The organism is Streptomyces sp. DH10 (genome assembly GCF_029813805.1).
GTDB lineage: Bacteria > Actinomycetota > Actinomycetes > Streptomycetales > Streptomycetaceae > Streptomyces > Streptomyces coeruleofuscus.
The window spans coordinates 1-55,508 of the sequence record NZ_JARVKU010000011.1; the positions used below are offsets into that span (position 1 = coordinate 1).

The following is a 55,508-nucleotide window of genomic DNA, read 5'->3' on the forward strand; positions in this document are numbered from 1 at the left end:
ATGTTGCGCGGGCCGCCGCCGGCGGGGCCGTACGACCGGTACGTCAGTCCTTGATCGTGCACTCGTTGCCGAACGCCGGGTTCCGCAGGCCGATCGCGTTGATCGAGTTGCCGCAGACGTTGGCGTTGACGTCGATGGGGATCTGCACGACGTTGCCGGAGAGGAAACCGGGGCTGATGCCGGCAATGCCGACGGTGCCGTCGTCGGCGCTCGCCGTACCGGCGCAGGCCAGGAGGGCGGCGCAGACCAAGACCGATCACGGCGGTCACACGTGTGCGCATGGAAATGCTCCTGTCATTCGGAGGGACACGTGTGTCCGGGGGGTCGGGGTTCGCGCGGGGTTTCCGGCCGACTCCCGACGAGGCTCCCAGCCGCCGCCGGGTGGGATTCCGGCGGGATCACGGCGCGGTGGCCGAGGCTCTCCGGATGCACGCTGGGCCCGCGCGTTGAATGGTGATAGCGGACCCGTTTTTCAGCACCGGGGCCGCACCAGCGATCCGGACCCTAGGGAGCAGAGAACATGTCGACGTCACAGCCCCACGCGTCCCGGCCGCCCGAGGACAGCACCACCCCGGACCGCCTGCTCCACGCCCGCACCGGCACCGACGTGTCGCCGGAGGACCTCGTCCTCGCCTCGGGCAAGGACATCACCCCGCACAACCTGGAATGGGCCAAGCGCAAGCTCGCGGCGGAGGGCCCGGCCGCGCTGGAGAAGCTGCTGCCGTAGCTCTCCCCTCGCGGGACGTCACGCGTCACGGACTCCCCGTGACGCGTGACGCCGCGCGGGTCACACCCTGTCGTCGCCCTCCGGCAGGTCGCCGTCGTCCTCCACCACGTGCACCGCCGCCTCCTCCGCACCGGCCGCGCCCCCGTCGATGCCGATGTCCGTCGCGACGGTCTCCTTCGTCGTGTCGGGATGGGCGCCCTCGTCCGGGGCGACCAGACGGCCCGCGCGTGCCGTGCCCGCCTCCGGGTCGATCGGTTCGCCGTCGCTGTCGGGGCTGTCGCCCATGCCGTCCCCGGCGGGCTCGGGGGACACGTCGGGGACCTCCTGGGAGAGGCGCTCATCGAGGGTCTCGCCCTCGTGCTGCTCGGCGGCGGTGGTGCCGCGCTTGGTGACACCGAGCGGCTTCTCCGGCGGGGAGTAGCCCTCGTCGAGGGTGTCGTCGTAGGTCCGTTCGTCGACGGCGTCCTGGAGGTCCAGCGGCGCGGCGTCCTCCTGCTCCTCGTTGGTCCCGGTGGGCTGGTACGCGTCGTCCGCCATCGGTTCGGGGCGCATCGGTTCCGTGCCCATCACTTCTGCCTCCCTGTCGCGCTGCGTCGACTCGTTCGTCTCATGTGCCCGTTCCGCGTTTCCCGTTACGCGTGCTCTAACCCCGGGCCAGGCCACCCGTCCACTTCTCCTCGATGCGCCCGAGCCTCCACACCAGCAGCGCCACCACCCAGGTCACGACGAACAGCGCCACGACGACGTAGCCGAGGACGTTGAGGTCGAGGCCGGAGATCCAGTCCCAGAAGCGGCCGTGCAGGCCGAGCCTGTCGATGAGCAGACCCAGGAGTTCGACGGTCCCGATGAGCAGGGCCACGGCGACCGACAGGCCGGTGATCGTGAGGTTGTAGTAGACCTTGCGGACCGGCTTGGAGAAGGCCCAGCCGTAGGCGAAGTTCATGAACGTGCCGTCGATGGTGTCGAGCAGACACATCCCGGCGGCGAACAGGACGGGCAGGCACAGGATCGCGTACCAGGGCAGGCCGGAGGCGGCGCCCGAGCCCGCCAGGACGAGCAGGGCGATCTCGGTGGCGGTGTCGAAGCCGAGGCCGAAGAGCAGGCCCAGCGGGTACAGCTGCCCCGGCTTGGAGACCGACTTCATGACACGACCCAGGAGGCGGTTCATGAAGCCGCGGTTGTTCAGCTGCTCCTCCAGGGCCGCCTCGTCGTAGCGGCCCGAGCGCATGCCGCGGAACACCTTCCAGATGCCGGCGAGAATGACGAGGTTGACGGCCGCGATGAGGTAGAGGAACGCTCCGGAGACGGTCGTACCGATCAGGCCCGTGACGTCGTGCAGCGCGGAGCCGTCGTCGCGGACCGGCCCGGCCAGGGTCTTCACGCCGAGGGTGAGCAGGAAGGCCAGGACGAAGACGACGCTGGAGTGGCCGAGGGAGAACCAGAAGCCGACCGACAGCGGCCGCTGTCCCTCGCCCATCAGCTTGCGGGTGGTGTTGTCGATGGCGGCGATGTGGTCGGCGTCGAAGGCGTGCCGCATGCCGAGCGTGTACGCGGTGACGCCGATGCCGACGCCGAAGGTCTGGGTGCCGATGGCGCGGTGCTCGGGGGCGACGATCGCGACGAGGGTGAACCAGCCGATCACGTGCAGGGCCACGATCACCGCGGCCATACCCCCGGCCCTGGTCCACTCCTGCCGCGTCAGGGAGGTACGGACGCGGTGCCGGGCCGTGCACTGGGCGGCAGCCGGGGCGGGGAGGGGCGGAGTGGACTCAGGGGCGGCCGTCATCGGGGGGGGGGAGGGTCTTTCTGTCGGACGGACGGCTGCGGGCAACAGCCTCGTGCCATCCTCCGGTACCTGCAACCCGTGTGCAGTAAAGCCCGCGACAGATCTTGTCCATGGATCCGAAAACTCCGCGGGACCGAAAACTCCCCTGGGACCGGTGACTCCGTCAAGCCTGGCATCCCGCGGCAGTGAGGTCTCACACCGCGGCGTTCGGTCCGTCCGGCCGGTTGCGGCGCTGCCCGACCATCTCGCGGCTGAGCCCCTCCGTCTCCGACTCGGGAAGCCGCTCGAACCCGTCCTCGGTGATGACCGACACGACGGGGTAGATGCGGCGGCTGATGTCCGGGCCGCCGGTCGCGGAGTCGTCGTCGGCCGCGTCGTAGAGCGCCTGGAGCGCGGCCAGGGCGGCCTCGCGCCGGGACATGCCGGGGCGGAACAGCTTCTTCAACGCGCCCCGGGCGTACGGCGATCCAGAGCCCTCGGCGTGGAAGCCGAACTTCTCGTAGCGGCCGCCTGCGACGTCGAAGCCGAAGATCCGGCCCTGCCGGCCCTCGGGAGCCGCGGGGTCGTAGCCGGCGAGCAGCGGGACGACGGCGAGGCCCTGCATGGCCTGGCCCAGGTTGCCCCGGATCATCGTGGCCAGCCGGGTCGCCTTCGCGGCGAGGGTCATGGGGACGCCCTCGAGCTTCTCGAAGTGCGTCAGCTCGACCTGGTACAGCTTCACCAGGTCCAGCGCGAGCCCGACGGAACCGGCGAAGGCCACCGCGGTGTGGTCGTCGGCGGGGTGCACCTTCTCCAGGTCGCGCTGGGCGATCAGATTGCCCATCGTCGCCCGCCGGTCGCCCGCGATCAGCACGCCGTCGCCGTAGGTGAGGGCCAGCACGGTCGTGCCGTGCGGGGCGCCCTCGGCGCGGACGCCGTCCGGGAGGATCCGGCGGGTGCTCAGCAGGTCGGGGCGGTGGGCCGTCAGGAACTCGGTGAAGGACGAGGTGCCCGGTGTGAAGAACTCCTCCCCCAGCCGGCCCTCGTGGTCGTTCCCCGCCATGGCGTTCCCCCCTCGTCCGTGACCGTCAACCGACTCCTACCTGAACGGGCCGGGCGGGAAACGCGAGTTGGGACAGGAGCGCAGTGCGGCGTCAGGGGGCGGACCGCTGTGCGGGCGGTGCGACGCGGACGTCCAGGTCCGAGATCCGGTGGACGGGCCAGGTGCGGGCGTAGCGGGGCGGGGTGCCGTCGGCCGGTGCGATGTGGGCGACCGGGAGACGGTCCGCGGTGCGCAGGATGTCCGCCACCGTGGTGTTCTCGTTGTGGCCGGCGGTCGCGCCCGAGGAGCAGCCGGTGTAGTAGCCGATCGGGATGGCCTCGTGGCCGGTGAGCAGGCAGGGCGGGCGGACGCCGAGGCGGTGCAGTTCTCCGGCGGTGCGGTCCCAGTCGCGGCGGCTCTCGGTGTTGCGGGAGACGGCGCCTTCCAGGACGGCGATCTGCACCGCCAGGTGCCCGGCCAGGCCGAGCGCGACCAGTGCGGCGGCCACCGGCCGCCACTTCCCGCCCGGGGTCCTGACCAGGTGCCACAGGGCGTCGGCGACCGGGATGGCGAGCAGCGCGTAGGCCGGCTGGAGGAAGCGGGGCGCCGCGTAGCCGATCATGAACAGGTACGGCAGTGCGGCCGTGGCGGCGCAGGCCAGGGGGATCAGGGTCCGTCCCAGGCGCCGGGCCCGGCCCGCGACCACCAGGCCGAGGCCGGCCAGGACGGGCAGGGCGAACCACCAGACGGTGACCAGGGGGTTGGGCATCGGCACGGTGCACGGCCGGCACAGGGCCCGTCCGCCCAGGCTGCGCAACTGGTCGTCGACGGCGATCTGCCAGCCCAGCCCGCCCTGGATGCGGGAGGCGTCCGACAGCCGCTGTCCGAGGCCGCCGTGGCCGAGGTAGGCCTCGATCACCCACTCGACGGCGCCGGCCGCGAGGCCTGCGGCGAGCGCGAGGAGGAGTCGCCAGTGGCGGCGGACCAGGGTGAGGACGAGCAGCGGCACGGTCACCCAGACCGCGTCGGTGGGCCGCATCCACGCCATGAGGGCGGCGCCCACCGCGATGCCCCACAGCGCCGCCCGGGCGGAACGGTCCGCCCGGGCCCGCAGGAAGCAGCCCACAGTGATCAGGGCGCCGATCGCGACCCAGTAGTTGGGCATGGCCTGCGGACCGTAGAAGAGGGTCATCCACAGGGAGGCGAAGAGGGCGCCGCCGAGGACCAGGACCCGGGTCGGGAACAGGCCCCGCCAGGCGCGCAGCGCCAGGAAGAGTGCGACGCCGGACAGCAGGGCCAGGTAGACGCGCAGCAGCGGGACGGACGACGACCAGGACGCTACGGGCGCCACGAGCAGGGACACGCCCCGGGAGCGCGGTGCGCTGAAGAAGGCCGCCGGGGTGTGGGAGGTGACCTGGCTGACGTAGACGATCTCGTCCCAGCCGAGGCCGAGGACGGGCCGGACGAGGACGAGCTGCGCGAGGACGAAGACGGCGGCCAGCGCGGCGAGAGGCCTGTCGACGCCTCTCCTGCGGGGGGTCCTCGACGCGGCCGCCTGTTCGCGTCTTCGCATACGGACGAGGATGGCGTTCGCGCCGTCGGACATCGTCCACCCCTTACCCCTACGCGCGCAGGGCCGCTGTGACCCCCACGGCCCGCGAGCCGGACCTGGAGGTCCGATAATCGGATAACACGGCCAAGCTAACCCGCGGGGTGGGGACGTGCAGACCGCAATTCGGCCAAGTGCCTGACGCGATCAGGAGGTCAGCGGGCGTTCGGGGTCCGGTGCGGGGGCTGGCTCGGGGCCGGACGGCGGGTCAGCGGGGGAACGGGACGGGTGACGGGGGCGTCCTCGCTCACCGTCACCTCGCTGCCGTGGTGGCGGATCGTCAGGGGCGGGCCCGAGCGCAGGGTGTACGTGGCCTGCCCGGCGGTCAGCTCCACCCGCAGGCACCGGCCGAGGAAACCCACCGAGAAGGCCAGTCGGCTGTACCTCTCGGGCAGGCGCGGCGCGAACCGCAGGCCGCCGTCGGCGCACCGCATACCGCCGAAGCCGGCGACCAGCGCCATCCAGGTTCCGGCCAGCGAGGCGATGTGCAGCCCGTCGCGGGTGTTGTGCTCCAGGTCCCCGAGGTCCATCAGGGCGGCCTCGGCCGTGTAGGCGCAGGCCAGGTCCAGATGGCCGGTCCGGGCGGCCATGACGGCCTGGACGCAGGCCGACAGGGAGGAGTCCCGTACGGTCAGCGGCTCGTAGTAGGCGAAGTTGCGGGCGATCTGCTCCTCGTCGAAGTACTCCTCGAAGAAGCTGCCGCAGGTGTACATCGCCAGCACCAGGTCCGCCTGCTTGACGACCTGCTTGCGGTACAGGTCGAAGTACGGGAAGTGCAGCATCAGCGGGTACTGGTCCGGGCCGGTGCGGTCGAAGTCCCAGCGCTGGTAGCGGGTGAAGCCGGCGTGCTGTTCGTGCACGCCCAGCTCCTCGTTGTAGGGAACGTGCACGGCCTCGGCGGCGTCCCGCCAGGCGGCCCGCTCCTCCTCGTCGGCGCCGAGCCGGGCCGCCTCGTCGGGATGGCGTTTGCAGGCGTCGGCGGCGGCCAGCAGGTTCGCCCGGGCCATGAGGTTGGTGTACGTGTTGTCGTCGGCGATCGCGCTGTACTCGTCCGGCCCGGTGACGCCGTCGATGTGGAAGACGCCCCGGTCGTCGTGGTGGCCGAGGGAGCGCCACAGCCGGGCGGTCTCCACCAGCAGCTCCACGCCCGCCTCGCGCTCGAATTCCTCGTCGCCGGTGGCCGCCACGTACCGCACCACCGCGTCCGCGATGTCGGCGCCGACGTGGAAGGCGGCCGTGCCGGCCGGCCAGTACGCGGAGCCTTCCGAGCCCTCGATGGTGCGCCAGGGGAAGGCGGCGCCGCGCAGGCCGAGCTGGGCCGCGCGCTCCCGGGCTGCGGGCAGGGTGTCGCGGCGCCAGCGCAGGGCCTCGGCGGCCGCGGCCGGCGCGGTGTAGGTCAGCACCGGCAGCACGAACGCCTCGGTGTCCCAGAAGGCGTGGCCGTCGTAGCCGGAGCCGGTGAGGCCCTTGGCGGGGATGGCTCGCTGTTCGGCGCGGGCGCCGGCCTGGAGGACGTGGAAGAGGGCGAAGCGGACGGCCTGCTGGATCTCCTCGTCGCCGTCGAGTTCGACGTCGGCGCGTGCCCAGAAGTCGTCGAGGTAGGCCCGCTGGTCCTTCAGGAGCCCCCACCAGCCGCTGTGCGCGGCCGCCGCCAGCGCCGCCTCTACCTGGTCGCTCATCGCGGGCCGGGAGCGTGCGCCGGACCAGCCGTGCGCGACGAGCTTCTCCACCCGCAGCCGCTCCCCCGGCTCCAGGACGGAGGTGATGGTCAGCCGGGCCACGTCCACGTTGCTCTCGCTGCTTGTCGTGGTCCGTTCCGGGCCGGTGACGAGGTGGTCTGCGGCCACGGCGACCCTGAGGCCGCTGCGCCGGGTGCGGTGGACCAGGCGCAGCCGGCTGCCCGAGGCGAGGTCCTCCTCCGGTTCCAGCGGCGACTTCAGCGCCCGTGCGGCGCGCGGGTCGCCGTCCGGGGCGGGCAGGCTCTCGTTGGCGACCAGTTCCGACTGGACGACCACGCGGGTTCGGCTGTCGACGGGCTCCACCTCGTACGCCACGGCGGCGATCGCCCGCTGGGTCAGGGACACCAGCCGGGTGGAGCGCACCCGGACCGTCGAGCCGGCCGGGGAGGTCCACTCGCAGACCCGTTCCAGCACGCCGCGCCGCAGGTCAAGGGTCCGCTCGTGGGTGACGAGCCGCCCGTAGCGCAGGTCGAACGGCTCGTCGTCGACGAGCAGGCGCAGCACCTTGCCGTTGGTGACGTCGATGGACGTCTGGCCGGACTCGGGGTAGCCGTAGCCGGCCTCGGCGTACGGCAGCGGGTGCAGTTCGTGGACGCCGTTGAGGTAGGAGCCGGGCAGGCCGTACGGTTCGCCCTCGTCGAGGTTGCCGCGCCAGCCGACGTGGCCGTTGGACAGGGCGAACACGGACTCGCTCTGGGCCAGCAGGTCGAGGTTGAGTTCCGTCTCGCGCACCGTCCAGGGTTCGACGTTGTACGCCCGCTGCGCGATCACTCCGCGTCCCCCAGTTCGGCGAGGTCCTTCACCACGACGTCGGCGCCGTGCGCGTACAGCGCGTCGGTCTGTCCCACGCGGTCGACGCCGACGACGTATCCGAAACGGCCCGCGCGGCCCGCGTCCATGCCGGCCAGCGCGTCCTCGAAGACGGCTGCTTCGGCCGGCTGGACGCCGAGGTCCTCGGCGGCGGCCAGGAACGTGTCGGGGTGCGGTTTGCCGGGCAGCTTGCGCTCGGCGGCGACCACTCCGTCTATCCGCACGTCGAAGAAGTGCTCGGCGCCGATCGAGCGCAGCACGTCCCGGCAGTTGGCGCTGGAGGAGACGATCGCGGTGCTCAGGCCGTGCGCCCTGACCGCCTCCAGATAACGCAGGGTGCCTTCGCATGCCTCGACGCCCTCGGTGCGGATCTTCTCCAGGACCAGCTCGTTCTTGCGGTTGCCGAGCCTGTGCACGGTCTGCGCGCCGGGTGGGTCGTCGGGGTCGCCGTCGGGCAGGTCGATGCCGCGGGACGCGAGGAAGGTGCGCACGCCGTCGGCGCGTGGCCGGCCGTCGACGTACTCGTCGTAGTCGGACGCGTCGAACGGCCGGAAGTCCGCGCCGTCGCGTTCGCGCAGGAAGGCGTCGAACATCTCCTTCCAGGCGGCCGCGTGCACGACGGCCGTCTTGGTGACGACGCCGTCGAGGTCGAAGAGGCAGGCGTGGATGTCTTCGGGGAGTCCGAGCTGCGTCATACAGGACCGGTTTCCCTCCCGGTGGTGTTCCAGTGAGTGGCGCACGCCACACACAGGGGGGCGCGAGGGGCGCGGGGCTCCCGGCGCCCGAGCCCGGACGCGGGTGACAGACTCTCTTCCGTGCTGCTCACCTTCGACGACCTCGTCCACCGTGCCCGCGCCCTGCCCCGGGGAGGCCGGCGCGCGATCCTCGGCATCACCGGCAGCCCCGGCGCGGGCAAGTCGACGCTCGCAGAGCACCTGGTCCGGGACCTGAACGGATCGGGCGCCCCCTGGGTCGCGCACGTCCCCATGGACGGCTTCCACCTGGCCGACGCCGAACTGGAGCGCCTCGGCCTGCGGGACCGCAAGGGCGCGCCCGACACCTTCGACTCGGCCGGCTACGCGGCCCTGCTGGCGCGCCTGCGCGAGGAGACACACGCCGACGACACCGTCTACGCCCCCGGCTTCGAGCGGACCCTGGAGCAGCCGCTCGCCGGCGCGATCCCGGTCCCGCCGGCGGCCCGTCTGGTCATCACCGAGGGCAACTACCTCCTCCTGAACAGCGGAGCCTGGGCCCGTGTCCGCCTGCTCCTCGACGAGGTGTGGTTCTGCGAACTCCCCGAGCCGGAGCGGATCCGCCGACTGGTCGCCCGGCACGAGCAGTTCGGCAAGACGCACCAGGAGGCTCAGGCCTGGGTGTCCCGCTCGGACCAGCCCAACGCCGAACTGGTCGCGACGACCCGGGGGCGGGCCGACCTGGTGGTGCCGGGGTCGGCACCGCCGCGCATGGGGGCGTGAAAAATGCGCACGCCCAGGCACAGGTCGCGCGCCTAAAGTGCCCGCATGGGCTTGGACATCACGGTGCTGGCGGTCGACTGGGAGCGGCTCGAAAGGACGCCGTTCGAGGAGCGGTACGCGTTGCTCGTGGACGCCTCGCTGCCCGAGGAGGCATTCGACTGGGACGCGGAGCCCGAGCGGGGCTGGGTGTGGCCCACCGCGTCGGGCGTGCCGTGGTGCGGCCGGTACGAGTTCCACAGGACCAACGGCTCCTACAAGCCGCACTTCTGGGCGGGGCAGGCCTGGGAGGACGTGCGGGAGCATGCCGGGCCTGAACAGCGCGCGCACCTGGACGCGTTCCTGCAAGGCCTGATCTGGGACGACGGCACCGACACCGAGGACGACACGGTCTCCGGCCTGTTCCCCGCGGACCCTGATCCCTGGCGCCGTCGGCTGCTGCTCGCCTGCCCGCCAGCGACCGTGTCCGCGCTCGCCGGCCACTGGGCACGAGCCGAGCCCCTGCTGGAGGGCCTGCGCGAGCCGTACGGCGTGCATGCCGCGTGCCCCGGGCGGTGGATCGAGGACTTCGACGAGTTCTCGGTGCTGTTGCGGGAGTGGGGCGTGGTGGTGACGGAGGCCGGCCGGCGCGGGTGGGGGCTGATCGGGCTGCCGTTGTGACGCGGACTCATGCAGTCACCTGTGCCCGCAATCCGTTTCCCGGCCGCGTCCGCAGTGAGGCATGATCGGTCGCATGATCAGGTCCGCCACAGTGAACGACGTCCCCGAGATCCGGGCGATGATCCGCGAACTCGCCGCGTACGAACGGGCCGTCGAGCAGGCCCGGGCCACCGAGGAGCAGCTGCGTGAGGCACTGTTCGGTGAGCACCCGGCCGCCCACGCGCTGATCGCCGAGGACGACGGCACGGGTGAGGCCATGGGCTACGCCCTGTGGTTCCCGCGCTTCTCGACCTGGACGGGCACGCGCGGCATGCACCTGGAAGACCTCTACGTACGGCCGCGGGCGCGCGGCGCGGGGCACGGAAAGGCCCTCCTCGCCGCCCTCGCCGCGACCTGCCGGCGCAACCGTTATGACCGCTTCGAGTGGTGGGTCCTGGCCTGGAACACACCGACGATCGACTTCTACAAGTCGCTCGGGGTGGAACTCCTGGAGGAGTGGAAGGTGTGCCGGCTCAGTGGCGAGCCCCTCAGGGAACTCGCCGCTCAGGCACCGGACGTCGTGAACCCCGCCTCCGGCGTGTAGGAGAGAACCCCGTGCGAGCCCCTGTGACCGAGGTGATCGAGGCCCACCGTGTGCTGGCACGCCTCGTCGGCCCGCTCGACGACGAGCAGGTCCGTGCGGCGTCCGCCCTTCCCGGCTGGTCGCGCGGGCATGTCCTGGCCCATCTCGCCGACAACGCCCGGATGTTCGCCCGTCTCGCGGAACACGCCCTGCGCGGAGAGCTCGTGCCCGCTTACGACGGCGGCGTGGACGAGCGCAACGCGATCATCGAGGCAGGCGCGGGCCGCGGTGCCGCCGGTCACCGCGCCGAACTCGCTGCCCGCACGGCTGAGTTGGAGGCGGTCTGGGCGCGTCTCGGCGACGCCGACTGGGACCGTCCGGTGACGTTCCGCAACGCTGACGTCGCCGCGACGGTCTACGCCCGCTGGCGTGAGGCCTGGATTCACATGGCCGATCTGGACCTGGGCGTCCGGCCGGAGGACTGGCCCGTGGAACTGGCCTGTCACGCCATCGACTTCCTGCTGTGCCGGCTGCCGGCGGGCACGGGCGTGCGCGCCGAGGACACATCGCGGGAATGGTCCGTCGGCGACCGGACCGGCACGGTGGTCACCGGGCGGGTGCGCGACCTGGCCGCCTGGCTGGCGGGCCGGACACCCGCCACGTCGCCGGTGGCGGCGGAGGGGCTGCCCGCACTCGGGCCGTGGCCGCCGCATCCGCCGCAGGACCGCAGGTGATCCGCTCTCAGGCGTCCGTTCCGCGGGACAGTGTCAGCTCCGGTTCGGCGTTCGCGTCGCCCGCCGCCTCGCCGATCACCGCCGTGAACGCCTCGGCGCGGACCGTGAGGGCCGTGCCCTCGCGCTCGAACGCCGGTGTGAACTCGTCGTCGTCCGGGCCGTAGCGGACCGCGAAGACGTGCAGGTCCTCGGGTGCGCCGGGGGCCGGTTCGGCCTCCAGGGCGGAGGAAGCGACCAGGTGGCACCAGCCCTCGTCGGGGTTGCCGTAGCCGCGCGGGTCGAGGGCCAGGGCGAACGCCGCCTGCTCCTGGGTTCGTTCGGAGCGGGCGTCGAAGTGGTGGACGTCCTCGGCCTGCGGGTGCGTCAGGCGCAGTGTGCCGGCCGATGCCACCCTGGCCCGCGCCGTGCGGCGTACCCGGTCGCCGTCGTTCTCCGCGTACGGCAGTCCGGCCAGCAGGTACGGCGTCCCGCCGAGGCGTTCCACGGCCACCGTCGTCCACAGACGCGTGCCGTCGGTGACGTACAGGGAGCGCACATGGCGCAGGACGTGGTCGCGGCCGACCACCGGCTTGGTGACCAGTTTGGCCTTCAAGGGGCCGGACTCCGCGTCCCGCACGCGGACCTCGCCCATCGGGCGGCACAGCAGGAAGCCGTCGGCCACGGGCCCGAAGCCGTGCTGGCGATTCACCGCGGCCGGGAGGTAGTAGGTGCCGGCCGCCTCGACCAGCGACGGGGTCATGCGGTCGTCGAAGGCCACCGAAACCGTGCCCGCGCGCAGTTGGTGCCGGGCCGGAGCCGTCGACGGGGTGCGGTGCCAGCGCGTGGTGTCCTGGATCTGCCAGACCAGCATCCACGCGAAGTGGCCGTCTACGCCGCCGTCCGCCTTGCGGGCGTGCCGGGCCCAGCGGCTGTCGCCACGGTAGCGGCCCAGGTCGGAACCGATGCGGGCGCTGAAGTAGCGCAGGCCCAGCACCGACTCGAAGGCGGAGTGCTGTTCACTGTAGCGCGGGCCGCCGATGTCGAAGCCGCCGTTCGTGAGGCGGGCGTCGATGTAGCGGGCGAGGGCGTCGCCGTCCTCGGCGAAGATCTCCTCGCCGCTGACCCGGTGGGCCTGGGCGAGGAAGGACAGGGAGATCGGGCCGTAGTTGTTGTCGTAGGCGCCGCCGTGCTCGGGCGGCAGGAGTGCGCCGCGGTCGCGGACCCGGTGGGCGCGGATCTCGTCCTCGTACAGCCGCATGGCCCGCCGCCGCACCGACGCGCCGTCCGGGGACGGCAGGTGCCGGGACAGCATGAGGCCGCCGACCACGCAGCCGATCGCCTGGTTGCCGGCCTCCTGCGGGTTGAAGAACGTCACCTCCGTCAGCCAGCGCCAGTAGCCGTGGGCCACCTCGACGAGCCGGGCGCGCTGTGCGTCGTCGACGAGGCCGTCCGCCGCGTCCAGCACGTTCACGGCCTGGAGCAGCGCCCACACCGTGCTCGGCCAGTCGCCGATGGGGTGCGCGCCTGCCGCCAGGGTGTAACGGGCGTACGGCAGGCCGGAGTTGCGCGTCCGCAGGTTGGGGTAGCCGGGGTTGTCCTCGGTGTAGACCCGCTCGCTCAGGTGGAAGGCGAGACTGCGGCGCACCGCCTCCGGCAGGCGGGGGTCCTTGGTGCGCTGCCAGGCCAGGGCGAGCAGGGAGGTGACGCCGAGGGAGGTGTCGCCGATGTCGTCGGCGCAGTCGGGGTGTTCGAGGTTGCCCTGAGGCGTCAGGCGGGCCAGGGCCTGCTCGGTGACGTCGGCGAGGACGGCGTCGTACGCCTCCGGGGTGTCGGGGAGGTCGTGCAACGGGCCGCGCTGGTGAGGGAGGTGCACGGGTGGATCAGCCCTTCATGCCTGAGGTGGCCATGATATGGATCGTCGGGGACAGGGGTCACACGACAGGTGCGGGCCGGCGGGCGCGCAGTGCGACGGTCAGCGTGTGCGGGCCGAGTCCCCCGATGTAGACGCGGTCCCCGGTCGTGGCATCGGTGCCGCCCACCACGGTGTAGTCCTGACCCGGGTCGTACCGCAGGACGTCGCTCCGGTCCGGTCCGGCCAGCGGTTCGCCCGCCTCCACGCCGGCCTCGATCCGGATCTCGTCGTCGCCGACCCGGTAGGTCATCGGCCCGGTCGTCAGGCACCAGCGCCCGTCGCCGATCGGTACGGCGCCCTCCGGCACGCCACCCGGCCGGAAGGTCAGTTCGAGGGCCCAGGGCACCCGTGGTCCGCTGATGTCGATCCGCAGGTCGGCACCGTCCTCCCTCAGGTCCACCTCGACGCGGGTCGTGTGGGAGACCTCGTCCCGCGGCCGCTCCGGGAAGGCCATCGCGGCCGAGAAGCGTCCCTCGTCCGCCATCCGGTAGACGCCGTCGTCCCGTCGCCGGTCCGACGGGAGCGGCTGGTAGTAGGCGGCCGAGAGGGTTTCGGTGAGCCGGTAGCGGCTGTCGGTGAGCCGTTGCATGCCGGCGGCGCGGAACGGGCCCAGGTCGAAGAATCCCCGGGAGAGGCGGACCGCGTCGAGGACCGCGTCGCCGGCGAACAGGCGCAGGAAGGTCGGATTGCAGGCGAGGCCCGAGCGGATACGCCGGTGCTCGGGCACGTCGGAGCCGCCGTAGACCACCGTGTGCGCGGTGGCCGAGGCGCGTACGGCGAGGCCCGCGGTGGTGAGGTACCGGTCGCGCGGCAGCGCGTGTGCGGCCGGTGCCGGCAGGACGCGGCACAGGTCCGGGGTGAGGAGGGTCTCGGCGAGCAGGCCGGGGTCGTCGATGCCGCCGGCGGCCGCCTGCCGCGCCGCCCGGCTGAAGTCGCCCCGGCCGGTGCGGATCGCGAGCAGCCGGTAGTGCGGCAGATAGGGCGCGAGCGGGAACGGGTCGTGCTGGTCCTGCCGTCGCGAGTGGACGGTCTCCACCGTGCCGTCCGGCCTGATGAGGTCCAGGGTCGTGGCGAGATTGCGTTCGACCGCCTCCAGCAGGTCGCCGCGGCCGAGCACGTCGGCCAGCAGCAGCAGCGAAGGGTTGGACACGTGGGCCGCGTAGTTGGCGCTCCGTTCCGAGTACAGGCCCTCCGCGTCGATGTCGACGCCCTCGGCGAGCCACTCCTCGACACGGCGGAGCAGCCGGTCGTCGGGGAACGACCGGTGCAGGCGGGCCAGGGCCGCGCACAGCTCCCAGCGGTGGTTGGGAGTGTGCACCCCACCGGTCAGGAGACTTTCGCAGGCGGCGCCGGCGATCTCGGCGAGCGCGGCCGTGACGCCGCGCAGTTCCGGCCCCGCGCCCGCGGCGAGGACGTGCGCGTCGCACACGTCGTTGACGGTGAACGCGGAGTCCGGCGGTGACTGCACGTTGTCGCCGCCGGCGAACAGGCCGGTGGTGGTCTGCGCGGCCCGGAGGGCGCCGAGGTGGGTCATCGTGGCGGCGACGGCCTGCCTGCTGCCGTGCAGCGCCGAGTCCGGGGAACGGTACGCCGCGACCAGAGTCTTCACCCGGCGCGCCAGGGCGCGGTGGGTCACACCGGCGGGTGCTTCGCCGGGGCGGGCCGCCAGCGGGGCGGCCGACCGGTCGGCGGCGCCGGCCACCGCGCGGACGAACTCGTGGTCGAGCTCGGTGGGCAAGGTCAGTCCTTCAGTCCGGCATTGATGTTGGCGTTCATGACGTAACGCTGGAACACCAGGAAGACGAGGATCAAAGGGATCATGGAGATGACCGATCCGCCGAGCACCACCGACCAGTTGATGTTCTGCGCCCCGACGAGGCTCTGGATGCCGATCTGCACGGTGAACTTCTCGGGGTCGTTGAGCATCAGCAGCGGCCAGATGTAGTCGTTCCACCGCCACTGGAACGACAGGATGGCGAGCGTCAGCATGATGGGCCGGGAGATCGGCACCATGATCCGCAGGAAGATCGACAGCTCACGCGCCCCGTCGATGCGGGCGGCCTCGATGAGCTCGTCGGGGACCGTCAGGAAGAACTGACGGAACATGAAGCATCCGGTGGCGGTGAGCACGGCCGGGAGGATGATGCCGGCGAGCGAGTTGTACAGGCCGAGGTCGCGGACCACCAGGAACTGCGGGGCGAGCATGACCTCGCCCGGCAGCATCGTGGTGGCCAGGATGCCGACGAAGAAGACCTTGAGCCACTTGTTGTCGTACTTGGCCAGTGCGTACCCCGTGCAACAGCTGACTCCCACCGTGAGGATCGTCGCGATCACGCACACGATGGCCGTGTTGATGAAGTACTGGGAGAAGTTGGCACTGTCCCACGCCGCCTTGTAACCCGACACGGTGGGGTCTTCCGGAAACAGCGTCAGCGGAAGGGAGAACAGGTCTCCCGCCGGCTTGAAGGAGCTGAGGACGAACCACAGCACCGGCAGCCCGTAGAGGGCCGCCAGGACCCACAGCAGTGTCGTCGCGGGCACCGCGCGCCGAAGCCCGCCGCCGACCGCGCCGCGGGGCCGCTTCCTGGAGACGGCCCGTGCGGAATCGACGTCGGCCTTGCGCGGCATGTCTGTGGTTGTCATCGGTTCTCCACCCGCCGGTTGACCATCAGCTGGATGATCGCGACGGCCATCAGGATGAGCATGAGCACGAACGACGCGGCGCTCGCGTAGCCGATCTGGCCCGCTTTGAAGCCGGTCTGGTAGATGTACTGAACAAGCAGGTTGTTCGACGTGCCGGGGCCGCCGTTGTTGAGGGAGGCGAACAGCGGGTATTCCTTCATCCCGTGGATCGTGTTGAGCAGGATGACGATGAAGGACGTCGGCGCGATGCTCGGCAGGGTGATGCTGAAGAACTGGCGCCACGGACCGGCGCCGTCGAGCGCGGCCGCCTCATAGTACGACGTCGGTACGTTCTTGATCGCCGCGATGAACAGCAGCATCGAGAAGCCCGTCCAGGCCCAGGATGCCGCCACCACGACCACGATCAGTGACAGGTCCGCGTTCGACTGCCACGGCACGGCGCTTCCGCCGACCTTATCGATGAGGTAGTTGACCAGTCCGAAGTTCTCACCGAACAGCCACCGCCACAGGACACCCACGACGATGGGGGACAGCAGCCACGGGATGAAGAAGAAGACGCGGGCGACGGACACGCCCTTGGCGTGCTTGCTCACCAGCACGTTGGCGATGAGCAGCGAGAACACGAAGTTCAGCGGAACGAAGAGCACGGTGTACAGCAGCGTCCGGGTCAGGGCGTCGAAGAAGGTGGAGTCCCCGAACAGGCGCTGGTAGTTGTCCAGTCCGACGAACTGGAACGCCCCCACGCCCGTGTAGTTGGTGAAGGAGTAGACGAGCCCGATCACCGCCGGCCAGACGAAGAACAGCGCGAAGAGCACGACGTTGGCCGCGATGAGGACGAGCGGCGCAAGGGTGTACTTACTGCGGCTCCTGGGCGGGCTCGCGGACACGTCCGGGGCGCGTTTGGTCATCTTCCTGACTCCGTGCTGGTGGAATGGGTTCCTGTGGGCTCAGGCCATGAGCCCGGCGTCGCGTGGGGCCCGAGACCGGGCGGCGGTGTCTCGACCCCGCCGCCCGGGCCTTCCGGCCTGCGCTCAGCCGCCGACCTGCTGGTTGTAGCCGGCCACGATGTTGTCCAGCGCCTTGTCGGCCGACTGCTGGCCGTTGATCGCCTTGCCGAGCTCCGTCTTGGTCGGGTCCTCGGTGAGGCTCTTGCCCTTCAGCACCCAGTTCGTCTGCGCGGTGTTGAAGTAGCCGGAGATCGGGGCGTACAGCGGGATCGACTCGTTGTAGAGCTTGAACGCCGCCTGCGCCGCCTCGGACTTGAAGGGGTACTTCGGGTTCAGGCCGGTCTCGACGGGCAGGAACCCGGACGCCTCGCACAGCGCCTGGTAGTGGGCCGGCTCGTACAGCCAGGACAGGAACTTCTCCGCGGCGGCGGCCGCGTCGCCGTTGTTGTTGAAGCCGACCGTCATGCCGCCGCTGTTGACGTCGCTGGCCTGCACCGGCTCGGCGGGAGTCGGGACGCTCGCCCAGTCGAACTTGTTGATGCTCTCCGCGAAGGCGGGCACCTGCCACACGCCGGACCAGTAGGCGACCACGTCACCGCTCTGGAACATGGCCGACGGGTCGGCGCCGCTGGTCCACACCGACTTCGGCATGGTCTTGTTGTCGTTCATCGCGACGAAGCGCTTCACGGCCTTCCTGGTCGCGGCGTCCACCGAGAACTTGCCGGAGGAGTCCGCGTGGACGTACTTCCCGCCGAGCTCGTACACCATGGCGCGGAGCCGGGAGGGCGACTGGTCGAACGTGAGGGAGTACTTGGCGCCGGTCTTCTCCCGGACCTTGTCCGCCGCCTTGATGAATTCGGTCCAGGTCCAGGTCTTCTGGGGCGAGGTGGGGACGGCGACGCCGGCCTTCTTGAACAGCGTCTCGTTGATGAACAGGCCGGAGGCGGTGATGTCCGAAGGGATGGACAGCACCTTCCCGGACGAGTCCTTGGCGATGAAGTTCTTGTTGATCTTGTTCTTCTCGTTGTTGGCGATGGAGCCGAGGTCGATCAGCTTGTTCGCCCAGATCGGGTCCAGCTTCGGCACTGCCGCCACGTCGGGCAGGGAGTTCGCCTGCGCGGCGTTGCGCAGCTTCGCGTCGTAGCCGTCGTAGGGGATGTTGACGAGGTTGACCTTGACGCCGGTTTCCTTCTTGTACTGCGCCACCATCTTCTTCCAGCCCGCGTCCTGCCCCGGAACCGTGGAGATCCAGAACGTCAGCGACTTGGAGGTCCCGCCCGAGCCGGATTCCCCCGACCCGCAGGCGGAGAGCAGAAGGGCACCTGCCGTGGCCACGGCAGCGAGGGGAACCACGCGGCGTATGCCGCCGCGGCCGAGCCGGCGGGAGCGCCGCACACCCACACTGATCATCTTCGATCCCTTTTCTCGTAGCGGAAGAAGCACGGCGCCAGCCGAGGCGGCACGGGTGCAGTTTGCAGGAGATTTTCGCTTTCCGGGGGCGCGGCCTCGCCCGGCCGCGTCGCATTCACGGGTGGGGTCCCCGGCCATGACGGCCGGCGTCGCACAAGCTCGCCCTCGTGCGGCTGCCGTACTTCGCGTACGAGCGGGAGGCTTACCCGGAGTCGGCGTCCCGGCCGACTAGAAAGCGCTTGTCCGGACATTGGCAGACCGATGGCGCAGCCGTCAATGCTTCGCCCGCACAGCTCCGGTCACGGTTTGAATTCCATGGGCGACCGCGAGCCTGCTGGCCCCCGCCACCGTGCCGCTGTCGCCCACGACACTGCTGACCACCTCGGTGGGCCAGCTCAGCCGGGCCAGCTCGGCCCGCACCCCGGGCAGGAGCTGCGGATCCGCGCCGGTGCCGCCGCCCAGCACGATCAGCCCGGGGTCCAGTACGGCAGCGACGGCGGCGGCGAGCCGGCCCACGTCGGCGGCGTGCGAGGCGACCACGGCACCGGCCGTGGCATGCCCCTGCCCGGCCAGGGCGAGGAGCCGCTCGGCGGTGCGCGGGCGGGGCCCGTCACCGTCCTGCCAGGCCTCGGCCGCACGGCGCAGCAGGGTGCGCGAGCCCATGCGCTGCTCCAGGCCCTCGTGGCGCGGTGCGCGGTCGTCGTCCCAGGGGTAGGGCAGCCGGGCCACCTCACCGGCGGCGCCGTTCGCACCGCGCAGCACCCGGCCGCCGATGACGACGGCGAGTCCGATGCCGACGCCGATGCGCAGGTAGCCGAAGGTGTCGCGGCCGACGGCGGCGCCCTCGTGGAGCTCGGCGAGGGCGGCGCAGTTGACGTTGTTCTCCAGGTGGACGGGGACGCCCTCGGGCAGGGCGACGGCCATGGCGTCGAAGACGGGTCCGGCCTTGGCGGTCGCGGGGCGCTCCCCGGCGCGGTCCCGCATGGGGACGTCGCCGACGGCGACCACGACGGCCCGCAGCGGGGCCCCGGCGGGCAGGGCGTCGAGGACCTTGCGGACGGTGTCGGCGGCCTCCGGCCGGGACCCGGCGCCCTCGGCGAGCAGCGTGCCGTCCAGGGCGCAGCCGCGCACCCGCGTCACGGCGGGCCCCAGGTCGACGGCGAGCACGGCGCCGGCGGCCGGTCCGAGACGGTAGATCGCGGCGCTGCGGCCGGTGCCTCCGGAGGCCCTGCCGGAGTGGGCGGCGAGCTCGACGGCTTCGAGCTCGGCCACGGCGGAGGAGACGGTCGGCTTGGAAAGGCCCGCACCGGCCGCCAGCTGGGGGCGGGTGGCCGTGCCCGTCCCGGCCAGTACGTCGAACACCACACGGGCACTCTCACTCAGGCGCATGGTCTCCCCAGGTCGTGCTGCGGCCGTGCAGGGCGGCGGCAAAGGTCGCGCGGCATCGGGATTCCGTGCCTCTTGACGCGCACCCTACTTCGTTAGTTAACTTCCTAACGAACTCCACGGTACTCGCCTGCCGTGGCCCGCAGAAGCCCGTCCCGGGGCTTCCCTACCTCTTCAACTGGCGTGGTCCGACGCACGGTTCGCCTGCCGTCGCCGTGACCGCGCAACGACGAAAGAGGACCCGTGCAGGACTCCACGCCTTACGTGGTCGGTATCGACGTGGGCGGCACCAAGACCCATCTGCGTGCCCTCGCGGGCGGCGAAATCGTCGTCGACCGTGTCAGCGGCAGTGCGGGCTGGCGGCCGCACGAGCCCGGGGCCGCGGCCGGCCGGCTGGCCGCGCTGGTCCATGACGCCCTGCCGGCGGACGCACTCCCGTCCGCCGTCGCCGTGGGCGGTCACGCCTGTGAGACGCCACGCCAGTGCGAAGCCATCCGGGCCGGGCTCCAGGAGCGGCTCGGGGTGCCCGCGCTGGTCGTGGGCGACGCCGAACTGCTCGTTCCCGCCGCCGGGCTGGACAAGGGCGTCGGTCTGGTCGCAGGTACCGGTTCGGTCGCGGTGGGGCGGCTGCCCGACGGCGGTCCGGTCCAGGTCGGCGGCTGGGGCGCGGTGCTGGGAGACGAGGGCGGCGCGGCCGGACTCGTCCGCGAGGCCACGCGGGCCGTCTGGGCGGCGCACGACCGCGGCGAGGAGCCCGACGCACTCGCGACCGGTCTGGTCGCGGCCTTCGGCGTGGCCGAGGTGCCCGCGCTGGGTGCAGCGCTGGAGGCCGCCACGGACGTCTCCGGCGAATGGGGCCGGCACTCCCCCGTGGTGTTCGCCGCCGCCGAGGCGGGCTCACCGCTCGCTCGGGCCGTGATCGCCGACGGCGGCCGGGCGCTGGCCTCGCTCGTCGTACGGCTCGCCGGGCGCGGGGTCCCCGTGGACGACGTGGTGGTGGCGGGCGGCACGGTGCTCGCCCAGCCCGCGCTGTACGAGGCGTTCACCTCCGCGCTCGCCGAGTCCCTGCCCGCGGCCCGCCCTCAGCGGCTGCGCGTGCCGCCGGTCGAGGGCGCGGTTGCGCTGGCCCGTTCCCTTCTGTGAGCCGGGCGGACGCCGTTCACGTTCCGGACACCGGCTCGTGGCCGATCCCTCTCCGAAGGGTCACGACACGGCCGTAGGTCTTCGCTCGTCTCCCGGCCGAACGGCCGAAACCGCGGCGCAGAACTTCGTCGCGGATCCCCGTCGCAGAACTCAAGAGAGGCACACGCATGCCGTCACCAGCCGGGCCCATCGCCACCGCGTCCGTCAACCGGCGGGGCTTCCTCAGGACGTCCCTGGGCTCCTCGGCCGGTCTGCTGGCCGCGCCCGCCTTCGCCACGTGGCTCGCCGCCGCGGACGCGAAGGCCGCCACGGGCCCCGCCGCGTTCGTCGACGACTACAAGTCGAACGTCCTGACGAACCAGACCCCCGAGACCAACGCGGTTCTCCGGATCCTGGGCGGCATGTCCCAGGTGTGGAAGACGGGCGACGCCTGGGACACCGGCCGGGTCCTGGACCGCGAGGTGCTGCGCGCCAACATGCGCTACTGCGCCCGGGTCACGACATCCCGCACCGAGGCGCAGGCGAAGGAGGCCTTCCTCTACGACCGTCAGCACCAGAGCTACGCCATGATCGGCGGCCTTGGTCCGCTCGCCGGCCTGTACAGGTCCGGTGCCAAGGCGGTCACGTCGATCACCAGCGCCCCGGACGGCACGCCCCCGGGGAAGATCAGCGACACCCTGCCCTCCGACGCCCCGGCCGGATCCGCGCTCGGCGCGGGCTCCCACGAGTCGGAGCTCGGCACGGTGGCCAGGCTGGTGGACACCGTGCGCGGGCCGTTCGCCTCGGGCAACCCGGCCAAGTTCGCCTTCCAGTACCCGCGTCCGTGGCGGATGAACGAGGACAGCGAAGTCGTGGACACCGGGAAGAAGGACGCCCTCGGCTACCCGGTGTACGACTCGGACGTGGTCGTGGCCCCGCAACTGCTGCGGCAGCGCTCCGAGAACCCGGAGGAGGACGGCGGGTTCCCCAGCGGCCACACCAACGCCTTCCACCTCGCCGCTCTGGCCTTCGCGTACGCGGTGCCCGAGCGTTTCCAGGAGCTGGTGACGCGGGCGTTCGAGCTCAGTCACACCCGGATCATGTCGGGCATGCACTCCACCGTCGACGTCATCGGCGGCCGGATCATGGCGACCGCCCTCACCGCGGCGACCCTGGCCGACCCGGCGAACGCGGAGCTCAAGGCGGCGGCACGCGCCCAGGCCCTCGCCTACTTCACCCGGAAGACCGGCACGACGGCTGACACGCTGTACGCCTACGCCCACTCGGACGCCGGTGACACCTACGCCGACCGCGAGGCCAACGCCCGGGCGGTCGAGCGCAGGTCGACCGTACGTCCTGCCCCGCCGCGGCCGCAAGGACCCGCTCACCGTGCCGAAGGGCGCGGAGGTCCTGCTGGAGACGCGGCTGCCGTACCTGAGCGCGGCCCAGCGCCGCGAGGTGCTGCGCACGACCGCGCTGCCCTCCGGGTACGTCCTGCTGGACGGCCTGGAGCAGTGGGGCCAGCTGAACCTGTTCGCGGCGGCGGACGGGTACGGCGCCTTCGACACCGCCGTCACGGTGACGCTGGACGCGGCGGCCGGGGGCTTCCACGCGGCCGACAGCTGGCGCAACGACATCGAGGGTGACGGCGGACTGACCAAGCGCGGCACGGGCACGCTCACCCTGACCGGCCACAACCGGTACCACGGCGGGACCGTCGTCGAGGACGGCACGCTGGTCGCCGCCTCGCCGAACGCCCTGGGACAGGGCGACGTCCGGGTCACGGGCGGCACGCTGCGCGCGGACAAGGTCCTGCGGGTGCGCGGCTCGTACGTCCAGGAGGGCGAGTCGACGCTGGAGCTGACGCTGCGCGGGAACCACGGCCCGGCGCTCACGGTGAGCCGGCGCGTGCTGCTGGGTGCGGGCAGCGTGCTGTCGTTGCGGCTCGACGCCGAGCGGCCGCCGGTCGCGGGGACGACTGTCCCGGTCCTGTCGGCTCCGGCGCTGCGCGGCCGGTTCGACCGTGTGGAGCTCGACTCGACGACGCTGCGGGCCGTGCCCGTTCACACGACTGACGGTCTGTCGGTGCGACTCGTGAAGCGGTGACGCCCCGAGCGGCGGGGGCTGATGCAGAGTGGGCCCGTGAGGGACCTCTGGACCGCTCCCGCCGTCCCACGGCCGCTGTCGCTCCCGCCACCGTCACCGTCACCGGCGGGGGCCACGCGGCGGTACGGCAGACGGTGGCCGCTGCCGCTCCTCGTGGCCGTGCTGCTCGTACAGATGGCCTTCGTCATGGTCACCACCGCCGTGCGGCAGACCCCGACGATCGACGAACCGGTGTACGTGGGCGCCGCCGTGGAGTACACGCACGAACACCGGCTGCGCCACAACCCCGAACACCCGCCGCTCGGCAAGCTCGTCATCGGTGCCGGGGTGACCCTCGCGGATCCGCGCGTCGACCCGTCCTTCACCGGGGACCAGGGCGCGGTGGGGCGGCATCTGCTCTACGAGACGGGCAACGACCCGTGGCGGCTGATGCTGTGGGCCCGGCTCCCGGTGATCGCGCTGACACTGCTGTTCGGGCTGGTCGTCTTCGCCTTCGCCCGTGAACTGGCCGGGCCGGCCGGGGCGTCGGCCGCGCTCGCCCTGTACTGCTTCTCCCCCGACGTCATCGCCCACGGCTCGCTCGCCACGCTCGACGTGCCGGCCGCCGGGTTCGTGCTGACGTCGGCGTGGCTGCTGTGGCGGGCCCGCCGCGGGCCCCTGCTGTACGTGCCGCTCGCCGGGGTGGCGCTGGGGGCGGCCCTGGCCACGAAGATGAGCACGCTCCCCGCCGTACCGGTGCTCATGGCACTGGCCGCGGTGTCGGTGTGGCACGCGTCGGCAGCCGGCCGGGGGCGGGGCCCGGGGCGGGCGGTCGCGGGCGCCGCGGTCGTGGCACTGGCCGCGGTCGCCGTCGTGTGGATGACGTATCTGATGGTCGATCCGCGGCTGCGCTGGACTCCGGAGCAGCATGTGCCCACCGTGCGGGGATTGCGGGGGCTGCTGGTCGAGACGCTGCCGTTCCCGGAGGCGTACCGGGACGGGATGCGGGTCCAGTTCGGGCTGGAGAACCGGCCGTGGCAGGGCTATCTGTTCGGCCGGCTGTACTCGGGCTCGCTCTGGTACTACCTGCCGGCCGCACTGCTGGTGAAGACACCGCTCGGGACGCTCGCGCTGTGGGTCGCCGGGGCCGTCGCCGTGGTCGCGGTGCGCCGCCTGCGGCCGGCCGCGCCCTATGTGCTGGCCGCGCCCGCGGTGCTGCTGGCGGCGGCCATGCAGGGCTCGCGGGACCTCGGCACCCGGTACGCCGTCTTCCTGCCGCTGTTCCTCGCGGTGGCGGCCGGTTGCGTTCTCGTGGCGCGGCTGCGGTGGGTGTCCGTCGCGGTGGGGGCGCTGGTGGCGTTCGTCGCGGTCGGTTCGCTGCGTGCGTACCCCTATTACTTGCCGTACTCCAACGAGGCTTTCGGCGGGCCGGGCAGGACTCGGGAGTTCCTGCACGACTCCAACGTGGACTGGGGACAGGATCTGGGGCGGCTCGCGGAGCGGCTGCGCGAGCGCTATCCCGATGAGCGGGTGTGGTTGGTCTACAAGGGCAGTGGGGTGCCGTCCTTCTACGGCATCCGGGCGCGCGATCCGCGTGGGGTGCCGGCCGGTGCCGTGCGGGGGGTGCTGGCGGTGTCGGACTCCGCGGCCGCGAAAGCGACCGGGCGGCTGGCCGAGTTGATCGGCGGCAGCCGCCCGGTCGACGATGTCGGGCACTCGATCACGATCTATCGCCGTTGAGCGCTTGAGGGCTCCTCAGTGGGCCGCGTGGAAGAAGCCGTCCGTGCTCACGTGCTGCATGACGCGACTGGCCACGCGGTAACGCCCGTTGGGCACGTCGGGACACCTCGCGACGTGTACCGCGAGCGGGCCCGCGAACTCGTAGCCCTTGCGTTCCGCGTGACGGACCAGGCTGTCGGTCAGGGCCTGGCCCACGTTGGTGCCGTGGCGTGCCAGCTGGTCATGCACCTCGTCGGCGAGTTCGACGTCGTAGGCGTTGGGAACCATGACCCGGTCCGCCCGGCACACCACGGCGTTGTCGTCGCACTCGTGTCGCAGGGCGTCGAGGACCTCGACCGGCTCCTTGTCGAAGACCCGCGCCCACAGGGCCTCCCATCGGTTTTCCAGTGTCTCTTCCAGCGCACTCAGTGCGCCCATGCGGTCTCACCTGCCGGAAGCGTCGTTGGTTCGGTTGCGGTGGCGGGGGGGTGCTAGCGCTCGTCGTAGTCGTCGGGCCGCACCTCGGCCTCCTCCAGGGCCTCGCGCATCGTGCGACCGCTCGCGCCCGGCGGCCGGGTCTGGTGCTCGTCCTGGTGTTCCAGGACCTCGTCCGTGGTCTGCGTCTTCGGCCGGTTCTCCTCGGGGACGGTCATGACGATGACTCCTCTTGCCTCGTGTCGGGATCTTCTGCCGCGGCGGGTTCCCGCCCGGCGTCCGGGTATCCCCCCGCCGGGCACCTCATGTGCCCGGGGAAGAAGCCCTGGTCACCAGGGGGCGTGAGCTATGTTGAACGTCCGTGGGAGACGAAGGAGGCGCACCGGTGCCATCGCCGCAGCAGGCACGCGCACAGGCATCCGCGATCACCTCGGGGAAGGCCGCACCCGAAGCGGAGGTCTCCCCCTCCGCCCAGCTCAGGGCGCTCTTCGACCGGCCCCGGCTGTCCCCGGGCCAGCGGCGTATCGCCCAGTACCTGATCGAGAACATCACCGAGGCGGCGTTCCTCTCCATCACGGATCTCGCGGACCGGGTCGGCGTGAGCCAGCCCTCGGTGACGCGGTTCGCCTCGGCGGTCGGCTTCAGCGGCTACCCGGCGCTGCGGGAGAAACTCCAGGCCATCGCGCTCGGCACCCTGGCGGGCGGCGGACCGGCCGACGAGAACAGGGGCAACGAGCTCCAGGCGGCGGTCGACACCGAGATCGAGAACCTGGAGAACCTGCGGCGGGACCTCGCCGACCCCGACCTGGTGATCGACGTCGGCCGCAAGCTGGCGTCCTCGACCCCGCTGACGGTCCTCGGCCTGCGCATCTCCGTCTCGCTGGCCGAGTACTTCGCCTACGCCGCCCGCCGGATCCACCCGGACGTACGGCTGGTGACGCGGGGCGGGAGCGTCGCCTACGACGCGCTGCTCCAGTCGCGCGAGGCGGGCGGCACCTGGGTGCTGGCGTTCTCCATGCCCCGGCACGCGCAGGAGACACTGACGGCGGTCCGGGTCGCACGGGGCGCCGGGCTCAAGGTCGCCCTGATCACCGACCTGGCTCTCGGGCCGCTCGCGGACGAGGCCGACGTCACCTTCGCCCTCGGGACCGGCTCCCGCCTGGTCTTCGACTCCTACGCCGCCCCTGGCGTGATGTGCTCGGCGCTGCTCCAGGCCATGACGGACGCGGATCCGGAACGGACGCAGGCCCGGCTCGAGGAGTACGAACAGGTCGCCGACCAGCATCACTTCTTCCTGCCGGACTGAGCAGCACGCAGCGGGAAGGCCTCGGGTGCGCACAGGGGGACCATCCACAACAAAGCGCGCATGAATGTTTTCATGCACCTTGAAAACCGGATGGCATATATAAATACTGCTCACGGATCGCGACCCGGTCGTTCCGGATCCGTTCCGCACCCGAGGGGCCGGCTCCTACCCGCTTCGGCGCCCCGGGTGTCCGTGGCGGCCCCGGCCATCCCCTAGGCCGGGGCCACCCCGACCCGTCGTCCACCCTCACGACGCCGCACACCCGGAAGCGATGATCATGCCTCTGACGTCCACGCGCATCAGCCCGGACTGGCCCTGCCAGGTCAAGACCCCCGGGAGCTACGACTGGGAGCGCTCGGCGGCCAAGTGGCTGCGCGAGCTGGTGCCCGCGCGCTACGCCGGATACCCCGTGTTCATCCGCCACCCCGTCCTGCTCGCCCGGCACGCCCAGATCCAGGTCCAGCAGGAGATCAGGGTCGCCCGCACGGCCCTCCAGACCGCCCGCGCCGACCTGCCCGGACTCGGCCTGCACGAGGGCGTCATCGAGCACACGATCAAGCTGTACGCGGCCGAGGTCATGCAGTTGCAGCACATCGCGCGCAGCGTCCGGGCGGTCACCCAGGCTCTGGTGGAGGCCAATCGCCAACCGTGACCCGTCGGGCATGACCCGCGGTGTGCGTGGCACACGTGATGGAATGAGCACCACCGAAGTCCGGCGCGAGCCGGTGACCACCGTTCTGACCTGGCAGGTGCGTCCCGGCCGGGAGCGGCAGTTCGAGGAGTGGACGCACGGCATCACCCGCTGCGCCAGACAGTTCCCGGGCAACGAGGGCGTCTCCTGGCTCACGCCGGAGGACGGCCACCGCTACCACGCGGTGCTGCGCTGGTCCGACCAGCACCGGCTCGCCGCCTGGCTGGAGTCCGAGGAGCGCGCGCACTGGCACCGGCGGATCGAGGACATCGCCACCGAGGTCAGCAGCGAACGCCAGTCGACGACCGGCATGGAGACGTGGTTCAGCCTGCCCGGCACGACTGTGCAGGCCCCGCCCCGGTGGAAGATGGTCCTCACGACGTTCCTCGGCGCCTATCCGTTCACCTTGCTCATCCAGTGGCTGGTGACACCGCACACCACCGGCTGGCCGCTGCCGCTGCGGGCCGCCGTGTTCCCGCTGGTGCTGCTGCCGGTGCTGACGTATCTCGTCATGCCGAGGCTCAGCCGGCTGCTGCGCCTGTGGCTGTATCCGCGCGATGGCCGTTGACGGCTTCCGAGGCTGATGTGACCTTGTGGCCGATGTGACCGGTGTGGCCGCCGGGATGTGGGAGAAGTCCGTCGCCCGAGGCCGTCTTCGAACCCGCGCGGGTATGCGATGCTCAACGCGTGACGAGCGAGCCCGTGACGCCGGCGGAGCCCGGTGCCGCACCGGACCTGGTCGAACTGGCCAAGATCGTCGCCCGGCAGCGCGCCGAGCTGGACCGGCTGCGCGACCAGGCGGCGACGTCCGCTGTCGTGGAACGGGCCAAGGGCGCGGTGATGGCGCTGACCAGGTGTTCCGCGGACGCGGCGGACGAACGGCTTCTCCAGCGGGCGAAGGCTGCGCGCCACACCCTCCTTGAGGAGTGCTGGATAACGCTCGGATCCCTGGCGCCCACGGCCCCCGGCCGGGGCGAGGCGGCCGAGCCCGTCGGCACCCACTCCCCCGGCTTCGGCTCCGACGCCCTGCCGGAGACGGCCGCGCCGGACGATGTCGCCATCGCCCTGGCCCGCCTCGGGCAGGCCCTCGTTCGGGTGATGACACCGCACGACCTCGCCCGGTGTCTGCTGGAGCAGCTCGCGCCCGGCATGGCCGCCGACGCCATCATGATCTACGTCCGCAGGCCCGACGGCGGACTCGAACTGATCGGGCACGCCGGTATCGACGACCAGCTGGCCGCCCAGTGGAGCCAGGTGCCGCCGCTGAGCGGCATCGCGGCCCTGGACGCGCTGCGCAGGGGCGAACCGTGCTGGCTGGAGGACATCGCCACGCATGAGCGGCGGGAACTGCTGATCGGTGATCCGCCCGAGCGGTGGCGGTCGCGCGCCTGGCTGCCCGTGCCCGCCGCGGGCCCGGCCCAGGTCTGCATCGGTGTGCTGCGCGGCCGTGCCGGATCCTTCACGGCCCGCGACCAGGCCCATCTGCGGGGCGTCACCGAGCTGTGCGCCGGCCGGCTGCGCGCCTTCGACGCACCGCCCGAGCGGGCCGCCGACGCCGCCACGGACGCCGTGCAGGCACTGTTCGACGCGCTGCCGATCGCGGCCATGCTGCTCACCCCGCTGAGGGACGCTTCGGGCGAGCCCGAGGACTTCCGGGTGGAGGCCGCGACCCCACGAGCCGGTGACCTGCTGGGCCGCCCCGGGGACGAGCTCGCCGGGCGGCGGCTGCTGGAATTCCGGCCGGCCCTGACGGAGGAGCCGCTGTGGCAGGGCTGTCTGCACACACTGACCACCGGGGAGCCGTACGAGAGCGAACCGTTCGCGCACGAGGAGGTCGTGGCGGGCATCGCGGCGCTGTCCACGTACTCGGCGCGGGTGGCTCGGCTGGACGACGCACTGGTCGTCAGCTGGATCCGGCACGGCTCCTCCGACCGGCAGGAGCAGCGGCTGGCGGACCTCCAGCGGCTGGGCAACCTCGGCTGGGCGAACTGGAACCTGGCGACGCAGGAGGCCTCCTGGTCGACCCAGGTGTTCGCCATCTTCAGCCGGGACCCCGCGCACGGCCCGGTGCGGCTCACCGGGTTGCCGGAGCTCGCGCTGCCCGAGGACGGGCCCGCGCTGACCCGCGCCGTCCGCGCGCTCGTCCAGGAGGGGCGAGCCTTCGACCTGCCGTTCCGGGTCAGGACGAGCGGCGGCATCCGGCATCTGCGCCTCGTGGCCGAGGCCGTGGCCGACATGCACGGCACGCCTGTCGAGGTGCACGGTGTCGTCCAGGACATGACCGCCCGGCGGCGGGCGGAGCTGGCCCTGGTCGAGAGCGAGCAGGCGATCCTCACGCAGCACGACGTGCTCCAGGCCGAGCGGACCCTGGCGACCAGGCTCCAGCAGGCACTGCTGCCGCTGGCGAACCGGCCGGTGCACCTGGCGGGACTGCGCGTCGAAGTCGCCTATCTGCCCGCCCAGTCGGGGGTGCACGTGGGCGGTGACTGGTTCAGCGCCGTGGAACTGCCCGACGGGGGCGCGCTGCTGGTGGTCGGCGATGTCGCCGGGCACGGTGTCGACGCCGTCGCCACCATGGCGCAGCTCCGCTTCACCGCGAAGGGCATGGTCATCACGGGTTCGTCGCTGACCGGCGCGCTGGCCCGGCTGAACACGCTGCTGCTGCACTCCCGCGACTCCCACGCGACGGCCACGATGGTGCTGGCCCGGTACGACCCCCGGCAGCGCCGCCTGGTCTGGGCCCAGGCGGGGCATCCCCCGCCGCTGCTGCTCAGGGACGGCCGGGTGCGGTATCTGGACCGCCCCAGGGGCATGCTGCTGGGCGCGACCGCGACGCCGGTCTTCGAGGAGGCGGAGTGCCGTCTCGCCCCGGGCGACCGGCTCGTCCTGTTCACCGACGGCCTGGTCGAGCATCCCCCGGAGAGCATCGACCGGGGTCTGGAACGTCTCGCCGACGCGGTGGCCGCCCCGCACGCCGACGGGCCGGGGTCACTGGGGCAGCTGCTGGCGCGGATGCTGCCGGACGAGCGGCGGGACGACGTGTGCGTCGTGGACGTCCGGGTTCCGAGGTAGGGAACGGCTCGCCGTTCACGAGTCGCCGCGGTGCCGCCAGTACCACCACAGGCCCACGACCAGGGCCAGCAGGAACAGGGTGGGCAGCACCAGACCCGGGATGCGGGAGCCGTTCATGGGCGTGGCCTTCGGTCGCCGGCGGGCGGGGCGCCTCGTGCGTCGTCGCCCCGGCTCAGGATGACGCCCTGCGGGCCTGGCGTCCCGTTCCTTTTCCCGGACGTTGCCCGGTGTTCGACGCGCCGGGGGCCGACTCAGTCGACCGGGTGACCCGGGTCGATGGGGAGAGCGCCGGAGAGGCGCAGCAGCGGCCCGTCGTACGCCTCGTGTCCTCCCCACTCGACCGGGTCGAGGACGAAGCCGATGTGGTCGCCGCCGCCCGCGCGCGTCACGATCCGGCCGACGAACCAGGCCGGCACGTCCTCCAGCACGACGGCCCCGCCGTACGCCTCGCGCAGTCGGAGACCCTCGAACTTGTCCGTCCGGTCGCCGGTCCGCCCGCCGAACAGCTCGGCGAGGGCGTGCTGTTCACGCGCGAGCAGGTGCACGGCGAGCACCTCGGCGTCCCGGGCCACCCGGAAGGTGCGGTTCACCTCGGACAGCCACACCACGAACCGCACGGGCCGCAGCGAGCACTGCGAGGCGAATCCGACCAGGCACCCCGCCCGTTCACCGCCCGCGACGGCCGTGACCACGCACATCTCGGGATCCAGCCGCCCGATGAACGCGTCCATGCCCGCCATGCTCACACCACTCCCTCGCCCTCGCGTCCTCTGCCGTCTCGGCATCACCTCACCATGTCGCGTGTACGGGTGCCATCCCGGGGCGGCGCCCCGAAGCGATGTCGCGTGTACGGTGCCATCCCGGGGCGGCGCCCCGAAGCGATGTCGCCTGTGGGGCGACGCCGTCGGTCCGACGGGTGCGTACCGGGGGTCGTGCCGCTGGGCGGTCGCCGCCGCCCGGCTCCGGACCAGAGCCCCTACTGGGGTCGGGCGCCCGGTCCGGCGGCCGTCAGGGCCGGGCGGCGTCAGCGCCGGCCCGCGTCAGAGCCGGGCGGGCGGCGCCGTGAGGCCGGCGGGCGCCAACCGGCGGGTCGGCGCGACCCAGGCCACGACCAGGCCACCCGGGACGGTGCCGTTCGGCGGACGGTACGACCCGGGCGCTGCGCCGACCCACGACCCGGCGGCCCGGCGCCCGGGCCCGCGCGATGACCAGGCCGACGCCGGTGCCGGCCGACGTGCGTGCCGTCCGGTGTCCGTGCCCGTGCCCGTGCCCGCCGCGGGACTGCCCCGCTGCCTGCGATGCCGCCCCGCGGGCAGGGCAGGGCAGGTCAGCCGGCCACCGGTGCCGTGCGGGACTCCAGGGCGAGGCGGGTGTCGTTGCCGTAGACGCCGGTTTCGTCGCCGCGGATGCCGTACCAGAGTTGGAAGCGGGCGACCGCCGCGGTCAGTGTGGAGTCGTAGCGGCCGCTGGTGGAGCCGTCCCGGTAGACGTCCGGGATGCGAAGGAGGCGTTCCTGGAGTTCGGTCACCTCGGGGCCGGTGGCTCCCTCGCGGAGGGTGCCCGGGCCGTCGGGGTCGGCTGCGGGCGGGGTGGGTGTGGGGGTGGGCGTTGCTGTGGGCGTGGGGGCAGCGGCGGAGGCGGACGTGGTGGGGCGGGGGGCGGGTGCCGCCGCCCTGTCGTCGGTGTTCTGGCCGGGGAGCAGGAGGGCGGCACCGCCGAAGCCGATCACCGCGGCCGCGGCGACGGCCACCGCGACGGCCGCGCGGCGCAGTCCTGGTCCGGGCCCGGGACGGCCGGAACCGCGCTCGCGGGTGAGGGGCGGGAGTTCCTGCGTCAGGTCCTCGGAGCCGGCCGGCGGCCGGGGCAGCGCGACGGACTCGTAGCCCCGGGACCGATGGCCGCCGGGCTCGTTGCCGTCCGGGGCCGAGCCGATCTCCTCGCGGTACTCCCGCATCAGTTCCGCGAGTGCGTCGGTGCGGCGAGGCCGCAGGACGCGGATGGGTTCGAGGGCCGGTCCGTCGTGCGGCTGCCGGGGCTCGGACGGTGTCGACACGCTGCTCTCCTTCCGTCCGGGCTCGGGGGCGCCCGTCTCCGGGGATCGTCCTGCCGCTAGATACGCGGCTGCCGGGCCAGGAGTTCAGAGGGAACTCGGTTCCTCCCGGAGAGTGCACTGAGTGCCATGCGTACCCTTCCGGGTGCTACGTTCCCGCTCATGAGCTCCGAGAAAGCCGACCCCGGGACCGGAAAGCCGCCCATGCGGGACGCCCTGGTGGCGGCGGCCTTCCAGCTGTTCCTCGAGCGGGGTTACGAGCAGACCACCATCGACGACATCGTGACGCTGGCCGGGGTCGGGCGGCGCTCGTTCTTCCGTTACTTCCCGTCCAAGGAGGACGTGGTCTTCCCGGACCACGAGCGGTGCCTGGCCGACATGACGGCCTTCCTCGCGGCGGCCGGCGACGACGAGGAACCCGTGCGGCGGGTCTGCGACGCGGCCCGGCTCGTGCTGCGGATGTACGCCGAGAACCCGACGTTCTCCGTGCAGCGCTACCGCCTCACCAAGAAGGTCCCGGGCCTGCGCGCCTACGAACTGTCGGTGGTGTGGCGCTACGAGCGCGCCCTGGCCGAGTATCTGCGCCGGCGTTTCGCGGCCCGCCGGGACGGCACGCTCCAGGCCGATGTGATCGCCGCGGCGGTGGTCGCGGCACACAACAACGCGCTGCGCTCCTGGCTGCGTTCGGACGGGCAGGACGACGCGAGCGCCACGGTGGACCACGCGCTGGCGTACGTGCAGTCCGCGTTCGGCGGCACGCCGGTGCCTCCTGCCGGGGAGCAGCCCGAGGACGTGGTGGTCGTCGTGTCCCGGCGTGACGCGCCCTTGTGGCGGGTCGTGCAGGAGATCGAGGCGACGCTGGGGCGGGGCTGAGGGTCCGCACATTGAGGGAACGGAGTGCCTTTACGAGTGGCACTGAGTGCCATACTCTGTGCTGCGTGCGCGGTGGCACGGCGAACCGGGCACACCTGTGCGCGGGCGACCGTGCACACGGGATTCCGGCCGAGTGCAGGGAGTTGACAGCGTGTACCACCACTCAGGAAGCGTCGCTCAGCAGGCAGCCGGCTCCCCGACGGGTCTGCTCGACCCGAGGGGCCCGGCCACGGAGGCCATCCTCTACCAGCGCTGCACCTGGTGCGGCACCGCCATGTACCACCGGGTGCTGTGTCCCGTCTGCCGCGGCAGCGAGCTGCGGACCGAGCGCAGCGAGGGCGTGGGCACCGTCCGCCACTCCACGGTGGTGCACCGCAACACCCCCGCGGCCCGCAACGTGTCCCTGATCGAGATGGCCGAGGGCTTCGTCGTACGCGGCCGGGTCATGGGCCCGCCCATCGGCATCCACAGCGGGGACCGGGTGCGGCTGTCGACCGCCAAGGACCCGGTACGGGGTGAGCCGGTCTTCCAGCTGATCGACGAGCCGTACCGGGCCTGGACCTGACGGGCGGTCCGGTCACCGGATCCCGGGGAGCAGTTCGCCGGTGCACACGGGCCGTCCCGTCTCGAAGCTCCGGTTGGCCGCGAGACCGACCGCCAGGGCGAGCGCCCCGTCGCGTTCGGTGGCCGTCGGATGGGTCGCCGCCGCGGTGTCCGGCGCGCGGGCGGGGCCGGCGGGTCCGAACAGCGCGTCGAGCATGCGCGGGTCGCCGCCGCCGTGGGCCTCGTGGGCGACCGCGAGCGGCACATCCACCGGGGGCCGCCACAGCGGGCGCAGGGTGAGGCGGGCGCCGCCCGCGTGCTCCGCCGCCGTGTCCCCGTGCACGGCACCCGCGGCCGAGGTGACCCGGGTCAGGGGCGGCTGCCAGCGGCTCTCCTCGACCTCCAGTTCCAGCCGGCCCACGCTGCCGTTGAACATCACCCGGTAGCCCTCCCACGGGGAGTAGGCGGTCAGGTGGTACGTCATCGTCGCGCCGCGCGCGTAGCGCACGAGGACGGACATGTCGTCCTCGATGGTGATCGGCCCGTCGAAGACGTTCCGGTCGCGCAGGTAGCCGTCGTCGCGTTCGGCGTCCAGGTAGAGCGCGCGCAGGGTGTCGTTGGCCGCCAGGTCCAGGGCGAAGGGGTCGTCGGCCGCCCGGTCGGCGCCGTGGGCGCGGTCGTAGTCCCGGCGCAGTCCGTGGCGCTCCCCCGCCTCTCGGCCGTAGAAGCCGAGCCGCCCGTAGCCGAAGGCCTCCCGGGGTTCGTCGGCGAGCCACCAGTTCACCAGGTCGAAGTGGTGCGAGGACTTGTGCACCATCAGGCCGCCGCTGTTGCGTTTCTCGCGGTGCCAGCGGCGGAAGTAGTCGGCGCCGTGCCGTACGTCGAGCAGCCACTCGAAGTGGACCGACAGCACCTCGCCGATCGCGCCCTCGGCGAGCAGGGCGCGGACCTTCTCGTGCACGGGGTTGAAGCGGTAGTTGAAGGCGACGGTCAGACGGTTGCCGGTCTCGCGGACGGTGTCGAGGATGCGGGTGCAGCGCTCGGCGTCGACGGTCATCGGTTTCTCGGTGACGACCCGGCAGCCCGCTTTCAGGGCCGGGACGATGTAGCGGTCGTGCTCGGCGTCGACGGTGGTGACGACGACCTCGTCGATGTCCTCCGCGGCGAGCAGGTCGGTGAAGCGGTCGGGCTCCCACGTGGTGGCGGCCGGCGCGCCGCTCTCGGTCAGCAGTCGGTTGTGGAAGGCCATCCGGGTCGGGCTGGGGTCGCACAGCGCGGCCACCAGGTGGCCGGGGCGTTCGGCGAGGCCCCGGGTGAAGAGCTGGGCCCGGTGGCCCGTGCCGACGACGGCTGCGCGCAGGACGGGAGTTCGGCTCATGACAGGTGGTCTGTCCCGGGGACGGGCCGTCCACTCCCCCGGCACTGAAAGCGCTTGCTCAACCCGGGTCAGCGAGTGAGGGTGACGCGGATGCCCACGGTGCCGTCCAGGCCCCGGCGCAGCCGGCTGCCGAGCAGGGTGAGCCGGCCGGTGAGGCCGTATTTGCGGGCGATCAGCTGCCGGTAGCGGGCGGTGGTGGCCGGGTCGCAGATCTCCGCCGTCGCGGGCACCTGCTCGCCGGTGGGGTTGCCGCGCAGGTCACAGGGGCCGACCAGGACGTCGGCGCGGTTGCGGATCCGCTTCACCTTCCAGGACTCGGCCGGCGTCCAGGCGCCGAGCGCGTTCCCGTCGCGTACCACCCAGACCGGGGTGGCGACCGGCGTACCGTTTCTGCGGTAGCTGGTGATCAGCAGGTACTTGCCCGCGCCCAGTCGGTCCAGCGCACTGTCGTCCATGGCGTGCAGTGTACGAGCGCGACCCGCGCGGCGTGCCCCCGCGTTTCAGTGCAGCGCGGCGGCCATGCGCCGCACCGCCTCCCCGATCACCTCGGGCGAGGTCGCCAGGTTCAAGCGGACGTGTCCGGCGCCGCCCGTGCCGAAGGGAAGGCCGGAGTTGAGGGCCACGCGGCCGCGGTGCAGGAAGGTGTCCGCCGGGTCGTCGCCGAGGCCGAGCGCGCGGCAGTCGAGCCAGGCGAGGTAGGTGGCGTCGCCCGGGCGGTAGCGGATCTCGGGCAGGTGTTCGGCGAGCAGGTCCGTGAGCAGCCGCCGGTTGGCGTCGAGGCCGGACAGCAGGGCGTCCAGCCAGGCGACGCCGTCGCGCAGGGCGGCGGTGTGGGCGATGATGCCGACGTGGCTCGGGCCGTGGCCGACCTCCTCGGGCATCCGGGCCAGGTCGCCGGCGGCCCCGGGACCGGCGATCGCGAGGGCGGCCTTGAGCCCGGCCAGGTTCCACGCCTTCGAGGCCGACATCAGCGACAGTCCGCGTTCGGCGCCCGGCACGCTGAGGTACGGCACGAAGTCGGTGCCCCCGACCACCAGCGGCGCGTGGATCTCGTCGGCGACGACGCGGACGCCGTACCGCTCGGCGAGCGCGGCGACCGCGGACAGCTCCTCGGCGGTGTGCACGGTGCCGGTCGGGTTGTGGGGGTTGCACAGCAGAAAGGCGGCCCGTCCTCCGCCCGCCACCGCCTGCCGGAAGGCCTCCTCCAGGACGCCGGGGTCGATGCGCCCGTCCGCCCCGAGCGGGGCCTCAAGCACGCGCCGGTCCATGTGCTCGACGAACTGGTAGAACGGCGGGTACACCGGCGGGTTCACGACCACCGCGTCCCCGTGTCCGGTGACCAGCTTGAGCATCTCGACGACGCCCAGCATGACGTCGGGCACGATCGCGGTGCGCTCCACGGCGAGCCCGTCCCAGTTCCACCGCTTCCCGGCGAAGGCGGCCAGCGCCTGAGCGTAGGCCGTACCGGCGGGGTAGCCGGTGTCGCCGAGGTCGAGCGCCTCGGTGACGGCGCGCACGACGGGCTCGGCGAGCGGCACGTCCATCTCGGCCACCCACAGGGGCAGCACGTCCTCGGGGTAGGTGCGCCACTTCATGCTCGTACGGCGGCGGAGACGGTCGAGAGTGAGGGCTTGCAGGGGATTCGGTTCACCGGACGTCTCGTGCGGGATCCTGGTCATGGGCACACGATAGGGGGCTGTGCAGTGAGCGGGAATCGTGAGGACGGGGAGCGGGGAGGGGCCGAGGGCCCCTTCCTGGAGATCGCCTGCGACGAATCCGGGTCGGACGGCGAGAACCTCACCGGCGGGAACACGGACGTGTTCGCGCACGCCAGTATGTCGCTGTCCGAGGCGACGGCGGCGGCGGCCGTACGGGAGATCCGGGACCGGATCCGCTCACCGGCCGAGGAGTACAAGGCGAACCACCTGCTGCGGGAGAAGCACCGCGCGGTGCTGGAGTGGCTGCTCGCGCCGAACGGGCCGATCCACGGGCGGGCGCGGGTGCATCTCATGGAGAAGTCCTTCTTCGTGGTGGACCGGGCCGTCGGTCTGCTGCTGGGTGACCCGGGCCAGGCCGTCGCCTTGTTCCGCGAGGGCCGCCGGGCCTTCGGCGAGGATGGCTGGCGGACCTTCCTGGAGGCGGCCAACCAGCTGCTGCGGGTCCGCAACAACGGGGAACCGGGCGCCCCCGTGGAGGTCTTCTACGACACGGTCGACGCCCTGCGGCGAGCCCACCCGGACACCGACGCGACGGCGATCCTGGAGCGGCTGGCCGTGACCCGGCCCCGCGCGGTGTCCTACCGGGCGGCGTTCCTGGACGGGCCGCCCCTGATCCCGGTGCTCAACCCGCTGCTCCCGGCGATCGTCCGGACGGCCGCGCTGTGGAGCGGCGACGGGCGGCCGGTCCGGCTGGTGCACGACCGGCAGAACATGCTGACGCCGGACCGCATCGCCTGGATCGAGGAAGCGGCCCGGCAGGCGGGGGTCGGCCTGGCCGGGTTGCGGCTGGTCGTCGCGCGCGAGGACGCCCGCGTGCAGGTGGCGGACTTCCTCGCCGGGATCGCCCGCAAGATCGCCTCCGACGAGCTGAACGGACGCGGGGACCCCGCGCTCACCGCCCTGCTGCGGCCCTACGTCGATCCGGCCTCGGTGTGGGGCGACGCGCGCAGCCGGGCCCTGCTCGCCGCCCCGGCGGACTTCGGGCCGACCGCCCCTGCCGCCGGCCGGCGGTGAAGAGATCACGCGTGCGCTGAACACGGCAGGGCTGCGCCCCGTATGGGAAGAGGGCACTCAACTCAAGGAGTGCCCCGCGGTGTTCACACCGTGTTGTTCGGGTTCGGGAGCCATGCATGAGGCACGCACGACGACGGGTCGTCCGGCGAGTGACACGGCTGGCGGCCGTCGGCGGACTCCTCCTCGGAGGAGCGATGGTCACACGCGCCGTGGCGAGCGAGCCGCCGGATCCGACGATCGGGGTCCCGTACTCGGCGCAACCGGCCACGAGCATGGGCACCGACCTCGTGTCCCGGCTCGGTACCTCCCGCACGGCGGGCAGCTGGGTCGACCCCGCCGGCCGGCCGGTCGTCGCGGTCACGGACGAGAAGGCGGCCGACGAGGTCGAGCGCGCCGGTGCGCAGGCGAAGATGGTGCGCCACAGCATGAGCGACCTCAAGTCCGCCACGGCCACACTGCGTTCGGCGCCCCGCGTGCCCGGCACCGCATGGGCCCTGGACTACAAGAGCAACGAGGTGGTGGTACGGGGCGACAGCACCGTCTCCGCCTCCGACTGGTCCCGGCTGACCGACGTCGCGGAGGGCATCGGCGGCTTCGTGCGCATGGAGCGCACCGAGGGCACGTTCACGACGCGGATCAACGGCGCGGAGCCGATCCTGTCGACCGCCGGGCGCTGTTCGGCGGGCTTCAACGTGACCGACGGCAAGACCGACTTCATCCTCACGGCCGGGCACTGCGGGCCCGACGGCTCCGTCTGGTTCGCCGACGACCGGGGCCGTCAACAGGTCGGCACGTCGCTCAGGGGGAGCTTCCCCGGCGACGACTACTCCCTGGTGAAGTACGACAGCGGTCGCGCGGGCCAGGGCGCGGACGTCGTGGCGGTCGGTGACGGCAAGGGCGTGCGGATCACGGGCGTGGCCGATCCGGAGGTCGGGCAGAAGATCTTCCGCAGCGGCAGCACCAGCGGTCTGCGCCAGGGCGAGGTGACCGCGCTGAACGCGACGGTCAACTACCCCGAGGGCACGGTCACCGGCCTCATCGAGACGAACGTGTGCGCCGAACCCGGCGACAGCGGCGGCCCGATGTTCGCCGACGGAGTCGCGCTCGGTCTGACGTCGGGCGGCAGCGGGGACTGCGCGGCGGGCGGTACGACGTTCTTCCAGCCGGTGACGAAGGCGCTGACCGAGCTGGGGGTCAAGCTGATCGTGGCCAAGCAGGCCGGTGGCGGCACCGGCGCCTCTCCCGCGCCGTCGGCCTCGCAGGGCGCCGCCTCGCCCGGCTCGTCGGCGCCGGTCGCGGGCGAGGACGTGTCGGGCCTGCTGACCCGTCTCACCGACCCGCGCAACGTGGGCCCCGGCCTGCTGGTCATCGCGGGCAGCATCGTCGCCCTGGTGGCGACCCGCTGGATCCGCGCGGAGCAGGACCGCAAGGCGTACCGGCAGTACTACTCGGCTACTTGGGGATGACGTCCGTCAGTTCGGGTGAGGGCGCCTCATGACCGTGCTGCTCGGCGCCACCGAGCTTCAGCGGGTGGTCGCACCGCAGGCCGTGGTCCGAGCCCTGCGCCAGGGCTTCGTCGCGGCCCTCGCCTCGCGGACCGCCCCGCAGCGCGTGCGCCAGAGTCTGCCGGCGTCCCCCGGGAGCATCGCCGTACTGCTGCCGGGGCTGCTGCCCGGCATCCCCGCCTACACCGTGAAGGTCAACGCCAAGTTCCCCGATGCCGACCCGGCGATCTCCGGCATCGTCTGTCTCCACGACCTGGAGACCGGGGAGTTGCTCGCGCTGCTGGACTCCGCCTTCGTGACCGCGTGGCGGACCGGGTTGTCGGCGGCGTTGGCCACCGACCTGCTCAGCCCGGCGGGAGCACGCGCTGTGGGAATCATCGGCGCCGGAGCCCAGGCGGACATGACGCTGCGCGGGCTGATCCGGTTGCGCACGGTCGAGCGGGTCGTCATCCACGATGCCGACGACGGACGGGCTCACCGGATGGCCGGGGTCTGGCAACGGGCCGGACTCGCGTGCCAGGTCGTCGGCAGCGCGCGAGAAGTCGCCCAGAGCTGTGACAGCGTCGTCACCGCGACCTGGTCCCGCCGCCCGCTGCTGCGCCTCCCGGACGTCAGGCCGGGCTCGCACATCACCTCGCTGGGAGCGGACGAACCGGGCAAAGTGGAACTGGACGCCGGGCTGCTGCGGCATGCGCGGGTCATCGTGGACGACCTCGACCTGGCGATGACGTCCGGCGCGCTGGGCAGTGCGGGCCTGCGCCGGGAGGACGCCGCAGCCGTGCTGGGCCGGATCATCGACGGGACCGTCCCGGCGCGGACCGATGCCGGGCAGGTGACCGTCTACACCCCGGTCGGCCTGCCCTGGCAGGATCTCGCACTCTCCTGGGCCGCCTATCTGGCGGCGCTGCGGGACGGGGCCGGCGTCGGCTTCCGGTTCCACTCGCGGCCGGAGGACGAGGGCGACGCGTGAGCACTCGGCACCGGGGCGGCTCTGTCTCACCCCAGTGTGAGCAGTACCGTCGCCGCCCCCGCCCCCAGCAGCCCCAGCGCCTGGCGCCGGCTGATCCGCTCGTGCAGGAGGGCGAGGCCGAGGATGACGGGCAGAGCCGGGTAGAGGGACGCGAGGACGACGGCGACGGCCAGCAACTGGCGCTGCGCGGCGAGCAGATACAGCACGAGGCCGAGGGCGGCGCCGGCCCCGATGAGGAGGGCCTGGAGGCAGCGGCCCGGCGGCAGCTTCAGCCGGCGGGCGTGGCGGACGGCGTCCGGCAGGAGGACGAGGACCGCGGCGACACGACCCGCGGCGACGGGCCACAGCCCGCTGCCCGGGCCGGCTTGGCCCAGAGCGAGGTACTGCACGGCCACGCCCGCGCTGGCGAGCAGTCCGTCCGCCGCCCCCTTGCCCGGGCCGCCCCCGCCTCCGGAGACGAACCACAGCGCGGGGACCGTCACGGCGATGCCGAGCCAGGCCAGGGCCCCCGGGCGGTCGCCGAGGACGAGCACGCCGCACAGCACCGACAGCGCGACGCCCGTGACGGCACTCACCGGCACGACGACGCTCATCGCGCCCCGGCTCAGCCCGCGGTTGAGGAACCGCATGGCCATGCCGCTGCCGACGCCGGACAGCGCGCCCCACAGCAGGTCGGCGGTGTGGACGGCGTCGGCGGACATGAGGAGTGCGGCGGCGCAGGCGAGCAGCAGCCCGCCGAGCTGGCCGAGGAAGGTGACGGCGGCGTGGTGGATGTGCCGGGACAGCAGGCCGCCGGCGAAGTCGACGATGCCGTAGACGACGGCCGAGGAAAGTGCGAGAAGGGCACCCATTGGATCAGGGGTGCCCCGGGACGAGGGTCCGATGCGTCAGCGACCCCAGGGCCTGTCGTTTGGATCAGGTCGCAGACGCGGGGCCTGATCCGAACGACAGGCCCTGGCTGACGTTCAGGCCGCGGGCTCGGACTGCGGGGCCGCGGCGGCCCACTCCAGGACGAGCCGCTGGTACTCCTCGCGCTGCTCGACGCTCAGTGTCCCGCCCGACCGGCGCCACAAGGCCCGGATCTCCTCGTTGACCTCGTCAGCCGTTCGCTGGGAAGAGGTTTCAACAGTGGTGGACATGCTGTGAAGCATACGTCGCCGCACGTGAAGACGATGTGAGTAATCGTGAGTTAAACGGTCATTCCGGACAGTGTTGCTGATCACGTCCATCTCCCAGTAAACGTGAGCCTGTTCACACTTCGGCCGATCCCAGCACCAGCACCTTGATGGCCAGGACGGCCGCGCCGCGCGCCCAGTCGTGAAAGTCGGACACCTTCGTCTCCAGTTCGACCGGGGCGGCCAGGGGATGCCGGTTGTCGCGGACGGTCTCCTCGACCGTCTTGCCGGCCACGTCCATCAGCCCGACCCCCTCCCCCGCGAGCAGGATCTTCTGCGGCATCACGAAGTTGGAGATCTGCGCGACCAGCGTGCCCAGGGCGCGTGCGGCCTCGGCGACGACCCGGGCGGGCATGGGGTCCCCGGCGGCGGCCGCCGCGAGGATCTCCTCGTACGTCCGGTCGCAGCCGGTGGCGGCCTGGACCTGGTAGCGGATGTTGGGGATGGCCAGCAGCGAGACGGCGCTGCCGCGCCGGCCGTCCGGGGTGAGCGGGCCGCCCGGGTCGACGATCCAGTGGCGGCCGAAGCCGCGGTCCTCCTCGGCACAGGGCACCCGCTTGCCGCCCAGGACGAGTCCGTAGCCGATGCCGGCGCCGATGGTGAGGACGACGAAGCGGTCCAGGCCGCGTCCGGCGCCGAACCAGGTCTCGGCCTCGACCAGGGCGGCGACGTCGTTCTCGACGACCACGGGCAGCCCGGTGCGCTCCTCGACGAGTTCGGCCAGCGGGACGTCCCGCCACAGCAGGAAGGGGGACTCGCCGACGACGGCGCGGTCCTGGACGAAACCGCCGACCCCGATGCCGATCCCGGCGAGCCGGGGATGGTCGCGGGTCAGCTCGGCGGTCATCTCCCCGAGCACATCGGCGACTTCCGCGGGGTCGTGCGTGGTGAGCGGACGGTCGTGGCGGGCCACGATGTCACTTCTGAGCGTGGTGACGACGCCGTAGACCATGTCCTCGGTGATCTTGAAGCCGAGGAAGGACCAGGAGTCGGCGACGACGTCCAGCGGTGTCGAGGGGCGGCCCTGGCGCGTCTCCGCCGGCACTCCCGCCTCGGCCACCTCGACCAGCAGGCCCGACTCGATCAGCGGCTTGGTCAGCCGGGTGAGGCTGCCGGCCGACAGCCCCAGCCTGCGCGCGAGCTCGGTGCGCGACAGCGGGCCGTGCACGAGCACCTCGATCGCCACCGCGCGCTCCCCCGGGCTCAGCGGCGGCCAGCTGGCCATGCCTGCGGTCATTCGGTCCGCTCCCCTCACCCTTTTCTTTCGCACTGAAACCAACATGACCACCCTAAGTCGATGATGGTTGCTGTGAAAAGATGTTTGCACCCCTCTTGACGCAGCAATTGTTTCGCACCAAAAGTAAGTCCCGCCAGAGGACGAGCCGCCGCAGCGAGGGAGTCTCCCGATGACCATCGCCTCCAGCAGCCCTCCGTCACGCCTGCCCGCGGGCGGCGCGACGGAGACCCGCAGCAAGCCCAGGGCACGACGCGACGACGTGAGCGGGAACCGGGGTGACGGACGGCTGGCCGCGGTCTTCATCGCCCCGGCGCTGCTCGGCTTCCTCGTCTTCCTGCTCTGGCCGACGCTCCGGGGCATCTATCTGAGCTTCACCCGCTTCAACCTGCTGACACCGGCGGAGTGGGTGGGCCTGGACAACTACGTCCGTATGGTCAACGACCCCATCTTCTGGGACTCGTTGACGGTCACCGTCGAGTACGTCGTCATCAACATCGGCGTCCAGACGGTCGCGGCGCTCGCCATCGCCGTCCTCCTCCAGCGGCTGACCCAGTCGGCGATGCTGCGCGGCATCGTGCTCACGCCGTACCTGATGTCGAACGTCGTCGCGGGTCTGGTCTGGCTCTGGATCCTCGACACCCAGCTCGGCATCGGCAACGAGATCATCAGTGCTCTCGGCGCCGACCGCATCCCGTTCCTCGCCGACGAGACCTGGGCGATCCCGACGATCGCGCTCATCAACGTGTGGCGGCACGTCGGTTACACCGCGCTGCTGCTGTTCGCGGGTCTCCAGGCGATCCCGAACGACATGTACGAGGCGGCCAGGGTGGACGGCGCGAGCGAGTGGCGGATGTTCTGGCGGATCACCATGCCGCTGCTGCGGCCGGTGCTCGCGGTCGTGCTCATCATGACGGTGATCGGGTCGTTCCAGGTGTTCGACACCGTGGCCGTGACCACCGCGGGCGGTCCGGCGAACGCGACCAACGTGCTCCAGTACTACATCTACGGCTCCGCCTTCGGGCGCTTCCAGTTCGGCTACGCCTCGGCCATGTCCGTCGCCCTGCTCATCGTGCTGAGCGCGATCACCATCCTCCAGTACCGGCTCACCCGGGCCGGCCGGACCGACCTCGGCTGACGGAAGGGAGACACCGGCATGGCTGCCGTGACGACAACGACGTCCACGACCGTGCGACCGGTCCGGCGCAGGTTCCCCTTCGGGCGGGCCGCCGCCTGGACCGTGATGGGGCTGATCGTCCTCATCACCCTGCTGCCGTTCTACTGGATCCTGCGCACCGCGCTCTCCACCAACGCGGGTCTCAACGCCGATCCGACCAACCCCCTGCCCGTGGATCTCACCACCAGCGGCTTCGAACGCGCCCTCGGCATGCAGTCGGCCGAGGAGGCCGTCGCGCAGGGCGGCGCGGGCGGCGGGCTGGACTTCTGGCGCTATCTGCTCAACTCGGTGCTGGTCTCGACCCTGATCACCGGCTGCCAGCTCTTCTTCTCCGCGATGGCCGCGTACGCCTTCTCACGGCTGCGCTGGCGCGGCCGGGACGCGGTCTTCGGGCTGTTCCTGGCCGGGTTGATGGTGCCGACCATCTTCACGCTGCTGCCGAACTTCGTGCTCATCAAGCAACTGCACCTGGTGGACACACTCCTCGGCATCGCGCTGCCGACCATGTTCATGGCGCCGTTCGCGGTGTTCTTCCTGCGGCAGTTCTTCATGAACATCCCTCAGGAGGTGGAGGAAGCGGCGCTGCTGGACGGTGCCGGGAAGGTCAAGATCTTCTTCCGGGTGGTGCTGCCGATGGCGTCCACGCCGATCCTCACGCTGGGCGTGCTGACGTACATCACGTCCTGGAACGACTACTTCTGGCCGCTGATGGTCTCCTACAGCGACAGCTCGCGCGTGCTGACCGTGGCGCTGGCGATCTTCCGGGCGCAGACCCCGGCGACCGGCGTCGACTGGTCCGGGCTCATGGCGGCGACGCTGATCGCCGCGCTGCCGATGCTGGTGCTGTTCGCCTGCTTCGCGCGCCGCATCGTCAGCTCCATCGGCTTCACCGGGATCAAGTAAGGGGACTGTGATGCGAATTCGTCTGCGTACGCTCGTCGCGGCGACCGGAGCGCTGACGCTGTCCCTGGTCAGCGGATGCGCCCAGCAAGGCGCCGCCGGATCCTCCGCGAACACGGTCACGTACTGGCTGTGGGACGCCAACCAGCTGCCGGCCTACCAAGCCTGCGCGAAGGGGTTCGAGAAGGAGAACCCCGGACTGAACGTCAAGATCACCCAGTTGGGCTGGAGCGACTACTGGACCAAACTCACCGCCGGGTTCATCGCGGGCACCCAGCCGGACGTGTTCACCGACCACATCCAGAACTTCGGCCAGTACGCCGACCTGAAGGTCCTGGAACCGCTCGACGACCTCGGCATCGAGAACTCCGACTACCAGCCGGGCCTCGCCGCCAACTGGATCGGGAAGGACGGCCACCGCTACGGCGCACCCAAGGACTGGGACACCGTCGCGCTGTTCTACAACTCGAAGATGACGAGGGACGCCGGCCTCACCGCCGAGCAGCTGAACGACCTCGCCTGGAATCCCAAGGACGGCGGCACGTTCGAGAAGGCCATCGCCCACCTCACGATCGACAGGAACGGCAAGCGGGGCGACGAGCCGGGCTTCGACAAGAACAACGTCAAGGTGTACGGCATGGCCTCCAACGGCGGCGGCTTCGGCGACGGCCAGACCCAGTGGAGCAACTTCGCCGCCTCCGCCGGGTGGAGTTACCTGGACAAGCCGCGCTGGGGCACGGAGTACCAGTACGACAGCGAGACCTTCCAGTCGGTCGTCAAGTGGTACTTCGGCCTGGCGAAGAAGGGCTACATGCCGCCCCTGTCCGACTACAACGTCCAGTCCAACCAGGCGAACACCCAGGTCGCGGCGGGCAAGGCCGCCACCGCGTTCGACGGGGCCTGGATGATCTCCTCGTACGCCGGTTTCAAGGGCCGGGACATCAAGACCGCCCTGACGCCGGTCGGCCCGACCGGCAAGCGCGCCACGATGATGAACGGCCTCGCCGACTCCGTCACCAAGGCCTCCGAGAACAAGGAGGGCGCCAAGAAGTGGGTGGCGTATCTCGCCTCGGACAAGTGCCAGAAGGTCGTCGGCGGTTACGGCGTCGTCTTCCCCGCCACCCCGGCCGGTACCGAGGCCGCCGTCGCCGCGTACCGGAAGAAGGGCATCGACGTCTCGTCGTTCACGAAGCCCGTGGCCGACAAGAAGAACTTCCGGACCTTCTCGTACCCGATCGCCAGCTACTCGGCGGACATGACGGCGCTCATGTCCCCGGCGATGGAGGACATCTACGGCAACGGCAAGCCGGTCAGCAGCCTCGACCAGACCAACGAACAGATCAACCTGATCCTCTCGCAGTGATCATCACCGACCAGTGAAGGGCACGCCTTACATGACGTTCTCCATCGGCATCGTCGGCGCCGGACAGTTCTCGGGCCAGTTCGCCACGCTGTTCCAGGCCCACCCCGGCGTCAGCGCCGTCTACGTCACCGACCTGCTGCCCGAGCGGGCCGGGCAACTCGCCTCCGCCCAGGGGCTGGCGGGCACCTTCCCGTCGTACCAGGCCATGCTGGAATCGGAGGACATCGACGCCGTCGCGATCTTCACACAGCGCTGGACGCACGGGCCGCTCGTGCTCCAGGGCCTCAACGCCGGCAAGCATGTCTACTCGGCCGTCCCCATGGCGATCAGCACGGAGGAGATCGCCGCGATCATCGACACGGTCAAGGCCACCGGGCTGACGTACATGATGGGCGAGACCAGCGAGTACAACCCGGCCACGGTCCACGCCCGCAACCAGATCGCCGAGGGTGCCTTCGGGCGGCTCTTCTACGCCGAGGGCGACTACGTCCACGACATGGACCTCGGGTTCTACGAGGCCTACCAGTACAGCGGCGGCGAGAACTGGAAGGCCACGGCCAGCTATCCCCCGCTGCTGTACCCGACGCACGCGGTCGGCGGGGTGCTGGGCGCCTGGCGGACGCACGCGGTCAGCGTGTCGGCGATCGGTGTCGTCGACGACCGGGGCGACGGTGTCTTCGACAAGGAGGTCAGCCAGTTCGGCAACGACTTCTCCAACGCCACCGCGCTGTTCGAGGTCGCGGGCGGCGGCTCGTTCCGTACGAACGAGTTCCGGCGGGTCGGCTACCCCTCGCACATACGGGAGTCGCGTTTCCGCTTCTTCGGCACCGAGGCGAGCATGGAGCAGCTTGCCACGGTCGCCCTGTGGCAGGACAAGCAGGGCGTGAAGGACATCAGCGAACTGCTGGAGCCCAAGCCCACCATGGCGCCCGACGACCCGTCGCTCCAGCACATCGCGCCCGAGCTGCGGGTTGCGTTCACCTCCGGGTCGGCTCCCGTGCACGACCGTGCGCGGCTGCCGAGGGAGTTCGACAACCTGCACAACGGCCACGAGGGCAGCCACCACTTCCTGGTGGACGACTTCGTGACCGCCGTCAACACACGCACCCTGCCGTCGGTGAACGCGTGGGTGGCCGCCCGCTACACCCTGCCGGGCGTCATCGCGCACGAGTCCGCGCGGCAGGGCGGGGTACGGCTGGAGATCCCGGACTTCGGGGACGCGCCGCAGTAAGGGGCGGGGCCGAGCCGGGTGCCTGGATCAGGTGCCCGGCTTGCGGCCGTACACGAACACGTCGTCGTTCTTCTTCAGCAGCGACCAGTACTTCTTGGCGTCGGTCTTGGTCATGTTGACGCAGCCGTGCGAGCCCGGCGGGTTCCACATGCTGACGCCGACCGAGTGGAAGGCCTGGCCGCCGTCGAAGAACTGGGCGTAGGGCATCGGCACGTCGTAGATGGACGAGACGTGGTCGATGTTGCGCCAGTAGATCTTCTTCAGGCCGGTGCGGGTCTCGTACCCGTTGCGGCCGGTGCGGACCGGGACGGGGCCGTAGACGAGCTTCTTGCCGTCCTGGATCCAGCTCAGCTGGAGGCTCAGGTTCACGCAGGCGATCCGGCCCTTGTTCACCGGGCACTTGCCGTCCTTGTTCGGGTTGTTCCCGACTGCCTTCTGCTTCTGCATCAGGTCCATCACGCCCCAGGTGACGGGCCCGGCGTAGCCGGCGTTCGGGGAGATGCCGTGCTTGGTCTGGAAGGCCTGGATCGCCTTGCAGTCGGCGGCCGACTGCTTGCCGTCGACCGGGCGGCCGAGGAACTTCTCCACCTGCTTCTGGTGCGGGCCGGTCTTCGTGGTGCAGCTCGCGGCCGCGGCCGGCGTGGCGCCGAGCGCGAGCGTGAGCGGTGCCACCAGTGCGGTGATCCCGAGTACGACGGCGCCCCGTCTGCGTACGTCCCCCATGGTTGGTCCTGCCCTTTCGGAAGTGGTCACATGGTCTGCGATCCCTGCCAGCTAGACGGGCGCACGGGGGGTTCGGTTGTACGGGCTGACAGCCTGCGACGAAACGGTGACATACTTCACCACGCGGTCGGCGGGAGCGGGTCAGTTCCGCAGCGCGTCGCGGAAGCCCGTGTTCACGGCGGTGAGACCGCCGTCGACGACCAGCGTGGTGCCGGTGATCCACGCGGCGTCGGGCGAGGCGAGGAAGGCCACGGCCGCGGCGATGTCCTCCGGTTCGCCGACCCGGCCCAGGGGGTAGAGCCGCCGTACCGCTTCGAGATCCTCGTCGCGACCCTCCCAGGCGGTGGTGCGCACGGTGCCCGGTGTCACGAGGTTGACGCGGACGCCGCGCGCCGCGGCGTGCCCGGCGAGGGTGCGGGTCAGGGAGACCAGGCCGGCCTTGGCGGCGCTGTAGGCGTGGTTGCCGAAGTCCTGGAGGGCGTTGACCGAGCCGATGGAGACGACGGCGCCGCGGCCGGAGGCCGCCAGGTGCGGCAGGGCGGCACGGCAGCAGCGGTACGCGCCGGTCAGGGTGACGTCGAGGTCACGCGCCCACGACTCGTCCGGTTCGTCCTCGAAGCGGGGTGCGTCGGGTGAGCAGTGGGCGGCGCTGTTGACCAGCACGTCGAGCGAACCGAACGTGTCGGCGGCGTGGGCGACGGCCGCCTCGACCGCGCCCCGGTCCGCCACGTCGCACCCGCGCCCCTCGACGGTCAGGCCCTCGTCCCGCAGCGCCGCCGCGGTCCGCGCGGCCTCGTCCGGGTCGCGGTCGGCGATCAGGACCCGCGCTCCCTCCCGGGCGAACCGGCGGGCGGTGGCGGCGCCGATGCCGCGCGCCCCGCCGGTGATGAGAACCCCGTACCCCTCGAAGCGCCTGGTGTCCGTCATGCGCCGACCGTACTGCCCCGGCGGTCCCTCAGCGGTAGCCGGTCGTGTCCGTCGGCTTGCCCGCGTCCTGTACCTCGACCAGGTAGCGCCAAGCGTCCGGGCGGCTGCCGTCGAGGTCGGTGAAGGCGTACTCTCGGGCCAGACCGCCGCTGGAGAGGGAGCGGCCGTTCCAGCGCGCCACGTCCGGGTCGGCGGCGAGCGCCGCGACGGCCCGGCCGACGTAGCGCGGGGTCTCCGAGATGGCGAAGTGGGGGACGCGCTCCAGGGCGTCGCGCCAGTTGTCCTCCCGTACCCCATAGACGTCGAGCATCATCTCCGAGCGCAGCCAGCCGGGGGTGAGGGCGACGGCGGTGGCGCCGCGCGGGCCGAGTTCGTGGCCGAGGGCGAAGGCCATGCGCAGGACGGATGCCTTGGCGAGGTCGTAGAAGAAGTTCACGCGGTAGTTGCCGGCGTTGTAGTCGGCGGTTCCGTCGGTGACCTCGACGACCAGGCCGCCGGGCCGGCGCAGCATCAGAGGCAGGGCGTGGTGGCTGGTGATCGCGTGCGTCTCGACCGCGAGTCTGAGCAGGCGCAGGCCGTTGTCGAGGTCGTGCTCCCAGAGCGGGCTCTCCCACTCGAAGAGCTTCTCGCCGCCCCAGATGTCGTTGACCAGGACGTCGAGGCGGCCCTGTTCGTCGGCGATGCGGTCCACGAGGGCGCGGACCTGCACCGGGTCGAGGTGGTCGGTGGGTACGGCGACGCCCTGCCCGCCGGCCTCGGTGACCAGGTCGGCGGTGTCCTCGATGGTCTCGGGCCGGTCGTACTCCGAGCGGCGGGTGCGCGTGCTGCGTCCGGTGACGTAGACGGTGGCGCCTGCCGCGCCGAGTTCCACCGCCATGCCCCGTCCGGCGCCCCGGGTCGCACCGGCGACCAGTGCGACCTTGCCCTTCAGTGGAGCTGACATGTCCGACCTCCCGAGACCGTGGCTGCTTGTCGCCTCCAGGGTGACGGGTAAGCCGGACATCTTCTGTCGCCTTTTGCGGGCGACACGCGATCAGTGGCCGCGGGCGATCCACTCCTGGAGATGCGGGGCCTCCGCATCGATGGTCGTGGCGTCTCCGTGGCCGGTGAGGACCTTCGTCCCGGGCGGCAGCGTGAGGAGGCGGTCGCGGATCGAGTCGATGATCGTCGGGAAGTGCGAGAAGGACCGGCCGGTGGCGCCGGGGCCGCCCTGGAAGAGGGTGTCCCCGGTGAAGACGGTGGCGAGCCCGGGGTCGTACAGGCACACCGCGCCGGGCGCGTGCCCCGGGGTGTGCAGGACCCGCAGGTCGGCGCCGCCGGCCTCGATCACCTGGCCGTCGACCAGCCAGGCGTCGGGCTCGCGGTCCGGGTGGGTCTGCTTCCACAGCGGCAGGTCGTCGCGGTGCAGCCAGATGGTGGCCCCGGTGCGCTCGGCGAGGGCGGGGGCGGCGTCGATGTGGTCGTTGTGGGCGTGGGTGCACACGATGGCCGTGAGCCGGCGGTCTCCCACGGCCTCGGCGATGGCGTCGGCGTCGTGCGCGGCGTCGATGACGATCGCCTCGTGGTCGTCGCCGACGATCCAGACGTTGTTGTCGACGTCCCAGGTGCCGCCGTCGAGGCTGAACTGCCCGGAGGTGACGAGGTGTTCGACGCGCGGGGTCATCACAGCATCACCACCGAGCGCAGCACGTCGCCGTGGTGCATCCGCTCGAACGCCTTCTCCACCTCGTCGAGCTGGATGGTCTCGGTGACGAACGCCCCGAGGTCCAGGCGCCCTTGCAGGTGCAGGTCGATCAGCATGGGGAAGTCGCGGGAGGGCAGGCAGTCGCCGTACCACGAGGACTTCAGCGCGCCGCCGCGCCCGAACACGTCCAGCAGGGGCAGTTCGAGCTTCATCTCGGGGGTGGGCACGCCGACCAGGACGACCGTGCCGGCGAGGTCGCGGGCGTAGAAGGCCTGCTTGTACGTCTCCGGGCGGCCCACGGCCTCGATGACGACGTCGGCGCCGAAGCCGCCGGTGAGTTCGCGGATCGCCTCGACCGGGTCGCTCTCGCGCGAGTTGACGGTGTGGGTGGCGCCCATGGTCCGGGCCGTCTCCAGCTTGCGGTCGTCGATGTCGACGGCGATGATCTTCGCCGCTCCGGCGAGGTGCGAGCCGGCGATGGCGGCGTCGCCGACGCCTCCGCAGCCGATGACGGCGACCGTGTCGCCCCGGCCGACGTTTCCGGTGTTGATCGCGGCGCCGATGCCGGCCATGACGCCGCAGCCGAGCAGCCCGGCCACCTGCGGGGCGACCGCCGGGTCGACCTTGGTGCACTGCCCGGCCGCGACCAGCGTCTTCTCGGCGAAGGCGCCGATGCCGAGGGCCGGGGAGAGTTCCTGGCCGGTCGAGGCGAGGGTCATCTTCTGCCCGGCGTTGTGGGTGTCGAAGCAGTACCAGGGCCGCCCGCGCAGACAGGCGCGGCATTTCCCGCACACCGCACGCCAGTTGAGGATCACGAAGTCACCGGGCTCGACGTCGGTGACGCCGTCGCCGACCGCCTCGACCACGCCCGCGGCCTCGTGGCCGAGCAGGAAGGGGAAGTCGTCGCTGATGCCGCCCTGCTTGTAGTGCAGATCGGTGTGGCACACCCCGCAGGCCTGGACGCGCACGACCGCCTCCCCCGGGCCGGGGTCGGGCACGACGATGGTCTCGATCCGTACCGGCTCGTCCTTGCCCGGTGCGATCACACCGCGTACTTCCTGCGCCATGCTGACTCCTTCGTCGGCTTCGTCGGCCGGATGCCTTCCCTTCCGACCCTACGCGCGACTGATCGGTAAGGGATGCGGATCGGCCACCCGCGGGTGCCGTATCACCAGCTCACGCGCTGTCCGAAAAGGCCGGGCAGCGCACCGGCGGCCCCCGTAACCTGAACGCTCCGCCCGACGCCGAAGGAGCGACGTGAGCATCGCAGAGACCGAGACCGGTACACCCGCCTGGCGGCTGCTCCTCGGATACGTCCGGCCGCACCGCCGGTCCCTGCTCGCCGGTGCCGTGCTCTCGCTGGTCACCGGGGCGACCGGGCTGATGCTGCCGCTGGTGGCGCGGGGCCTGATCGACGATCTGGCGCACGACCGGGCCATCACCGGCGCGCTGCTGGCGATGTCTGCCCTGGTCGTGACCAACGCGGCGGTCGGTGCACTGGGTTCGTACGTGTTGCAGCGCACCGCCGAGTCGGTGGTGCTCGGCGCGCGGCGCGCCCTGTCGTCGTATCTGCTGCGGCTGCGGGTCCCGGCCGTGGACCGCAGCGAGCCCGGCGACCTGATGGCCCGCATCACCTCGGACACCACCCTGCTGCGCGCGGTCACCACCGACTCGCTGGTCGGGCTGGGCACGGGCGGTCTCACGCTCGTCGCGACGGTGGTGATGATGGGCCTCGTGGAGCCCGTGCTGCTGGGCGTCACGCTGGCCGTGATCGTGGGCGCGGGCGTGATCCTCGGCGTGATCGTGCCGCGCATCAACAAGGCGAGCCGGCAGGCGCAGGACGCGGTGGGTGTCATGGGCGCCTCGCTGGAGCGGATCCTCGGCGCCCTGCGCACGGTGAAGGCGTCCGGTGCCGAGCACCGGGAGGAGCGCACGCTGCACGAGGCGGCGCAGGAGTCGTGGCGGCAGAGCGTGCGGGCGGCCAAGTGGTCGGCGGCCGCGGGCAACACGGCGGGGCTCGCGATGCAGATCGCCTTCATCACGGTGCTCGCGGTGGGCGGCGCGCGCGTGGCGACCGGCGCGATCGACGTGGGCACGCTGGTCGCGTTCCTGCTGTTCGTCTTCTATCTGATGTCGCCGATACAGCAGGTCGTCGGTGCCGTCACGCAGTACCAGACGGGCGCCGCGGCCCTCACCCGCATCCAGGAGGCGCTGCGACTGCCCGCCGAGCCGGCGGCCGCCGCCGCCCCGCTCCCGTCCCCCGGCGCGCAGCCCGCCGCCCTCGCCTTCGACGACGTCCGCTTCCGCTACGCCGACGACCTGCCGTACGTCCACCACGGCGTGACGTTCGCCGTGCCCGCGCAGGGCATGACGGCGTTCGTGGGCCCGTCCGGCGCCGGCAAGACCACCGTCTTCTCGCTGATCGAGCGGTTCTACGAGCCGGAATCCGGGACGATCACGTTCGACGGACGCGACCTCGCCGACTGGGAGCTGACGCACCTGCGCGCCGCGATCGGCTACGTGGAGCAGGACGCGCCGGTCCTGTCGGGCTCCCTGCGGGACAACCTGCTGCTGGGCAATCCGGAGGCGGACGACGACGCCCTCGCGCGGGTGCTGAAGACGACCCGGCTCGACGGTCTGGTCGCCCGGCTGCCCGCCGGCCTCGACACGCTCGTCGGGCATCGTGGCACCAAGCTGTCGGGCGGTGAGCGGCAGCGGGTCGCCATCGCCCGGGCCCTGCTGCGCCGCCCGCGGCTGCTGCTGCTCGACGAGGCGACCTCGCAGCTGGACGCGGTGAACGAGGCGGCGCTGCGCGACACCGTCGCGGACGTGGCCCGTACGACGACGGTCCTGGTGGTGGCGCACCGGCTGTCCACGGTGACGATGGCCGACCGGATCGTGGTGATGGATGCCGGGCGGGTCCGGGCGGTCGGCACGCACCGCGAGCTCGTGACCGCCGACCCGCTCTACGCGGAGCTGGCGGCGACGCAGTTCCTGGCCTCGTCGGACTGAGCCACCGGGCATGCGTGAGGGCCGCCCGAGCCGGGCGGCCCTCGTCGTACGCGCTGCCTCAGGGCCGGACGTTCGGAACGAACCCGAAGAGCGGCGAGACCAGGCCGACGACCTGGTTCAGCTGATAGAGGTCGTTGAGGCGGTCGAGCCCGGCCAGTTGGTTGGAGGGCCGCGGGATCTCGTCCTTGTGCTCGGCGGGGATGTCGCTCACGGTCAGCGAATCCAGCGTGGCGACCGGGCTGAGCGGGCTCCGGGATTTCCGCGTCGGCCGCGTTCGCCAACGGCGCGGCGAGGCCGGTGACACCCGCGGCGAGACCAACGGCGGCGACGAGACGTCGTGTTGAGATCAGGCCCATCGCAACGCGAGCGGGTCCCCGGCGGACACGGGCGGGGGTTCCGGTCACCCGTCAGGACAAGTGCTCCGGCTGCGTCTGCCTGCGTTTGCCGTGCCCGCCGGACCGGAGGAGGCTCGAGGGGAGAGGTCCCTCGCGGCCCGGTCCCGACCGGGTCGCGGCCCTTCGAAGGAGGTCATCATGGGAACTGCGGCAGACCCCGCCTTCGACAGAGAGACACTGCGCCGGGGCGTGGAAGGACAGAGCCCGGACCTGCTGCTCTCGCTCTACGCGGACGACGCGGAGTTCCGCATCGTCGACCGCACGACCCAGCCCAGCCACCCCAAGGTCCTGCACGGCCGGGACGAGATCAGCCGGATGCTGGAGGACGTCTACAGCCGCGACATGTCGCACAAGCTGGAGCGGTGCGTCATCCAGGGCGACGAGGCGGCGTACAGCGAGAGCTGCGAATACGCGGACGGTGTGCGCGTGCTGTCCGAGTCCATGATCTCGCTGCGGGACGGCAAGATCGCCGAACAGACCCTGGTCCAGGCCTGGGACGACTAGGGCGATCCTCGGCGAGCCGGCCGGCACGCTGCTGATCACCCGCCGCCGGGCGGCTCCGCGCGCCGGGTCTGATCAGCGCATCCACGCGCTGTACGACATCACGTCACCCTTCTTGACGCCGTACTCGGGCTCGGCGGTGCTGAAGGTGCTCTCCAGGCCGAGGACGGCGCCGGTGACCGGGTCCATGATCAGCATGCGGCGGGCGCCGGGTCCGTCGTACACGTACGCCTGACCGCGTCGCCCGAGGCGGTCGGTCACCTGGCCGACGGGCCGCAGCCCCTCGGTGCCGGCCAGGAGGCGGGCGAGCGTCGCGGTCTCCCGGGCGCCGAGGGTCCAGTGGTCGAGCAGCACCTCGACGGCGTCCAGCAGTTGGGGCGTGGTCAGCGGAGCGTCCGAGTACTGGACCTCCGTCAGATAGGCGCGCAGCCGGTCGGGGTCGTGCGGCGGCGGGGACTGGGGCGGGGCGTCGCTCCAGCTCGGCGGATACGTCTGGTCGCTGAGAACGTGCCCGTCGTCGACGAGGTGCGGCTCGCCGCCCTCGCCGGAGAGGACCGGGCGACCCGGGTGCCTCGGGTCGGTCGCCACGACCAGTTCCGTGTGGCTTCCGTCGGCCCGCCAGCGCACGATGCGCTCCTCGGGAACGGTGATCGGGGGCTTGTCGTCCGACATGCCCATGCTCCAGGTCTGCACGTGCGTGCCCTTGCGCAGGCGGGGCGAGCCGTCGGCGGCGGCCTGTTCGGCACGCTCGGCCAGCCGGTCCAGGGGCAGCGGTGTGGAGCCGGTCTGCACCACCAGCGGACGCGGCGCGGCGACCGCCGGCGTGGTGTTCGGGCCGCTCAGTACGAGGGTCAGCGCGAGGGCGGCGACCACCGCCGTCGCGACGAGCCCCCAGGCCAGCCGGGGCCGCCCGGCGCCCGGCAGCAGCCGCTCCCGCAGACCACCGGGGGGCCGCTCCCGCAGCAGCCGCTCCAGCCGGCGCTCGGCGCCGTGGTCCAGGGGGCCGTCGCCGAAGTGGGGGCCGTCGGACGGCACCGGGTTGGCACCACGCAGCAGTTCGAGTTCGTCAGCCATGGCCGTGTTCCTTAGGGGCGGTCACGAGGGTGGCGGTCAGGGGGCGCGGGGCGAAGGCGCGAGTGTGGCCGCCGGTCGGGGGCGTGGGCAGGGGGCGTACGTCGCGGCCGGGTGCGATCCAGGGCCGGGCGTGTGCGTCACGGCCGGGCGCGTCCCAGGACCATGCATGCGCGCCGGTGACGAGCGGCCCGGAGAGCACGTCGGTCATCGCCGGTCCCCCTCGCGCGGCGAGTG

53 protein-coding genes and 2 pseudogenes (1 of these 55 running past the window's edge) are annotated in these 55,508 nt (G+C 71.9%); 23 read left to right on the forward strand and 32 right to left on the reverse strand.

Translation table 11 applies throughout. The features are described from left to right. Positions 1–43 precede the first annotated feature (43 nt). A complete protein-coding gene (locus QC385_RS22585) occupies positions 44–250 on the reverse strand; it encodes a chaplin (RefSeq protein WP_336621318.1) in 207 nt (68 codons plus the stop codon). A 270-nt stretch (positions 251–520) separates the two neighbouring features. Here QC385_RS22585 and QC385_RS22590 point away from each other — a divergent pair, with 270 nt between their 5' ends. Further along, complete coding sequence (locus tag QC385_RS22590; RefSeq protein WP_279543148.1) at positions 521–727, forward strand: hypothetical protein; 207 nt, start codon at positions 521–523, stop codon at positions 725–727. Between the two features lie 60 nt (positions 728–787). On the opposite strand, the gene QC385_RS22595 is transcribed toward QC385_RS22590, so the two are convergent. The 6 genes from QC385_RS22595 to QC385_RS22620 all read right to left on the reverse strand — a co-directional run bounded on the left by QC385_RS22595 (position 788) and on the right by QC385_RS22620 (position 8,387). Next, positions 788–1,279, reverse strand: coding sequence for a DUF5709 domain-containing protein (locus QC385_RS22595; protein WP_279543418.1), 492 nt, complete (start codon positions 1,277–1,279; stop codon positions 788–790). Between the two features lie 91 nt (positions 1,280–1,370). Further along, positions 1,371–2,513, reverse strand: coding sequence for a HoxN/HupN/NixA family nickel/cobalt transporter (locus QC385_RS22600; RefSeq protein ID WP_279543149.1), 1,143 nt, complete (start codon positions 2,511–2,513; stop codon positions 1,371–1,373). Between the two features lie 193 nt (positions 2,514–2,706). Next, positions 2,707–3,555 carry a proteasome subunit beta gene (gene prcB / locus QC385_RS22605; RefSeq protein WP_279543150.1) on the reverse strand — a complete coding sequence of 283 codons (849 nt, stop codon included), beginning with the start codon at positions 3,553–3,555 and terminating at the stop codon, positions 2,707–2,709. A gap of 91 nt (positions 3,556–3,646) precedes the next feature. Beyond that, entirely contained in the window at positions 3,647–5,140 is a 1,494-nt protein-coding gene (locus QC385_RS22610; protein ID WP_279543151.1) for a hypothetical protein, read from the reverse strand. Positions 5,141–5,298: 158 nt separating this feature from the next. Continuing rightward, positions 5,299–7,653, reverse strand: coding sequence for a glycoside hydrolase family 65 protein (locus QC385_RS22615; RefSeq protein WP_279543152.1), 2,355 nt, complete (start codon positions 7,651–7,653; stop codon positions 5,299–5,301). After that, a complete protein-coding gene (locus QC385_RS22620) occupies positions 7,650–8,387 on the reverse strand; it encodes an HAD family hydrolase (protein WP_279543153.1) in 738 nt (245 codons plus the stop codon). Before QC385_RS22620 ends, QC385_RS22615 begins: the two co-directional genes overlap by 4 nt. Positions 8,388–8,507: 120 nt before the next feature. On the opposite strand from QC385_RS22620, the gene QC385_RS22625 reads away from it, so the two are divergent. The 4 genes from QC385_RS22625 to QC385_RS22640 all read left to right on the forward strand — a co-directional run bounded on the left by QC385_RS22625 (position 8,508) and on the right by QC385_RS22640 (position 11,120). Beyond that, positions 8,508–9,167, forward strand: a complete 660-nt coding sequence (locus QC385_RS22625) for a nucleoside/nucleotide kinase family protein (protein WP_279543154.1) — start codon at positions 8,508–8,510, stop codon at positions 9,165–9,167. 45 nt (positions 9,168–9,212) lie between these two features. Beyond that, positions 9,213–9,824 (forward strand): hypothetical protein, encoded by a 612-nt coding sequence (locus QC385_RS22630; protein ID WP_279543155.1) that lies wholly within the window; start codon positions 9,213–9,215, stop codon positions 9,822–9,824. 73 nt (positions 9,825–9,897) lie between these two features. After that, positions 9,898–10,407, forward strand: a complete 510-nt coding sequence (locus QC385_RS22635; protein ID WP_279543156.1) for a GNAT family N-acetyltransferase — start codon at positions 9,898–9,900, stop codon at positions 10,405–10,407. A gap of 11 nt (positions 10,408–10,418) precedes the next feature. Continuing rightward, positions 10,419–11,120, forward strand: a complete 702-nt coding sequence (locus QC385_RS22640; RefSeq protein WP_279543157.1) for a maleylpyruvate isomerase family mycothiol-dependent enzyme — start codon at positions 10,419–10,421, stop codon at positions 11,118–11,120. Positions 11,121–11,127: 7 nt separating this feature from the next. Here QC385_RS22640 and QC385_RS22645 read toward each other — a convergent pair whose 3' ends face one another. The 6 genes from QC385_RS22645 to QC385_RS22670 all read right to left on the reverse strand — a co-directional run bounded on the left by QC385_RS22645 (position 11,128) and on the right by QC385_RS22670 (position 19,400). Further along, a complete protein-coding gene (locus tag QC385_RS22645; protein ID WP_279543158.1) occupies positions 11,128–12,972 on the reverse strand; it encodes a hypothetical protein in 1,845 nt (614 codons plus the stop codon). A 58-nt stretch (positions 12,973–13,030) separates the two neighbouring features. After that, a complete protein-coding gene (locus tag QC385_RS22650) occupies positions 13,031–14,749 on the reverse strand; it encodes a hypothetical protein (RefSeq protein ID WP_279543159.1) in 1,719 nt (572 codons plus the stop codon). Positions 14,750–14,751: 2 nt separating this feature from the next. Further along, positions 14,752–15,654, reverse strand: a complete 903-nt coding sequence (locus QC385_RS22655; protein ID WP_279543160.1) for a carbohydrate ABC transporter permease — start codon at positions 15,652–15,654, stop codon at positions 14,752–14,754. Continuing rightward, positions 15,651–16,562, reverse strand: a complete 912-nt coding sequence (locus tag QC385_RS22660) for a carbohydrate ABC transporter permease (RefSeq protein WP_279543161.1) — start codon at positions 16,560–16,562, stop codon at positions 15,651–15,653. The genes QC385_RS22655 and QC385_RS22660 overlap by 4 nt, the downstream gene beginning before the upstream one ends. A gap of 123 nt (positions 16,563–16,685) precedes the next feature. Beyond that, positions 16,686–18,011, reverse strand: a complete 1,326-nt coding sequence (locus QC385_RS22665; protein ID WP_279543162.1) for an ABC transporter substrate-binding protein — start codon at positions 18,009–18,011, stop codon at positions 16,686–16,688. Positions 18,012–18,284: 273 nt separating this feature from the next. Further along, on the reverse strand, positions 18,285–19,400 hold the full coding sequence (locus QC385_RS22670) for an ROK family protein (RefSeq protein ID WP_279543163.1): 1,116 nt from the start codon (positions 19,398–19,400) through the stop codon (positions 18,285–18,287). A 240-nt stretch (positions 19,401–19,640) separates the two neighbouring features. On the opposite strand from QC385_RS22670, the gene QC385_RS22675 reads away from it, so the two are divergent. The 3 genes and pseudogenes from QC385_RS22675 (at position 19,641) to QC385_RS22685 (ending at position 24,344) form a co-directional block, all read left to right on the forward strand. Then, positions 19,641–20,540, forward strand: a complete 900-nt coding sequence (locus QC385_RS22675; protein ID WP_279543164.1) for an N-acetylglucosamine kinase — start codon at positions 19,641–19,643, stop codon at positions 20,538–20,540. Positions 20,541–20,707: 167 nt separating this feature from the next. Then, positions 20,708–22,625: pseudogene (locus tag QC385_RS22680) on the forward strand (phosphatase PAP2 family protein). A gap of 174 nt (positions 22,626–22,799) precedes the next feature. Next, positions 22,800–24,344, forward strand: a complete 1,545-nt coding sequence (locus QC385_RS22685) for a phospholipid carrier-dependent glycosyltransferase (protein WP_279543419.1) — start codon at positions 22,800–22,802, stop codon at positions 24,342–24,344. A gap of 15 nt (positions 24,345–24,359) precedes the next feature. Here the strand turns inward: QC385_RS22685 and QC385_RS22690 are convergent, their stop codons facing one another. Continuing rightward, a complete protein-coding gene (locus QC385_RS22690; protein WP_279543165.1) occupies positions 24,360–24,761 on the reverse strand; it encodes a DUF3662 domain-containing protein in 402 nt (133 codons plus the stop codon). A gap of 53 nt (positions 24,762–24,814) precedes the next feature. Further along, complete coding sequence (locus QC385_RS22695) at positions 24,815–24,976, reverse strand: hypothetical protein (RefSeq protein ID WP_279543166.1); 162 nt, start codon at positions 24,974–24,976, stop codon at positions 24,815–24,817. A 167-nt stretch (positions 24,977–25,143) separates the two neighbouring features. On the opposite strand from QC385_RS22695, the gene QC385_RS22700 reads away from it, so the two are divergent. The 4 genes from QC385_RS22700 (at position 25,144) to QC385_RS22715 (ending at position 29,827) form a co-directional block, all read left to right on the forward strand. Further along, positions 25,144–26,064: a MurR/RpiR family transcriptional regulator gene (locus QC385_RS22700; RefSeq protein ID WP_279543167.1), complete on the forward strand. Its 921-nt coding sequence runs from the start codon at positions 25,144–25,146 to the stop codon at positions 26,062–26,064. Between the two features lie 271 nt (positions 26,065–26,335). After that, positions 26,336–26,716 carry a hypothetical protein gene (locus tag QC385_RS22705; protein WP_190147024.1) on the forward strand — a complete coding sequence of 127 codons (381 nt, stop codon included), beginning with the start codon at positions 26,336–26,338 and terminating at the stop codon, positions 26,714–26,716. Positions 26,717–26,759: 43 nt separating this feature from the next. Next, a complete protein-coding gene (locus QC385_RS22710) occupies positions 26,760–27,323 on the forward strand; it encodes an antibiotic biosynthesis monooxygenase (protein ID WP_279543168.1) in 564 nt (187 codons plus the stop codon). Positions 27,324–27,442: 119 nt separating this feature from the next. Further along, positions 27,443–29,827, forward strand: a complete 2,385-nt coding sequence (locus QC385_RS22715; protein ID WP_279543169.1) for a SpoIIE family protein phosphatase — start codon at positions 27,443–27,445, stop codon at positions 29,825–29,827. Positions 29,828–30,078: 251 nt separating this feature from the next. On the opposite strand, the gene QC385_RS22720 is transcribed toward QC385_RS22715, so the two are convergent. Beyond that, positions 30,079–30,567 (reverse strand): flavin reductase family protein, encoded by a 489-nt coding sequence (locus QC385_RS22720; RefSeq protein WP_279543170.1) that lies wholly within the window; start codon positions 30,565–30,567, stop codon positions 30,079–30,081. 587 nt (positions 30,568–31,154) lie between these two features. Then, positions 31,155–31,880 (reverse strand): peptidoglycan-binding domain-containing protein, encoded by a 726-nt coding sequence (locus QC385_RS22725; protein WP_279543171.1) that lies wholly within the window; start codon positions 31,878–31,880, stop codon positions 31,155–31,157. A 201-nt stretch (positions 31,881–32,081) separates the two neighbouring features. On the opposite strand from QC385_RS22725, the gene QC385_RS22730 reads away from it, so the two are divergent. Continuing rightward, positions 32,082–32,750: a TetR family transcriptional regulator gene (locus QC385_RS22730; RefSeq protein WP_279543420.1), complete on the forward strand. Its 669-nt coding sequence runs from the start codon at positions 32,082–32,084 to the stop codon at positions 32,748–32,750. Between the two features lie 151 nt (positions 32,751–32,901). Further along, entirely contained in the window at positions 32,902–33,315 is a 414-nt protein-coding gene (locus QC385_RS22735) for a Zn-ribbon domain-containing OB-fold protein (protein ID WP_279543172.1), read from the forward strand. 12 nt (positions 33,316–33,327) lie between these two features. Here QC385_RS22735 and QC385_RS22740 read toward each other — a convergent pair whose 3' ends face one another. The 3 genes from QC385_RS22740 to QC385_RS22750 form a co-directional block, all read right to left on the reverse strand. Further along, entirely contained in the window at positions 33,328–34,671 is a 1,344-nt protein-coding gene (locus QC385_RS22740) for a Gfo/Idh/MocA family protein (protein ID WP_279543173.1), read from the reverse strand. Between the two features lie 68 nt (positions 34,672–34,739). Further along, positions 34,740–35,126 carry a PPOX class F420-dependent oxidoreductase gene (locus tag QC385_RS22745; RefSeq protein WP_279543174.1) on the reverse strand — a complete coding sequence of 129 codons (387 nt, stop codon included), beginning with the start codon at positions 35,124–35,126 and terminating at the stop codon, positions 34,740–34,742. A 45-nt stretch (positions 35,127–35,171) separates the two neighbouring features. Then, complete coding sequence (locus QC385_RS22750; RefSeq protein ID WP_279543175.1) at positions 35,172–36,350, reverse strand: MalY/PatB family protein; 1,179 nt, start codon at positions 36,348–36,350, stop codon at positions 35,172–35,174. A gap of 24 nt (positions 36,351–36,374) precedes the next feature. Here QC385_RS22750 and QC385_RS22755 point away from each other — a divergent pair, with 24 nt between their 5' ends. From QC385_RS22755 to QC385_RS22765, 3 genes are all read left to right on the forward strand, one after another. Beyond that, complete coding sequence (locus QC385_RS22755; RefSeq protein WP_279543176.1) at positions 36,375–37,403, forward strand: hypothetical protein; 1,029 nt, start codon at positions 36,375–36,377, stop codon at positions 37,401–37,403. Positions 37,404–37,519: 116 nt separating this feature from the next. Continuing rightward, entirely contained in the window at positions 37,520–38,869 is a 1,350-nt protein-coding gene (locus QC385_RS22760) for a S1 family peptidase (RefSeq protein ID WP_279543177.1), read from the forward strand. A 28-nt stretch (positions 38,870–38,897) separates the two neighbouring features. Beyond that, entirely contained in the window at positions 38,898–39,878 is a 981-nt protein-coding gene (locus QC385_RS22765; protein WP_279543178.1) for an ornithine cyclodeaminase family protein, read from the forward strand. A gap of 26 nt (positions 39,879–39,904) precedes the next feature. Here the strand turns inward: QC385_RS22765 and QC385_RS22770 are convergent, their stop codons facing one another. From QC385_RS22770 to QC385_RS22780, 3 genes are all read right to left on the reverse strand, one after another. Beyond that, positions 39,905–40,729 carry an EamA family transporter gene (locus tag QC385_RS22770; RefSeq protein WP_279543179.1) on the reverse strand — a complete coding sequence of 275 codons (825 nt, stop codon included), beginning with the start codon at positions 40,727–40,729 and terminating at the stop codon, positions 39,905–39,907. 114 nt (positions 40,730–40,843) lie between these two features. After that, on the reverse strand, positions 40,844–41,029 hold the full coding sequence (locus QC385_RS22775; protein ID WP_279543421.1) for a hypothetical protein: 186 nt from the start codon (positions 41,027–41,029) through the stop codon (positions 40,844–40,846). A gap of 100 nt (positions 41,030–41,129) precedes the next feature. Further along, entirely contained in the window at positions 41,130–42,290 is a 1,161-nt protein-coding gene (locus QC385_RS22780; RefSeq protein WP_279543180.1) for an ROK family transcriptional regulator, read from the reverse strand. 169 nt (positions 42,291–42,459) lie between these two features. On the opposite strand from QC385_RS22780, the gene QC385_RS22785 reads away from it, so the two are divergent. Genes QC385_RS22785 through QC385_RS22800 form a run of 4 tightly spaced genes read left to right on the forward strand, consistent with a single transcriptional unit; the run spans position 42,460 to position 46,958 of the window. Beyond that, positions 42,460–43,425: a carbohydrate ABC transporter permease gene (locus QC385_RS22785; protein WP_279543181.1), complete on the forward strand. Its 966-nt coding sequence runs from the start codon at positions 42,460–42,462 to the stop codon at positions 43,423–43,425. 18 nt (positions 43,426–43,443) lie between these two features. Beyond that, positions 43,444–44,367 carry a carbohydrate ABC transporter permease gene (locus QC385_RS22790; RefSeq protein WP_279543182.1) on the forward strand — a complete coding sequence of 308 codons (924 nt, stop codon included), beginning with the start codon at positions 43,444–43,446 and terminating at the stop codon, positions 44,365–44,367. 10 nt (positions 44,368–44,377) lie between these two features. Then, the gene (locus QC385_RS22795; RefSeq protein ID WP_279543183.1) at positions 44,378–45,727 is read left to right on the forward strand and encodes an ABC transporter substrate-binding protein; all 1,350 of its coding nucleotides are present in this window, start codon (positions 44,378–44,380) and stop codon (positions 45,725–45,727) included. A 31-nt stretch (positions 45,728–45,758) separates the two neighbouring features. After that, entirely contained in the window at positions 45,759–46,958 is a 1,200-nt protein-coding gene (locus tag QC385_RS22800) for a Gfo/Idh/MocA family protein (protein WP_279543184.1), read from the forward strand. Positions 46,959–46,985: 27 nt separating this feature from the next. Here the strand turns inward: QC385_RS22800 and QC385_RS22805 are convergent, their stop codons facing one another. From QC385_RS22805 to QC385_RS22825, 5 genes are all read right to left on the reverse strand, one after another. Continuing rightward, positions 46,986–47,681 carry a L,D-transpeptidase family protein gene (locus QC385_RS22805; protein ID WP_279543185.1) on the reverse strand — a complete coding sequence of 232 codons (696 nt, stop codon included), beginning with the start codon at positions 47,679–47,681 and terminating at the stop codon, positions 46,986–46,988. A gap of 141 nt (positions 47,682–47,822) precedes the next feature. Then, complete coding sequence (locus QC385_RS22810; protein WP_279543186.1) at positions 47,823–48,608, reverse strand: SDR family NAD(P)-dependent oxidoreductase; 786 nt, start codon at positions 48,606–48,608, stop codon at positions 47,823–47,825. 28 nt (positions 48,609–48,636) lie between these two features. Further along, on the reverse strand, positions 48,637–49,551 hold the full coding sequence (locus tag QC385_RS22815) for an SDR family oxidoreductase (protein ID WP_279543187.1): 915 nt from the start codon (positions 49,549–49,551) through the stop codon (positions 48,637–48,639). A gap of 90 nt (positions 49,552–49,641) precedes the next feature. After that, on the reverse strand, positions 49,642–50,271 hold the full coding sequence (locus QC385_RS22820) for an MBL fold metallo-hydrolase (RefSeq protein ID WP_279543188.1): 630 nt from the start codon (positions 50,269–50,271) through the stop codon (positions 49,642–49,644). Further along, positions 50,271–51,359 (reverse strand): S-(hydroxymethyl)mycothiol dehydrogenase, encoded by a 1,089-nt coding sequence (locus tag QC385_RS22825; RefSeq protein WP_279543189.1) that lies wholly within the window; start codon positions 51,357–51,359, stop codon positions 50,271–50,273. Before QC385_RS22825 ends, QC385_RS22820 begins: the two co-directional genes overlap by 1 nt. Positions 51,360–51,549: 190 nt before the next feature. Between QC385_RS22825 and QC385_RS22830 the strand changes: the two genes are divergently transcribed. Then, the gene (locus QC385_RS22830) at positions 51,550–53,304 is read left to right on the forward strand and encodes an ABC transporter ATP-binding protein (protein WP_279543191.1); all 1,755 of its coding nucleotides are present in this window, start codon (positions 51,550–51,552) and stop codon (positions 53,302–53,304) included. A gap of 58 nt (positions 53,305–53,362) precedes the next feature. On the opposite strand, the pseudogene QC385_RS22835 reads toward QC385_RS22830, so the two are convergent. Then, positions 53,363–53,654, reverse strand: a pseudogene (locus QC385_RS22835) (hypothetical protein). 183 nt (positions 53,655–53,837) lie between these two features. Between QC385_RS22835 and QC385_RS22840 the strand changes: the two are divergent. Then, the gene (locus tag QC385_RS22840) at positions 53,838–54,203 is read left to right on the forward strand and encodes a nuclear transport factor 2 family protein (RefSeq protein ID WP_279543192.1); all 366 of its coding nucleotides are present in this window, start codon (positions 53,838–53,840) and stop codon (positions 54,201–54,203) included. 72 nt (positions 54,204–54,275) lie between these two features. Here QC385_RS22840 and QC385_RS22845 read toward each other — a convergent pair whose 3' ends face one another. The 3 genes in view from QC385_RS22845 to QC385_RS22855 are tightly spaced (each overlapping or abutting the next) and all read right to left on the reverse strand, a layout consistent with a single transcriptional unit that may run on beyond the window. Then, positions 54,276–55,274 (reverse strand): CU044_5270 family protein, encoded by a 999-nt coding sequence (locus tag QC385_RS22845; protein ID WP_279543193.1) that lies wholly within the window; start codon positions 55,272–55,274, stop codon positions 54,276–54,278. Next, on the reverse strand, positions 55,267–55,482 hold the full coding sequence (locus tag QC385_RS22850) for a hypothetical protein (protein WP_279543194.1): 216 nt from the start codon (positions 55,480–55,482) through the stop codon (positions 55,267–55,269). Before QC385_RS22850 ends, QC385_RS22845 begins: the two co-directional genes overlap by 8 nt. Further along, on the reverse strand, positions 55,479–55,508 hold the final stretch of the coding sequence (locus QC385_RS22855) for an RNA polymerase sigma factor (RefSeq protein WP_279543195.1). It continues 522 nt past the right edge of the window; only the last 30 of its 552 coding nucleotides appear in the window; the start codon falls outside the window, past its right edge; it ends in the stop codon at positions 55,479–55,481. The genes QC385_RS22850 and QC385_RS22855 overlap by 4 nt, the downstream gene beginning before the upstream one ends.

Coding starts and splice junctions, on each gene's coding strand:
- QC385_RS22825 (WP_279543189.1), bottom strand. CDS start 51,359: ATGGCGCAGGAAGTACGCGGTGTGATCGCACCGGGCAAGGACGAGCCG.
- QC385_RS22815 (WP_279543187.1), bottom strand. CDS start 49,551: ATGTCAGCTCCACTGAAGGGCAAGGTCGCACTGGTCGCCGGTGCGACC.
- prcB (WP_279543150.1), bottom strand. CDS start 3,555: ATGGCGGGGAACGACCACGAGGGCCGGCTGGGGGAGGAGTTCTTCACA.
- QC385_RS22770 (WP_279543179.1), bottom strand. CDS start 40,729: ATGGGTGCCCTTCTCGCACTTTCCTCGGCCGTCGTCTACGGCATCGTC.
- QC385_RS22635 (WP_279543156.1), top strand. CDS start 9,898: ATGATCAGGTCCGCCACAGTGAACGACGTCCCCGAGATCCGGGCGATG.
- QC385_RS22630 (WP_279543155.1), top strand. CDS start 9,213: ATGGGCTTGGACATCACGGTGCTGGCGGTCGACTGGGAGCGGCTCGAA.
- QC385_RS22775 (WP_279543421.1), bottom strand. CDS start 41,029: ATGCTTCACAGCATGTCCACCACTGTTGAAACCTCTTCCCAGCGAACG.
- QC385_RS22820 (WP_279543188.1), bottom strand. CDS start 50,271: ATGACCCCGCGCGTCGAACACCTCGTCACCTCCGGGCAGTTCAGCCTC.
- QC385_RS22850 (WP_279543194.1), bottom strand. CDS start 55,482: ATGACCGACGTGCTCTCCGGGCCGCTCGTCACCGGCGCGCATGCATGG.
- QC385_RS22665 (WP_279543162.1), bottom strand. CDS start 18,011: ATGATCAGTGTGGGTGTGCGGCGCTCCCGCCGGCTCGGCCGCGGCGGC.
- QC385_RS22660 (WP_279543161.1), bottom strand. CDS start 16,562: ATGACCAAACGCGCCCCGGACGTGTCCGCGAGCCCGCCCAGGAGCCGC.
- QC385_RS22670 (WP_279543163.1), bottom strand. CDS start 19,400: ATGCGCCTGAGTGAGAGTGCCCGTGTGGTGTTCGACGTACTGGCCGGG.
- QC385_RS22750 (WP_279543175.1), bottom strand. CDS start 36,350: ATGACCAGGATCCCGCACGAGACGTCCGGTGAACCGAATCCCCTGCAA.
- QC385_RS22760 (WP_279543177.1), top strand. CDS start 37,520: ATGAGGCACGCACGACGACGGGTCGTCCGGCGAGTGACACGGCTGGCG.
- QC385_RS22740 (WP_279543173.1), bottom strand. CDS start 34,671: ATGAGCCGAACTCCCGTCCTGCGCGCAGCCGTCGTCGGCACGGGCCAC.
- QC385_RS22655 (WP_279543160.1), bottom strand. CDS start 15,654: ATGACAACCACAGACATGCCGCGCAAGGCCGACGTCGATTCCGCACGG.
- QC385_RS22690 (WP_279543165.1), bottom strand. CDS start 24,761: ATGGGCGCACTGAGTGCGCTGGAAGAGACACTGGAAAACCGATGGGAG.
- QC385_RS22610 (WP_279543151.1), bottom strand. CDS start 5,140: ATGTCCGACGGCGCGAACGCCATCCTCGTCCGTATGCGAAGACGCGAA.
- QC385_RS22620 (WP_279543153.1), bottom strand. CDS start 8,387: ATGACGCAGCTCGGACTCCCCGAAGACATCCACGCCTGCCTCTTCGAC.
- QC385_RS22595 (WP_279543418.1), bottom strand. CDS start 1,279: ATGCGCCCCGAACCGATGGCGGACGACGCGTACCAGCCCACCGGGACC.
- QC385_RS22685 (WP_279543419.1), top strand. CDS start 22,800: ATGGCCTTCGTCATGGTCACCACCGCCGTGCGGCAGACCCCGACGATC.
- QC385_RS22810 (WP_279543186.1), bottom strand. CDS start 48,608: ATGACGGACACCAGGCGCTTCGAGGGGTACGGGGTTCTCATCACCGGC.
- QC385_RS22765 (WP_279543178.1), top strand. CDS start 38,898: ATGACCGTGCTGCTCGGCGCCACCGAGCTTCAGCGGGTGGTCGCACCG.
- QC385_RS22805 (WP_279543185.1), bottom strand. CDS start 47,681: ATGGGGGACGTACGCAGACGGGGCGCCGTCGTACTCGGGATCACCGCA.
- QC385_RS22600 (WP_279543149.1), bottom strand. CDS start 2,513: ATGACGGCCGCCCCTGAGTCCACTCCGCCCCTCCCCGCCCCGGCTGCC.
- QC385_RS22845 (WP_279543193.1), bottom strand. CDS start 55,274: ATGGCTGACGAACTCGAACTGCTGCGTGGTGCCAACCCGGTGCCGTCC.
- QC385_RS22695 (WP_279543166.1), bottom strand. CDS start 24,976: ATGACCGTCCCCGAGGAGAACCGGCCGAAGACGCAGACCACGGACGAG.
- QC385_RS22745 (WP_279543174.1), bottom strand. CDS start 35,126: ATGGACGACAGTGCGCTGGACCGACTGGGCGCGGGCAAGTACCTGCTG.
- QC385_RS22705 (WP_190147024.1), top strand. CDS start 26,336: ATGATCATGCCTCTGACGTCCACGCGCATCAGCCCGGACTGGCCCTGC.
- QC385_RS22590 (WP_279543148.1), top strand. CDS start 521: ATGTCGACGTCACAGCCCCACGCGTCCCGGCCGCCCGAGGACAGCACC.
- QC385_RS22790 (WP_279543182.1), top strand. CDS start 43,444: ATGGCTGCCGTGACGACAACGACGTCCACGACCGTGCGACCGGTCCGG.
- QC385_RS22720 (WP_279543170.1), bottom strand. CDS start 30,567: ATGGCGGGCATGGACGCGTTCATCGGGCGGCTGGATCCCGAGATGTGC.
- QC385_RS22840 (WP_279543192.1), top strand. CDS start 53,838: ATGGGAACTGCGGCAGACCCCGCCTTCGACAGAGAGACACTGCGCCGG.
- QC385_RS22800 (WP_279543184.1), top strand. CDS start 45,759: ATGACGTTCTCCATCGGCATCGTCGGCGCCGGACAGTTCTCGGGCCAG.
- QC385_RS22710 (WP_279543168.1), top strand. CDS start 26,760: ATGAGCACCACCGAAGTCCGGCGCGAGCCGGTGACCACCGTTCTGACC.
- QC385_RS22785 (WP_279543181.1), top strand. CDS start 42,460: ATGACCATCGCCTCCAGCAGCCCTCCGTCACGCCTGCCCGCGGGCGGC.
- QC385_RS22730 (WP_279543420.1), top strand. CDS start 32,082: ATGCGGGACGCCCTGGTGGCGGCGGCCTTCCAGCTGTTCCTCGAGCGG.
- QC385_RS22780 (WP_279543180.1), bottom strand. CDS start 42,290: ATGACCGCAGGCATGGCCAGCTGGCCGCCGCTGAGCCCGGGGGAGCGC.
- QC385_RS22795 (WP_279543183.1), top strand. CDS start 44,378: ATGCGAATTCGTCTGCGTACGCTCGTCGCGGCGACCGGAGCGCTGACG.